Origin of the sequence: Comamonas serinivorans (assembly GCF_002158865.1) — a bacterium.
GTDB lineage: Bacteria > Pseudomonadota > Gammaproteobacteria > Burkholderiales > Burkholderiaceae_C > Comamonas_E > Comamonas_E serinivorans.
Genome location: NZ_CP021455.1, coordinates 1,363,944 through 1,420,358 on the forward strand (window position 1 = coordinate 1,363,944; position 56,415 = coordinate 1,420,358).

Here is a 56,415-nt window from a genome sequence, read left to right on the forward strand (position 1 = left end):
TCGGCCTCGAAATCCTGGCAGCGGCCCAGGAACTCCTGGTACTGCTCGTCGCGGTCGGCCTTGAAGCGCTCGATGACCTTGGTCTCCTGGGCCTGGTCCAGGCCCGCGGTTGCCAGGATCACGCAATGGCCGCCCATCGCCGTCACATCGTGCTCCAGCATCTTGAGGCGGCGCGTGTGATCGTCGGTGCGCGGCAGCAGGCACACGCCGTTTTGCAGGTAGACGGCGCCCATGCCCTTGAGCTTGCGCCACAGCGCAATGCGCTTGGTGGTCGGGTCGGCGGGGACCTTGTAGGTCATCAGCAACCAGCGGATGGGTGAATCCATGGATGGTTTTCAGTGAAACGATGGTTGCATGAATTCTATGCGCTTCATTGCACAAAGCAGGGCCTGCGCTGCCGTGGTGGCGGGCATTCGCCTGGGGCTGCTGGATGCACGCGTGGACGTGCAGGTGCGCGGTGGCCGCTTGACCATCGAGTGGTCGGGCGACCTGGCGGCGCCAGTGTTCATGACGGGCCCGCATGGGGGCGCCTGGCCCGTCATCAAGTCCCGTGTCCAGCCACGGCGCCAACGCATGCCACGCGGCGAACGGTGCACCGGGCCACAACGGCAACAGGACCTACTGCCTATGAAGCACGGGACGCGCAGGGCAGCAGGCGGCCGCATGGGGACCGGCATGGGGGCCAGGCCACACGGGAAGGATCGGACGGCCGGGGGGATTCCTCAGGGCGTTGTGCACCCCAGCGTCAAGGCGGCGAGTGGAGTCCTCATCGGCGCAGCCGATCTGCCGTGGGTGCTTCAGGTGCAGCCCAGTCGCTCGGCCGGCCAGGTGCCGGGGCGCAGCACGAGGCGGCGCTCAGCGAGCCTCCAGCGGCACCTTCAGGACGTTGCGCCGCAGACGGTCCCGCCATGGTTCCATCTTCGCCGGCGCCTGCGGATTCGGTCATGCATGACTCAGACCTCATGCTGGCGCTGTGAATGCGATGCAGCAGTATGGGGTTGTTTCCGTTTACTCAATGACGGAAATCAGGCCATACCCCTTGGGATGTTGGCTGGAGGTCGCTCCGCGCCCGGGGACGCCGCGACCTCAATTGTGCTTGCGCACGGCTTGCCAGGTCCAGGTGCCGGCGCTGGCGCTCTGGGCCGTGCCCTGGATCTGGCCGGGGGTCACCAGGCGGCCGTCGAAGGTGGCAAAGCCGTCGTTGAAGGTGATCTGCACCTGTTCGCCGTTGCGGGTCCAGCGGTCGTTGTCGGGCGTGTTGTCGTGCGGGTTGTTGCTGCGCAGCACGCCGTCCGCCGCGAAGGTGATGTCGTACGACCCCTTGTAGCCCGGGGTGTCGTAGCTCAGGTGCCAGGTGCTGCCTTCAAAGCGCTCGGCGCCGGCGCTCTGGCAGCCGGCCAGCGCCAACGCCGTGGCGCCCGCCGCGAGGCCCGCGGCCAGGCGCTTCGCGCGTGGGCGCCCCGCGCCTGCGTGCTCAGAAGCCGGGCTTGGGTGTGAGAGGGGGCGGAGTGGCGAGTTCATGGCGTCGACTCAGTGGTCGGCATGGTTGCTGGCCATGATGCGGTCGGTGTAGGCGATGGCCATGGCCGACAGCAGGAAGGCGATGTGGATGGCCGTCTGCGCGATCAGCACCTTGTCGGTGTAGTTGTCGGCGTTGATGAAGGTCTTGAGCAGGTGGATGGAGCTGATGCCGATGATGGACATGGCCAGCTTGACCTTCAGCACCGACGCGTTCACGTGGCTCAGCCATTCGGGCTGGTCGGGGTGGCCGTCCAAGTCCAGCCGGCTGACGAAGGTTTCGTAGCCGCCGACGATGACCATGATGAGCAGGTTGGAGATCATCACCACGTCGATCAGCGCCAGCACCACCAGCATGATCACGGTCTCGTTCAGCGTGGTGATGGGGGCATCGGTCTTGTAGCCGATGCTGGTGATCAGCGCCTGCAGGGCCTGCTGGTTGCCGAACACGGCCTCTACCAGGTGCAGCAGCTCGACCAGGAAGTGGTAGACGTACACGCCCTGCGCAATGATCAGGCCCAGGTACAGCGGCAGCTGCAGCCAGCGGCTGGCGAAGATCAGGGCATGAAGTTGGCGGATGGGGCCGTGGCGGGGACGAACAGCGGCGCGGGAGGGGTGGGCGGGGTCTGACATGACATGGCGCGAAGAGGAGAGGCGCCGATTCTAGTGAGGCTGGCTCATCTCCCCATGACGGACCGGACAAGCGGCGCGCGGGGCGGCCAGCGGCTGCAACGGGGCCACTAAACTTACGCCCGGCGCGGCTGGGCGGTGACTCGTCCCGGGAACGCGCCTTTGTTTTGCCCTTCCAAAGGACGGCTGGCTTGGAACTGCTGCATTTCTTGATCGATTTCATCCTCCACGTGGACAAGCACCTGGAGGCCTTCGTCACCACCTACGGCATGTGGGTGTACGTGTTGCTGTTCGTCATCGTCTTCGTCGAAACCGGCGTCGTCGTCATGCCTTTTCTGCCGGGCGACTCGCTCATGTTCGTGGTGGGCGCCATGTGCGGCGTGGGCCTCATGGACTACCACATCGCGATTCCGCTGCTGCTCGTGGCGGCCATCCTGGGCGATCAGTGCAACTACTCCATCGGCCGCTACCTGGGGCCCAAGGTCTTCCAGTGGGAGGATTCGCGGCTGTTCAACAAGCGGGCCTTCAACCAGGCCCACGCCTTCTACGAGCGCTATGGCGGCATCACCATCGTGCTGGCGCGCTTCATGCCGTTCATCCGCACCTTTGCGCCCTTTGTGGCCGGCGTGGCGCACATGAGCCGTGCGCGGTTCACGGCCTACAACGTGCTGGGGGCCGTGCTGTGGGTGGTGGGCATCTGCACGGCGGGCTACTTCTTCGGCAACCTGCCCTGGGTGCAGGCCAACCTCGAAAAAATCATCTGGGGCCTGATCCTGATTCCGGGCCTGCTGGCCATCTTCGGCGCCTGGCGCGCCGGCCGCCAGGAGAAGGCTCGGGCGGCACAGGCGCCTTGATGGTCTAGGGAGTATCAATCCTTTGCCGTTGTTCATTCAACGGTTAAGGGTGGATACTGCGCATGTTGGAGGGCGACCTCGGTGGCCCGATCCGAGCGGTGGCGGCCCCAACGGCGGACCGATGCGCCCCAGGCGGGCGCGTGCAGCTCAGGGCTTGCGGAAGTTGTAGTCGAACACCTCGTCGCGCAGGTCGATGGCCGGGAACTCGTCCTTTTCGCCCCAGTAGTCCTGCGTGTGCTGCCACTCGCGCGTGTTGCCGCTCTTGGGCAGCAGGTGCAGGTCGCGCATCAGGTAGCCGGGGTTGAAGTTGTCGCCCTCGATCCAGTTGCCCAGCGGCATGTCCTGCTCTTGCGGGCGCAGGCGCGGCACCACGCGTTGGGCGCCAACTTCATCCATGTGGTTGAGCAGGCGGCAGACGAAGTCGGCCACCATGTCGGTGCGCAGGGTCCAGCTGGCGCGGAAGTAGCCGAACACCCAGGCCATGTTGGGAACGCCGGTGAACATCATGCCGCGGTAGGTCACCGACTGGGCAAAGTCCAGGGGCTGGCCGTCGATGCTGAACGGGATCTCGCCCAACACGCTGAGGCGGAAGCCCGTGGCCGCGACCACGATGTCGGCCTGCAGCGTCTCGCCCGACTTGAGCGCGATGCCGTCGGCCGTGAAGTGGTCGATTTCATCGGTGACCACGGTGGCGTTGCCCTTGCGGATTTCCTCGAACATGTCGCCGTCGGGGATGAAGGCCACGCGCTGCTGCCAGGGGCGGTAGCGGGGCGTGAAGTGCGGCTCGATCGGGAAGTCATCGCCGAGCTGGGCGCGCACGCCGGCCAGCAACTCGTTGCGGACGCGGTCGGGCTCCTCGCGCGAGCGGCGGTCGAAGATGGCGCCGTCCATGAGCACCTTCTTGCGGATGATGGTGTGGATCCACATCGGGTCGATCTCGAGCCGGCGCAGTTCGTTGGCCAGGTCGTTCGAGTTGCGGCCCGAGACGAAGAAGGTGGGCGAGCGCTGCAGCATGGTGACCTGCGCGCCCAGGCGCGCCAGCCCGGGCACCACGGTGGCCGCCGTGGCTCCCGAGCCGATGACCACCACGCGCTTGCCCTCGACCTTCAGGTCCTCGGGCCAGGTCTGGGCATGGATCAGCTGGCCCTGGTAGTCCTGCATGCCGGGCCATTCCGGCAGGTAACCCTGGTCGTGGTTGTAGTAGCCCTGGCACATCCACAGGAAGTTGGTGGTGAAGCGCAGCCGCTCACCCGTGTCCAGCCGCGTGGCGCTCACGGTCCACTGGTTGTCGGCGGTGGACCAGGCGGCGCCCGTGATCTGGTGCCGGTAGCGGATGTGCTGGCCCAGGTCGTTCTCCTCGATCACTTCGCCCATGTAGCTGAGGATTTCCTCGGCTGTGGCGATGGGCTTGCCCATCCAGGGCTTGAAGCGGTAGCCGAAGGTGTAGAGGTCGCTGTCCGAGCGCACGCCGGGGTAACGGTGGGTGTGCCAGGTGCCGCCAAAGCTCTCCTTGCACTCCAGCACCACGTAGCTCTTGGTCGGGCACTGGGTTTTCATGTGGTAGGCCGAGCCCACGCCCGAAATGCCCGCGCCCACGATGAGCACGTCGAAATGGCCGGCGTTGGTGGCGGGCTGGGCCAGGTCCTGGGCCTGTGTCGCTGCGTTCATGTCTGTCTCCTGTTGGTGTGTGTCGTTGGGGTGCTTACAGGCCGCCCACGCCGGGGAACACGACGACGCTGCGCGCCACGGTGCCGGCCTTCATGGCGTCGAAACCTTCGTTGATGGCTTCGAGCGGGATGCGCTGCGAAATCAGCTCGTCCAGTTTGAGCTTGCCCTGCAGGTACAGCTCGACCAGGCGCGGGATGTCCTGCGTCAGGCGGTTCGAGCCCATCAACGAGCCCTGCAGGCGCTTTTCGGTGATGAACTCGGTGCCCGGCAGCTCGACCTTGACCTGCGGGCGGAACAGGCCGATCACCGTGGCCGTGCCACCCGGCGTCAGCATGGCCCAGCATTGCTCGGTGGCCGTCTTGTTGCCAATGCACTCGAAGGCGTACTCCACCCCGCCGCCGGTGAGGGCCTTGACCGCTGACACCGGATCGACCTGGGAGGCGTCGATCACATCGGTGGCGCCAAAAGTCTGGGCCAGGGTCAGCTTGTCGGCCAGCAGGTCGATGGCGATGATGCGCGCTGCGCCGGCAATGGCCGCGCCGTTGATCGCCGCCAGGCCCACGCCGCCGCAGCCCACCACGGCCACCGTGGCGCCCGGCTCGACGCGGGCGCTGCGGAAGACGGCGCCCGTGCCCGTGATGACGGCACAGCCCAGCAGGGCCGCACGGTCCAGCGGAATCTCGGGCCGCACCTTCACCAGCGCATTGGGGTGCACCAGGATTTTTTCGGCGAAGCCCGAGAGGTTGTAGTTCTGCGCCACGGGCTTGCCGCCCATGGACAGGCGCTTGGCCACGCCGGGCGCCATCTTCACCTCGGGGTTGGCGCACAGCACCTGGCGGCCCGACACGCAGACCGGGCAATGGCCGCAGAACACCGAGAGGCAGCCCACCACGTGGTCGCCCGGCTTCAGGCCGGTCACCTGCGAACCCACGGCCTCGACCACGCCGGCCACCTCGTGGCCCAGCACCATGGGCAGGGGCACGTCACGCAGGCCCTGCATCATGTGCAGGTCGCTGTGGCACAGGCCCACGGCCGCGGTGCGCACCAGCACCTCGTTCGCGCCGGGTTGGGCCACATCCACGTCGCGGATGGCGAGTGGGGCGTCGAATTGCTCCAGAACAGCGGCTTTCATGCACGGGTCTCCAGGGATTGGTTGTTATGGGGTATGGGTCAGTTGCAGTTCATGATTGAACGGAAATGGATGAATACTGTCAACAGTGATTCAGGCGTCCAGGTGCCGCTCGATGAGGTCGAGCAGGGCTTCGGGCTGCTCCAGCATCACCAGGTGGCCGCAGTCCAGGCTTTCGAAGCGCGCACCGGCGATGCCGTCGGCCAGCTCGCGGCAATGCTCGGGCGGCACCAGGCGGTCCTGCTGCATGGCGATCACCAGGGTCTGGGCCTGGATCTTGGGCAGCAGGGCGCGGATGTTCACGGTGGCGTCCAGCTCGGCCTGGCGGGCGCCGCCCTCGGCCAGCAGGCCGGTGAAGCGGTCCAGCGACACGGCAATCACCTCGGGCGGGCTGAGCTGGAAGAACTGCTCGGAGAGCCCGTTGACCAGCAGCAGCCGCGCCAGCTGGCGCTTGTCGGTGCGCGACAGCCCGGCCCACAGGTCGAACTGCAGCCGCATGCGCGCGTCGGTCTGCGCCCAGCCGCCCAGCAGCACCAGCCGGCGCACGCGGTCCGGCATGGCGGCGGCGGCCCCTGCGGCCACCACGGCGCCCAGCGAGTAGCCCACGATGTCGATCTCGCCGTCCGGGGCCAGGCCCGCCGTGGCCACGGCCTGGGCCACCAGCACGTCCAGCGAAATCGCCTGGCCGTGGTCCTCCGTCTCGCCCGAGCCCAGCATGTCGAAAGCCAGGCAACGGCGTTTGGCCGACAGGCGGGGCAGCAGCGCCGCCCAGCCCATTTCGGCGCTGGACGAGGTGCCGTGGATGAGCAGGGTGGGCCGGCCCTGGCCGTCGTCGAGGACGCTGGTCTGGACGGAGGGGACGTTGACGGTCACACGAGGCATGGCGTTCCTTGAAAAGTGGCGAAAAGGCGTTGAGGAAGGACAGCGGGGAAAGACAGCGGGGAAGACCACAGGGACTGCGCTCAGCCCGAGCTTGCGCGCGGGGCCGCACGCCGTCGCGCCGGTGGCGCAGCGGGTGACGTGGCAGCGGGGGAATGGGGCGAAGCGGGTGCAGCGGCGCCGGTGGATGGCGTGGCGGACTGAGCGGCTTCCGCGGCTGGTGTGGGTTCAGGCAGGCCCAGGTATCGCGTCACCAGGCCATACAGCATGTCGACCAGGGCCTCATGCTCCCGTGGCATGGGGGCCTGGGCGTTGTACATGCCGTTGAAGTGTGCGCCGCGCGCGGCGTAGATGCCGAACATCACGCGCTGCTCCCAATCGGGGATGGCGGTGACCTCGGGGTGGCGCGCCAGTGCCGCCACCAGGCGTCGCGTGGCGTCGTTGCCCAGGCGGCCCACGGGCTCCCAGGCGCTGGGGTCGACCAGGGCCCGCCGCAGCACGGCCCGGAATACGCCGTGGCCGTTTTGCTGCACGCGCACGGCCAGGTCGACGAAGGCGCGGATCACCGCATGGGGCGAGGCGTGCTCGGCCGTGGCCTTGGCCAGCAGGCGATCGGTGTCTTCGCGGATGCGGTCGAACCCGCGCGCGAGCACCGCCTGCACAAAGCTCTCGCGATCGCCGAAGCGGAAGTAGAGCGCCCCAATCGAGGTGCCGGCCCGCTCGGCCACGGCCTGCATGGACAGGCCCTCAAAACCGTGTTCTTCGAAATGCGCCAAGCCCGCATCCAGCAAGGCCGACTCCGTGGCCTGGCTGCGTGCCTGCTGGGCTTGTCTGCGCACCTTGCTGACGACCTCGGGGGTGACCAACATGGCGTCTCCTGATAACCAGAACCGAATTTATGGTTTTGGTTATAGAAGCGGCGCGCCTGCGTCCGAGTCGCGTGCAGGACAGCGGGCGCCTGCGCCCCCCACATTGCCGGGCGGTTGTTGAAATGCATGGTGCCGAGTCTTGTGGGCTCGTCCATCCAGGGGGCAGCCTGCAGGTTGGGGGTGGGCGGCCCATGGCGGCGCCCTGCACGGCCTCGCAACGCGGTGTGCCGGGGGCGTCGGCTGCAGGACGCGAGTTTGGGCGAGGGGTGTTCGGCGGGGCGGGCGCGACCCCCGATCACGTCGAGGCCGGTGGCCGGCGCGTGCGCAAGCCAGCCGAGGTCACCGTGCGCGTGGCGCTGAACAGGGGTCCGCAGGGCCAGGCCAGGGCCGCCTGGGTGACGCCGCGTTGGGGCATGACCTGGCACGGGCGCTGGACCGTGCGTCCGCTGGCGTTGCACCCGACCGAGGCGCGGTTCACAGCACGGTGCCCAGGTTCATCCCGCGCGACAGGTGTTGCAGGTGTTTCGCGACACGGGCGTGGCGCACCTGGTCAGCACCCTGTGGGGGCTCGGTTTTGGCATCCCGTGACGCTTGTCGCCTGGATGGCCTGGGTCTGGCACGGCGTTCGGGGCTGCCGCATGCCCGAGTGGCGAGGCCACCCTGCCGGGACGCGGCCGGGCCGAATGGCGCCGCGAGGACGCCGACCCAGGGCCGGCATTGGCGGCGTGCGCCGCGTCAGGCCTGAGCCTGATCCGGGGTGTCGGGCGGTGCGGCGGGGGCTTCAGCTGCGGTGTCGGCGGGCGCAGTGTCGGCAGACCCGGCCTCGGCGGCCACGGCCACCGGCTCGGCGGGCGTGCGTTCCCGGCGCTGGGCGATCTGGGCGCAGCGCGTCAGCGCCCGTTGCACGGCCTGGGGGCGCATGCCGTACATCTCGCCAAAGGCTTCGGGCGACTGGCCGCTGGCTTCGAATGTGCGGCGCAGGGCTTCGGCCTTGGCGTCGAGTTCGGCCACTTCGGCAAACGCGTCGTCGAGCGCCGCGTTCGCCTCGGCGTTGCGGCCGCGCACCAGCAGGTCGTAGGACTCGCGCGTGAGGCCGCTGGCTTCGAAGGCGATGACGATGCGGCGGCGCAGCTTCTGACCCTGGTCTTCGCCGTCGCGGGGCTTGCGACGGCGGAAGACCTCGAGCAGGGCGTGGTGCACGTGTTCGGGGGCCATGGCCTCGACCACCTCACCCTGCAGGCTGTGGCGGGGCATGCCCTGCGAGACGGCGTTCAGGTAGCGGTACGAGCGTGTGTGCAGGCCCAGCGCGACCTTGAGGCCGGCGTGGTCCAGGCCCTCGGGGTGGGCAGCCACCAGGTCCTGGTAGATGCCGCGCTTGAGGGGCAGCGGCTGTTCGCCGAACAGCTGCGGGTAGAGCTCGCGCAGCTGCACCAGCACCGGGTGCAGGGGGCGGGCGGGCTTGGCTTCGGCGACGGCCGGTGCACGGCGTTCGTTGCGAGGGCCGGAGCCACGCTGGCCGTCACCACGGGGGGCCTCGCCTCGTGGCGCGCGGTTGCCGCGTGGGCCCTGCGAGCCGCGGGGGCGCTGGCCACCTGCGTTGCGGCGGGCATGCTGCGGCTTGCGGCCGGGGGTGCCGGGCTGGGCGAATTCGCTGGCAGCCGCCGCGTCGGCGTCATCCGACGGGGCGTCGCCGCGTGCCTGGCGCAGTTCGCGGCTCAGGGCGCGCAGCGCGTCGGCGCCGGCTGCATCGCCCAGGGTCGCGCCGCGCGACGCGGGGCGTGGCCGTGCGTTGGCAGGGGCAGGGCTGGTCACGGCAGGTGTGGGTGCGTTGGCGGGGGCGTGGGCATCCACGGGCTGCGGGGCTGGTGTGTCGTTCATGAGCTGGGCCGATGCCTGGGCATCGGCATCTGCGGGGGGAGCAATGCGGGTCGGAAATGGCGCGCGGCGGTCAGGTTGCCCAGGGGGCCGCTGACCGCGCGCGAGGCCGACATCATGCCAGCCTTGTGCCGCTGCCCGTGCAGGAGCAGGCCCCAGGTGTGCACGCTGCGCCGCTGCGGTGACGGCTTTGCAACGTTTGCCGGTGTTTCGCATGCGCGTCTGCGGGATACAGTGCGCGCTGTGGGACCGCGCCCCGATCCGGTGCGCGGCCTGCCCAACCCTGACGCACCACCGTGATTCGCACCACAGATTGGCCGGCTTTGCTGGCGGGCTTCATGGCCACCCTCAGCGGCGTCGGCCTGAGCCGATTCGCCTACACCGCTTTGCTGCCCCAGGTGGTGCACGCCGGCTGGTTCACGGGCGAGCAGGCGGCTTACATCGGCGCGGCCAACCTGCTGGGCTACCTCGTCGGCGCGCTGGCGGCCGCGCCGCTGGCCGATCGCTGGCCCGCCAAGCGCGTGTTGCTGGCGGCCTGGCTGGTGGTGACGGTCAGCTTCCTGGCCGAATGCGTGGCCCAGCCCATGTCGGTGTTCTTCTTCTGGCGCTGCGCAGCGGGTGTGGCGGGGGGCGTGCTCATGGTGCTGGGCCCCTCACTGGCGATGGCGGCCACGCCCGTGGCCCGGCGCGCCACGCTGGGGCCCATGATGTTCTGCGGCATCGGCTTTGGTGCCCTGATTTCGGCCAGCCTGGTGCCGGCGCTGGCCAGCCTCAGCCTGTCGGCGGCCTGGCTGGCCCTGGCCGCCGTCTGTGGCCTGGCCACCTGGGTGGGCTGGCGCGCGCTGCAGCGGCTGGACGAGGCGGTCGCGCCCGTGGTGGTTGCAGGGGGTGAAGGCAGTAAGGGGGAATCTGCGTCTGCAGGACAAACGGTATCGGTCATTACCCCCCATCTTCAGGCAGCTGCGATGGCCTCGACCTGGACGTTGGCCGTGGTGTTGCTGCTGCTGGCCTACATGACCGATGGCTTCGGCTTCGTGCCGCACACGGTGTTCTGGGCCGATTACCTGGCGCGCGAACTCAACCTGGGCACGGGCTATGCGTCGGCCCAGTGGGCGTTCTTTGGCCTGGGCGCCATCGTCGGGCCCTTGACCCTGGGGCTGGCCGCCAGCCGCTGGGGGTGGTGGCGCGTGGGCGTGGCGGCCTTTGCCCTCAAGGCGCTGGCGATCGGCCTGCCGCTGTGGGGGGCCAGCGCGGCCGTGCATGCCGTGTCCGGCCTGCTGGTGGGGGCCTTGTCGCCCGGCATGTCGGCGGTGGTGTCGGGCTATCTGATGCAGCTCATTGGCCCGGCGCAGCACAAGCGCATGTGGGGCCTGTCCACGGCCGGGTTCTCGTTGACGCAGGCCGCGTCTGGCGCCTTGATGGCCTGGCTGTACACCCAGCTGGGGGCGTACCGGCCCCTGTTCGCCATCGGCTGCGCCGCCCTGTGGCTGGGCTGCGCCATGGTGGTCGCCATGCGGTGGTGTCGCCCCGCCCGGCTGGCTTAGCCCCGTCCGGGGTGGCGGCGATGGCAGGGCTGCGAACCGCGCGGGCAGACACAAGTACCTCGAAAGCATGCGTGCCGCAAGCCCGCCCGGGCAGGGCGTGGGCGAAAGGCCGATGGGGCCGTTGAAAAAGCCGGCACGGCCCTTGCTCGCAAGCAGGCATGCGGCGAAGATGCCTGCGGCTGCTTTGCCTCAACCTTTTACCCCGACTTCGCCATGAGCCTCGATCGCGCTGCCCCCATCCGCTCCGTCCTGATCGCCAACCGCTCCGAGATTGCCATCCGCGTCATGCGCGCGGCGTCCGAGTTGAACATGCGCACGGTGGCCATCTACTCGCGGGAGGATCGCCTGGCCCTGCACCGTTTCAAGGCCGACGAAAGCTACCTGGTGGGCGAGGGCAAGAAGCCGCTCGATGCCTACCTGGACATCGCCGACATCCTGCGCGTGGCGCGCGATGCCCAGGTCGATGCGGTGCACCCCGGCTACGGCTTCCTGTCTGAAAACCCCGAGTTCGCCCAGGCCGTGATGGACGCCGGGCTGGCCTGGGTAGGCCCCCCGCCCGAGGTCATGCGCATGCTGGGCAACAAGGTGGCGGCGCGCAACGCGGCCGTGGCGGCCGGCGTGCCGGTGATGCCGGCCTCGGCCCCGCTGCCGCAGGACCTGGAGGCGTGCAAGCGCGAGGCGGCGGCGGTGGGCTATCCCGTGATGCTCAAGGCCAGCTGGGGCGGCGGCGGGCGCGGCATGCGCATCATCGCCAGCGAAGCCGAGCTGCCCGACGCGCTGGCGGCCGCGCGCCGCGAAGCGCTGGCGGCCTTTGGCAACGACGAGGTCTATTTCGAGAAACTGGTGCAGCGCGCCCGCCATGTCGAGGTGCAGATCCTGGGCGACCTGCACGGGCAGGTGGTGCACCTGTTCGAGCGCGACTGCACGGTGCAGCGCCGCAACCAGAAGGTGGTCGAGCGCGCGCCCGCGCCCTACCTCAGTGAGGCGCAGCGCCAGGACCTGTGCAACGCCGCGCTGAAACTGATGCAGGCCGTGAACTACACGCACGCCGGCACCGTCGAGTTCCTGATGGATGCCGACACGGGCGCGTTCTACTTCATCGAGGTGAACCCGCGCATCCAGGTCGAGCACACGGTGACCGAACTCATCACCGGCGTGGACATCGTCAAGGCGCAGCTGCGCATCAGCCAGGGCGGGCGCATCGGCCTGATCGAGGACAGCGCTGGCGAGCTGGCGGCCGGCGTGCCGGTGCAGGGCGACGTGCGCCTCAACGGCGCGGCGTTGCAGTGCCGCATCACCACCGAAGACCCCGAGCAGGGCTTTTTGCCCGATTACGGCCGCTTGTCGGCCTACCGCAGCGCAGCGGGCTTCGGCATCCGGCTCGATGCCGGCACGGCCTATGGTGGCGCCGTGATCACGCCGTACTACGACTCGCTGCTGGTGAAGGTCACGGCCTGGGCGCCCACGGCACGCGAAGCCGTGGCGCGCATGGACCGTGCGCTGCGCGAGTTCCGCATCCGCGGCGTGGCCTCCAACCTGCAGTTCCTCGAGAACGTCATCCGCCACGACGACTTCCTGAACGGCACGGTCACCACGCGCTTCATCGACAACACGCCCGAGCTGCTCGAGTTCACCAAGCGCAAGGACCGCGCGAGCAAGCTGCTGGCCTTCGTGGGGGACGTCATCGTCAACGGCAACCCCGAAATGGCCGGGCGCAAATGGCCAGAGCTGCCGTTCCCCAAGCCCGTGCTGCCCAAGGTCAACCGGCACGATGCGCCGCCCGAAGGCACGCGCGACCTGCTGCGTGCGCTGGGTGCGCCCGGGTTCTCCAAGTGGATGCTCGAGCAGCAGCGCGTGCTGCTGACCGACACCACGCTGCGCGACGCCCACCAGTCGCTGCTGGCCACGCGCATGCGCACGGCCGACATGCTGCCCATCGCCCCGTTCTACGCGCGTGAGCTGTCGCAGCTGTTCTCGCTCGAATGCTGGGGCGGCGCCACCTTCGACGTGGCCATGCGCTTCTTGAAGGAAGACCCCTGGGAGCGCCTGGCACAGCTGCGCGAGCGCATCCCCAACATCCTGTTCCAGATGCTGCTGCGCGGCGCCAACGGCGTGGGCTACACCAGCTACCCCGACAACGTGGTCAAGTTCTTCGTGCAGCAGTCGGCGCAGGCCGGCGTGGACCTGTTCCGCGTCTTCGATGCGTTGAACTGGGTGGACAACATGCGCGTCTCCATCGACGCCGTGCTCGACACCGGCGCGCTGTGCGAAGGCACCATCTGCTACAGCGGCAACCTGTTCGACAAGACCAGCAAATACAACCTGTCGTATTACCTGAACATCGCGCGCCAGCTGCAGCGCGCCGGGGTCCACATCCTGGCCATCAAGGACATGGCCGGCGTGTGCCGTCCGCAGGCGGTGGCCACGCTGGTCAAGGCCTTGAAGGACGAAACCGGCCTGCCCATCCACTTCCACACCCACGACACCAGTGGCATCGCGGCCGCCTCGGTCATCGCGGCGGCCGAAGCAGGCTGCGATGCCGTCGACGGTGCGCTCGACGCCATGAGCGGCTTGACGGCCCAGCCCAACCTGTCGGCCATGGCCGCCGCGCTGGCCGACACGGCGCGCGATCCCGGCGTGTCGCAACAGGCGCTGAACCAGGCCTCCACCTACTTCGAAGGCGTGCGCCGCTTCTATGCGCCGTTCGAGAGCGACATCCGCTCGGGCACGGCCGACGTCTACCGCCACGCCATGCCGGGCGGGCAGTACACCAACCTGCGCGAGCAGGCACGCGCCATGGGGCTGGAGTCACGCTGGAGCGAAGTCTCGCAGGCCTATGCCGACGTGAACCGCCTGTTCGGCGACATCGTCAAGGTCACGCCCACCTCCAAGGTGGTGGGCGACATGGCGCTGGTCATGGTCGCCAACGACCTGACGCCGGCGCAGGTGGCCGACCCGGCGCAGGACACGGCCTTCCCCGAATCCGTGGTGTCGCTGTTCAAGGGCGAGCTGGGCTTCCCGCCCGACGGCTTTCCGGCCGAGATGACGCGCAAGGTGCTGCGCCTGGCCGACGGCGAGGCGCCGCCGGCGCCGTACCGGCCCGGTGACCAGCTGCCACCGGCCGACCTGCGGGCCGAGCGCGCGAAGGTCGAGGCCGACGTGGGCCAGCCCATCACCGACCAGCAACTGGCCAGCGCGCTGATGTACCCCAAGGTGACCAGCGACTTCCTGAAGTTCGGCCAGACCTACAGCGACGTGTCCGTCGTGCCCACGCCGACGTTCTTCTATGGCATGCAGGTGGGCGACGAGGTGGCCTTGAGCATCGAGTCGGGCAAGACCCTGCTCGTGGTGCTGCAGTCGGTGCAGGAGGACGAGGCCTCGGGCACGGCCAAGGTGCAGTTCGAGCTGAACGGCCAGTCGCGCATGGTGACGGTGCCCAAGGCCGGCATGGTGGGCGCCCAGGCACGCGAGGTGGCCCAGGCCGGCAACCCGCAGCAGGTCGGGGCGCCCATGCCGGGCTCCATCGTGCACGTGGCGGTGACCGAAGGGCAGCGCGTGAAGGCCGGCGCCACCTTGCTGTCGCTGGAGGCCATGAAGATGGAAACCCATGTGCAGGCCGAGCGCGACGGCCTCATCGCCCGCGTGCTGGTCAAGCCCGGCGACCGCGTCAGCGCCAAGGACCTGCTGATCACCTACGCCGATTGATCGGCTGGGGACCGAGAGGCGTCGGGCCCGCGCCCGACGCCGAACGCCGCGCCGCGGCTCGGTCGATATGCGCAACGCGCGCCGTCGTCGGTACGCATCCGGTTGGCAGTAACCGCTACCCGTCGTTTGTGAGTGAACGGGATTTGAGGCATACCCTTGGCTGCCATGTGCTGACTCACCGGACCGAACTGGACGAGATCGAGGCCATGCTGGCCGACGTCGGCGCGCCGCAGACACACCGGCACAAGGTCACGGTGGCCGCTTTCCAGGCCGCGTCCACCACGCCCTCCAACGTCGGCGACAGACGCCCAGTCGTGACCGCTGCCCTGAAAACCGTCTGCGCGCGTTCATCGTCGGCGCGCTGGGCCGAGCGGGCACGACAGCCCGACGCACTGCTGCACGGCATCGACGGGCGCGCTGCTGCGACTCGGTGTCTTTGAAGTCCCCGCTGATCTCGACGGCGGCGCTGTCTTCTCGGGATTGGGGTATGGGTTGGTTGCCGTTTTCTGAACATCGGCATCACGGTCATACCCCTGAATTTCTCCCCGACATCGGCTTGCGGCCCGTTGCCAACCTGGCCACCCGGCTCAGCCCGCCTGTTGCCTGAGTTGGTCCATGTCCCGCACCACGATGCGGCCGTACGCGATGTCGACGATGCCCAGCTGCATGAGCCGGTGCAGTTCCTTGTTCACGGTCTGGCGCGTGGCGCCCAGCATGGCGGCCAGGTCGGACTGGTTGATCTCGATGCTCACATGCCCCTCGTCGTCGCCCTTGGCGTTGCGGCCGTGGATGTGGGCCAGGTCCGCCAGGATGCCGGCCAGCCGCTGCCGGTTGCTGGACAGCAGCTGCTTGCGCAGCGCCGCCAGGCTGTTGCGCTGGCGGTGCATGACGAGTTCGGCCACATGGCGCCAGAGGATGGGGTGGGCGTCGAGCTGGTCGCGCACGGTGTCGGCCGGCAGGTGCACGATGGTGGAGTCGAGCAGCGCGTAATAGCTGTAGGTGAGGGGCCGGTCGCGCAGCAGGCGCACCATGGGCAGGGTGGAGCTGGGGCCCACCAGCGCGTTCACGTACTTGTTGCCATCCGCGTTCACGCAGCTGACCTCGATGCAGCCGTTCACCACGCACAGCAACTCGCGGCAGTGCGCGTCGTGCGACAGCACCAGCGTGCGGCGGCTGTACCGCACCACGCGGGCCTGCTGCTGCAGGACCTGGCGCTGCGCGTCGGGCCATTGCGAAAACAGCTCACACCACGTGAGAGCGCGCGCGATCAGCGCCGCCTGATCGCGGGCCGGGACACGGGCATGGGTGCCCGCTTTCACCACCTGAGTCATGGCATACCCCAAGTCCTAAAACGTGAACTTTGTCAAAAGTTTGACAGATTTGCAGGGCCGCGAAAACCTATGGTTCGTCCCCAAGCTGACATGACAGGTTGAACCACGATCAGCGCATCCTCTTGGAGACAAACGGCATGAAGACAGGCATCTGGGCAGCCGCCACGCTGGCGGTTTCGGGCATGGCATGTGGCGCGGCATGGGCGCAGAGCAGCGTCACCCTCTACGGCGTGGTGGACGCTTACGTGGGCAACGTCCGTGTGGGGGACAAAAGCGTCACCGCCATGGGAGACGGCGGCAACGCGGCCTCGCGCATCGGCTTTCGCGGCACCGAAGACCTCGGTGGCGGCAACAAGGTGGGCTTCGTGCTGGAGTCGGGCCTGTTCGTGCAGAACGGGCAGGGCACCATCCCAGGACCGGGCATGGCCTGGACGCGCCAGTCCTACCTCAGCGCCGAAGGCCACTGGGGCAAGCTGGAGATGGGGCGCATGTACACGCCCATGTTCTTCACGCTGTTCAGGACCGACCCCTTCGGCATGAACGCCGTGTTCTCACCGCTCAACGCGGTGTCGGGCACCGATGCGCAGCCCGGTTTGCGCGCCTTCGCCGCCCGGTCGAGCAACATGTTCCGCTACCACCTGCCCGCCAGCTGGCCGGTGGCGGCCAGCCTGGCCTATGCGCCGGGTGACACCACCAGCAACACCGTCAAGCGCAGCGCCTTCATGGGCGGGAATGTGGGCTGGACCCAGGGCGGATTGTTCCTGGGTTACGCCTTCCAGCGTTTCAATGAGGGGGCCGAGGCCGCCATCACCGGGCCGCTGGGCCGCTCGACCTACCAGACGCTGAGCGCCGCCTACCAGTGGACCCAGCTGCGGGTGTCGGGCAACTACATCCGCAAGACCAGCAACCTCGATGGTGTGCCCACGGGCCAGCTGTTCAGCCTGTCGGCGTCGTACGCCTACTCGCCCACCTTGACCGTGATGGCCGAGGCCGTTCGGCGCAAAGTGAACGGCAGTGCGCGGTCGCAGAACGTGCTGGCGCTGGGCTTCGACCACAACCTGAGCAAGCGCACGGCCCTCTACGGGCGCCTGCTGTACCTGTCGAACGCGGCCAATGCCTCGGCCACCCTGGGCGGTGCCGTGGTCACGCCCAACAGCGGCGACAACGTGCGCTTGGTGGGTCTGGGCATCCGCCACATGTTCTGAGGGGTGGGCATGCTCGACTCCGTTGCTTCGCTGGGCGCCTTGTTCTCGCCACGCGCCATCGCCGTGGTGGGCGCCTCGTCCAACGCCCGCAAGATCGGGGGCATCCCCGTCGATTACTTGCAGCGCTTCGGCTATGGCGGTGACCTCTACCCGGTCAACCCCACGACCGACGAGGTGCAGGGCCTCCAGGCGTTTCCCAGCCTGGCCGAGATTGGCCGGCCGGTGGACCTGGCCATCCTGTCGCTGCCGGCCCCTCAGGTGCCGCAGGCGCTCACCGATGCGGCCGAAGCCGGTGTCAAGGCCGCGGTGATGTTCTCGTCCGGCTTTGCCGAGACGGGTGAGCAGGGCGCCGCCGCGCAGGCGCGTGTGGCCGCGCAGGCCCGCGAGGCCGGCATCCGCCTCATCGGACCCAACTGCCTGGGCGTCATGAACCTCCACGAGAACGTGTACGCCACGTTCTCGCCGGCGCCCGGCGTGGGCCGGGCCCAGGCGGGGCGCATCGGTTTGGTCAGCCAGTCGGGGGCCTTCGGGGCCTACGCGTACTCGATGGCGCGCGAGCGCCGGGTGGGGCTGTCGATCTGGGCCACCACGGGCAACGAGGCCGACGTGCAGGTGGCCGACTGCCTGCAGTGGCTGGCGCAGGACCCCGGCACCGACGTCATCATGGCCTACATGGAGGGCTGCCGCGACGGCGAGCGCCTGCGCCAGGCCCTGGCCACGGCGCAGCAGGCCGGCAAGCCGGTGGTCATGGTCAAGGTCGGCACCACGGCACTGGGCGCGCAGGCCGCGGCGTCCCACACGGCTGCCATCGCGGGCGATGACCGGGTCTACGACGCCCTGTTCCGTCAGTACGGCGTGATGCGGGCGCGCAACCTCACCGAGTTTTTCGACCTGGCGTACGTGGCCAGCGTGGCGGGCCGACCCCAGGGCCAGTCCATCGGGCTGTTCACCGTGTCGGGTGGCGTGGGCGCGCTGATGGCCGACGAGGCGGCGCAGCAGGGCCTGACGGTGCCCGAGCTGTCGCCCGCCGCGCAGCAGACCATCCGCGAATGGGTGCCGTTTGCGGCGCCGCGCAACCCGGTGGACATCACCGGCCAGGTGACCAACGACCCTTCGCTGATCGAGCGGGCCGCCCACCGGATGCTGGCTGACCAACCCCTGGCCTGCTGGATGGGGTTTTTCGCTGCCGCGGGGGCGTCCGATGGCTTCTGGCCCGTGCTCAAGTCGCTGGTGGTCAGCCTGCGCGCGGCGTATCCCGAGACGGTATTGGCCATCAGCACCTTGCTGAGCGACGACAAGCGCGAGGAACTGGCCCAGCTCAACTGCCTGAGCTTCGACGACCCGTGCGAAGGCATTCGCGCCTTGGCGGCTTTGATGCACGCGGGGGCGAGCAAGGAGCCTGGTGTGCCACAACCTGCCCGCGTGGGGCGGGCCGTGGCCTTGCCGGCCGGTCCCGTGGCCGAGCCCGAGGCCCTGGCTGTGCTGCGCCAGGCGGGCGTGCCGGTGGTGGACGCGGTGGTGGTGCGGTCCGCCGCTGAGGCCACCAACGCCGTTCGCGCGCTGGCCGAGCAGGGCCAGGACGCCGTGCTCAAGGTCGTCAGCGCCGACTTGCCGCACAAGTCCGATGTGGGCGGCGTGGTCCTGCGGGTCACGCCGGACCGCGCGGAACAGGCCTACCGCCAGGTGATGGCGGCGGTGCAGCAGGCCGCGCCGCAGGCGCGCTGCGACGGCGTGCTGGTGGCCCCGTGCGTGACCGGCGGCGTCGAGTGCATTGCCGGCGTGCACCGCGATCCCGTGTTCGGGCCGGTGCTCATGGTGGGCATGGGTGGCGTGCACGTCGAAACGCTGCAGGACGTGGCGCTGCGCCTGTTGCCCACCACGCGGGCCGAGGTGCACGCCATGGTGCGCGAGCTCAAGGGCTGGCCCATCCTGGCGGGCGCGCGGGGCCGACCGCCCGTGGACGACGACGGGCTGGTCGATGCCCTGCTGGCCCTGGCCGACCTGGCGCTGGCGGCCGGCGATCGCCTGTCGGCGGTGGAGGTGAACCCCTTGATCGCGCGGCCCAGGGCGGCGGGCGGCTGTGTGGCCGTCGACGCGCTGTTGACCCTGACATGAACCTGGAGACATTGCCATGTTGAATCGCAGACAGTTCGGGGCCGTGGTGCCCGCATGCGGCGCCTTGGGCGCGCCCTGGGCCCGTGCGGCGGCCGACCCCTCGGCAAGCGCCCGCTTCCCGCAGCGGCCCTTGCGCATCATCGTGCAGTACCAGGCCGGCGGCATGACCGACACGCTGGCGCGCATCGTGGCCGAGCCGCTGTCTAAGCGCCTGGGCCAGCCGGTGATCGTCGAAAACCGGCCCGGCGCGGGCGGCATCATCGGCACCGACCATGTGGCCAAGTCCGACCCCGACGGCCACACGCTGCTGCTGACCACGCCGGCGCCCATCGCGGCCAACCTCGTGCTCTACAGCAAGCTGCCGTACGACCCGCGCAAGGACTTGCGCATGCTGTCCGACCTGTGCACCGCGCGCACGGTGCTGGCCGTGAACCCCAAGGTGCCGGCCAAGGACTTCGCCAGCCTGATCGCGCTGATCAAGGCGGCGCCGGGCACCTTCGCCATGGGCTCCTGGGGGGCGGGCACGCAGCCGCACCAGATTCAGGTCTTCATGGGCAAGCAATACGGCCTGGAGACCATGCACGTGGCCTACAAGGGCGAAGGCCCCATGGCGGCTGACCTGGTGGGCGGCACGGTGCAGATGACGGTGGGCTCCGTCACCACGCTGGCACCGCACATCGCGGCCGGCAAGCTGCGTGCGCTGGCCGTGGTGGGCCGCACGCGGGCCAAGGGCTTGCCCCAGGTGCCGACCTTTGCCGAGCAGGGCTTCACCGACGAGGTCTATGCCTCGGTGGGGCCGCTGTCGCTGATGCTGCCGACCAAAACCCCGGATGCCATCGTGGAACGCCTGGGCCAAGAGGTGCAGGCCATCGTGGCCACGCCAGCGGTGGCGCAGCGCATCGAAGCGCTGGGCGCCGAGCCCGTGGGCAACAGCCCCCAGCAGGCGGCTGCGGCCTATGCGGCCTTCTTGCCCATTTCGATGAAGCTGGTGCGCGACACCGGCGTGACCCTGGATTGACACCGAGACCCGACATGACCGTTTCCCCCATGGACCTTGCCCGCCAGGATCTGGCCCGCGCCGTTGGCGTTTCAGCGACTGTGTATGGATACCCCTTGATCGAGTCCATGCGCACCTGCTGCCTGCAGACGCAGGGCGAGGCGCTGCGCGCGCCCATCAACACCGTGCACCACATCCGTCACCCGTCCACCGACCGAGACCGCGACGTGGTGACGCCGGCCAACGACCTGCTTTACACCACGGCCTGGATCAACCTGGCCGACGGTCCGGTGCGCCTGACGGTGCCGTCGGCGCAGCGGCACGCGGGCCGCTACTTCGTGCTGGCGCTGTACGACGCCTACACCGAGAACTTCGACAACGTGGGGCCGCGCAACAGCGCCGCGGCCGGAGAAACCGTGGTGCTCGTCGGCCCCGATGGCCTGGGCGAGCACGCGGGCGATGTCGCCGGCCAGCGCGTCATCGCCTGCCCGACGCACCTGGTGTGGCTCATCGGCCGCATCGTCGCCGGCGACGAGGCCGACTGGCCGGCGGCCCAAGCGCTGCAGGCCGAGATCCGGCTGGAGGGCCTGCGCGGGGCGGCTTCGCGCCGCGCACCGCAGGCGGTGGCGCAGTGGTCCGGCCCGCCGGTGGACGTGATGGCCCAGGTCGTGGAGCAGGGGGCCGATCCGGCCGCGGTGGCGCCGGTGTTCTACCGCCACCTGGCCCTGGCGCTGGAGGATGCGCCGGGCCGCGTGCAGGACCAGGGCATGGTGGCCTGGCTGTCACAGAACGGGCTGCGACTGGGCGAAGCCTTCGACTGGGCGGCGCTGGACGAGCCGGTCAGGCGGGGGCTGACCGAGGGCTTCGCGCAGGCGCTGCACCTCATCGGCGTGTCGGCACGCTCGCGCAGCGCGCGGCCCTGGGCGTTGGCGTCGCGCGCCGGCCGCTATGGCAGCGACTACCTCATGCGCGCGCTCACGGCCTACATCGGCCTGGGGGCGCTGGCGACCGACGAAGCCATCTATGGCGCCGGCCACTTCGACGTGGCGCGCCAGCCCCTGGATGGCGCGCGCAGCTACCGCATGCGCTTTGCCGCCGATGGCCTGCCACCGGCCGACGCGTTCTGGTCGGTGACGCTGTACGACGCCCAGGACCGCTTCCTCTACGGCAACAGCCTGGGCCGGCATTCGATCGGCGACCGCACGCCCGGCCTGCGCTACGAACCCGATGGCGCGCTGCAGATCGACTTCAGCCACGAGCCGCCGCGCGACACCCGCAACTGGCTGCCCACGCCCCCGGGGCGCTTTTACCTGATCGTGCGGATCTACCACCCGCGCGAAGCCCTGCACAGCTGGCAGGTGCCCGCACTCGAACCCGTGGAGGCCGCATGAGCTCACCCGCCAACACTGCTCCGCTCGCCATCGACCAAGCCCTGGTCTACACGTGGCCGCTGTATGAAATGCGCCGCATGCGCGCGGCCACCTCGCCGCTGCGCGTGGCCGACGCCGGGGCCGCGCCCGAAGGCCAGCGCTGGTGCAACGTGTTCACCCACGCGCGCAAATTGCTGCGCGCCGGCGAAAGCCGGGTGGTCACGCCCAACAACGACACGCTCTACACCAACGCCTGGCTGGACCTGAGTGCCGGCCCGCTCGTCCTGCAGGTGCCCGACACCGCGGGGCGCTACTACGTGCTGGGCTTTCTCGACTTCTTCACCAACCCGTTTGCCCACGTCGGGCAGCGGCTGACCGGCACCGCGGCTCGGCGCTTCTTCGTCACCGGGCCCGGCTGGCAGGGCGAGGTGCCGGCCGAGTTCCGCGCGCCCGGCGCGCACATCCAGTCGCCCACAGATTGGGTATGGATCATTGGCCGAATCTATGTCAACGGGAATGACGACATACCCCATGTGAATGCGCTGCAGGACGGCTTTGCGCTGACGCTGCCCGATGGCCGGCCGGCGCGCCGGCCCTTCACCCCCGGCATCGACCCCAAGGCGCCGGCCACCGGCCAGCAGGTGCTGACACAGGTCAACGCCGCCCTGGCCGACAACCCGCCGCCGCCCGAGGACGCCGCGCTGCTGGCGCCCTGGGCCGCGCTGGGCGTGGCCGCCGGCGCGGCGCCCACGCCGGCGCAGTGCGCGGGGGTGGACGAGGCGCTGCCCCGTGTCCTGGCCTTGCTGCGCCAAGCCGGCGATGCCAGCGCCGACGCTAATGCGGCGCCGACCGATGGCGCGGGCGGGGCCTGGTCGTCCATGCCGCTGGTGCAGGGCAGTTTCGGGCGCAACCACCTGCTGCGAGCCCGCGTGGCCTTGCAGTACATCGGCATGCTGGAGAGCGCCGAAGCCATGTACCCCATGTCGCGTCGCGACGGCGGGGGCGGCCGCTGAATGGCGCCCACGCGTACCGCTTGCGGTTCGCGCCCGGCCAGCTGCCGCCGGTGCACGCCTTCTGGTCGCTGACGATGTACGACAGCCGCGACTGCATGCTGGTGCCCAACGCCATCGACCGCTACGCCATCGGCGACCGCACCCCTGGCCTGGTGCCAGACGAGGACGGCGGCCTCAGCCTCCACATCGCGCAGCGCGAGCCCACCGACCCGCATGCCCGCGCCAACTGGCTGCCGGCCCCCGCGGGCGACTTCTACCTGTGCCTGCGGGCCTACCTGCCCAAGCCCGAGATGACGACCGGCCGCTACCAGCTGCCCGCCGTGCAGCGCATCACCGCAGCCGCCGAGGCCCTGGCATGACCACCGCAAGCCACCCGCCAACCAGCCAGCCGCCGCAACGCTCGCCCTACGCTGCTGCGCCGACGACGGCCGCCCAACCGGCCCTGCAAGAGACGCCCGTGCGCGAGCCGCGCGAGGATTCGCCCCTGGTGGGCAAGGGCCCGCGCATCGAAGCGGTGGACACCGGCCTGCACGTGCTGCGCGGCCAGGGCAACTCCTTCGTCATCGAGCTGGACGAGGGCCTGGTCATCGTGGACGCCGGCCCCGGCGGCAAGGTCACGGCCGGCATGATCGAGGCCGTGCGCCACATCAGCGATGCGCCCGTGCACGCCATCTGCTACAGCCATGGCCACCTGGGCTACAACGCCGGCGTGCCCCAGTGGCTCGCGCACGCCCAGGCGCGCGGCGAGCCCGCGCCGCGCCTCATCGCGCACGCCAACGTGCCGCGCCGCTATGCGCGCTACGACGAAACCGGCGCGCTGCAACGGCGCATGGCCGAGATCCAGTTCCGCCAGCCGCACGGCTTCTTCGACCGCCACCTGCACAACACGCGGCCGACCGAGACCTTCGAGCACCGCCTGACCCTGGGGCAGGGCGTGCGGCGGGCCGAGCTGCTGTGGGCGCCGTCCGAGACGGACGACGCCATCGCGGTCTGGCTGCCCGAGCAGAAGGTGCTGTATGGCGGCCCGGCGCTGATCGACTCCATCCCCAACGTGGGGACGCCGTTTCGCACGATGCGCGATGCGGTGCGCTGGGCCGACACGCTGGAGCGCCTGGCTGGCCTGGGCGCCGAGCTGGCCTTGCGCGAGTTTGGCCCGCCCATCGTCGGCGCTGAACAGGTGCGGCAGGTGCTGGGCCACACGGCCCAGGCCCTGCGCTGGCTGCGCGCCGAGGTGGTGCAGCGCATGAACGACGGCATGGGTGAACGCGAGGTGCTGGCCAGCATGGCCTACCCGCCCGAGCTGTTTGACGTGGACTGGATGAAGCCCACCTACGGCGACCCCAGCTACATCGTGCGCGACATCTACCGCTCGGAGAACGGCTGGTGGGACCGCAACCCCACCAGCCTGCACCCGGCCAGCCCGCAGGCGGTGGCCGAGGCCCAGGCCGCCGCCATCACCGACAAGGCCGCCGTCATCGCGCAGGCCCAGGCGCTGGCCGAGCGCGGCGAGCACCAGCTGGCGCTGCACGTCATCGACCTGCTGGCCACCGCGCAGGGCGACGACTCGGCCCTGGCCGAAGCGCGGCGCCTCAAGGCGCAATGGCTGCGCGAACGCGCGCGCCAGGTGCGCAGCTACGTCTCGCGCAGCCTCTACCAGGTGTGCGCCGACCGCATCGAGGGCGGCCAGGCCCAGGCCTTCGGCATCCGCTGATCACCACCGTTTCGGGCCTCAGTGCCCGTGCCTGCCGAACCACCACGACGGAGACCGTCATGACCCAAACCACCCTGTGGACACGCCTGAGCCTGGGCACCAGCCTGCTCGCTCTCGGCCTGGCGGCGCAGGCCGCCTACCCGGACAAGCCCATCACCTTCATCGTGCCCACGGCGGCGGCGGGGGGCACCGATACGATCGCCCGCATCTTTGCCGATGCCTTGGGCAAAGAGCTCAAGGCCACGGTGATCATCGACAACAAACCCGGGGCCAATGGCATCGTGGGCGTGGATGCCGGCGCGCGCGCGGCGCCAGACGGCTACCACCTGCTGTTCACGTATGCCGCGTCGATGGTGGCCAATCCTTTCCTGTTCAAGAAGCTGCCGTTTGATCCGGTGAAAGACTTCGAGCCCGTGGTCCAGCTGGGGCAGGGCGGCAACCTGCTGCTGGTCAACAACAACTTGCCGGTCAAGACCGTGAAGGAATTCGTGGCCTACGTGAAGGCCCATCCGAACAAGGTGAGCTACTGCTCGTGGGGCACGGGATCGGGCGGACACCTGGCCATGGAAAACCTGATGAAACAGACCGGCATGAAGATGACGCACGTGCCCTACAAGGGCAGTGCGCCCTGCGTGCAAGACCTCGTCGGTGGCCAGGTGCAGGCGGCGTTTGCCGACACCTCATCCACCCTGCCCATGATCAAGGCAGGCCGGCTGCGCGTGTTGGCGCACAGTGGCGACAAGCGGTACCCACAGATTCCAGACGTGCAAAGCCTGAATGAGCTGGGTTACCCCTTCAAGGCTTACGCCTGGTATGGACTCCTGGCACCCGCGAAAACACCGCGTCCCATCGTCGATCAGCTGAACCAGGCGATGAACAAGGTGATGGCGGACCCGGAGGTGCGCAAGCGCCTGTATGAGCTCAACCTGGCCGATCTGCCGCCGTCCTCGCCGGCGCAGTTCGCCGCCACCATCCAGCAAGACCTGAAGACCTGGGGCGACCTGGTCACCAGCCTCGACATCCCCAAGCAATGAGGCGGTGATCAATGGAGGCAGTATGGCCAGGCCACCGTTTCAATGAAAGCGGAAATCTGGCCATACTGCGTGAAACCATCATGCCGACTTGGCGCCCCTGGCCCCCATGGCGCCTGCTGCGGCTGCCGGCGCTGCTGACCGCCGGCAGTGCGTCAACGCCGGATCACCGCCCGGTAGGTGAAACGGTCGGCGCGGAAATGCATGACCGAGTAGGCCAGCGGCTGGCCGTCGATGTCGTGCGGCACAAACGTGATCTTGAGCAGGGCCGTGCCCTGCGGCACCTGCAGCAGTTTCGCCTCGGTGGCCTTGGCGGGCAGGGCGCTGGCCTCGATGTGGGTGGCGTCGAGCCGATGGCCCAGCCGCGTCTCCAGCAGCGTCATCGCATCCTCGGTTTCCATGTCCAGCGCCAGCATCTGCTCGGCCAGCGCGTGCGGCAGCTCGAACAGGCCGGCCACCACGGGTTCGTCGTTGGCGAAACGCACGATGGTGATGCGGGTCAGGCGCGTCTTGGCCGGCAGCCCCAGCGCCTTGGCCGCCTGCGGCGACGCGGCCACCTGCTTCACGCTGAGGATTTCGCCGCGCGCGTTCAGGCCGCGCGCGCGCATGTGCTCGTAAAAGCCCGTGAGCATGCCCAGGTTGGGGTTGCCGCCCGGGCGTGTCACAAAGCTGCCCTTGCCATTGAAGGTCTCGATCAGCCCTTCGGCCTGCAGGTCGGCCAGCGCCTGGCGCACGGTGATGCGGCTGACGCCGTAGCCGGCCTGCAGCTGCGATTCGGACGGCAGCTTCTGACCCGGCTGCAGCCGCTGATCGAGGATGTCCTGCCGCAGCCTGGCCTTGAGCTGGGTGAACAAGGGGCCGTCGCCGTCAAGCGGGGTGGGAGGCGGGCTGCTGGCAGCGCGTGAGCGTGGTGGCATGGAAGAAAAGCGGCAGGAAATTTCGGCTGTTATATCAGGCATTGCGTGCTGCCTGTCTTGTACCTATCATGATAGGTTGTGAAGGTCGCCGCGGCGGCCCCGCTCAACCAGAAGGAGACGAACATGGACAGACGGCAGGCGCTCGGTGCGCTCGCGGGTGGCCTGGGCTTGGGCCTGGGCATGGAGTCGGCCAGGGCCAGCACGGGTGCCTGGCCCAGCAAGCCGGTGCGCGTGGTCGTGCCCTATGCGGCCGGCGGGGTGGTGGACATCAACGCCCGCGCCATCACCACCACCTTGCAGGACATGCTGGGCCAGCCCTTCGTGGTCGAGGCCAAGCCCGGCGCGAACGGCAACATCGCCGCCGAGTCCGTCGCCAATGCCACCCCGGATGGCCACACGCTGCTGGTGTCGGCGAGCTTCCTGATCAACAACCCCTTGCTGGAAACCGGGCTGCGCTGGAGCCCGCAGCGCTTTGTGCCGATTGCACGCTTCGCCAATTCGCCCAGCTATTTCGTCGTCAACAACGACGTGCCGGCCAAGACCGTGCGCGAGTTTGTGCAGGTGGCCAAGGCGGCCAAGCAGCCGCTGCAGTACGCCGACGGGGGCACGGGCACGCCGCAGTCCATGGCCACCCTGCTGTTCCAGCAGGTGGCGGGCGTGCAGATGGATGCGGTGCTGTACAAGGGCGCGCCGCCCAGCGTGCCCGATCTGCTGCAGGGCCTGGTGGTGATGGCCATCCTGCCGGCCACGGTGGCCATCCCGCAGGTCAAGGCCGGCAAGCTGCGGGCCCTGGCCAACATGAGCCACCAGCGTTCGCTGCAGCTGCCCGACGTGCCCACGATGGCCGAGGCAGGCTTCCCCGAGGTGACCACGCTGTCGTGGTACGGCCTGCACGCGCCGGCCGGCACGCCGGCCGCCGTGGTCGAGCGCCTGTCCACGGCCATGAAAGCCGCCTGCGCGCTGCCCGCCGTGAAAGAGCGCTTCGTGTCGGCCGGCGGCGAAGAGGCTTACCTGGACACAGCGGCGTTCAAGCGCTTCCTGGCGCAGGACGAGGTGCGCTGGAAGCAGCTTGCGAGCAAGGTGAAGTCATGAGCGCGGCGTCCCGTGACCCCCTGACCCGCGGCCAGGACCTGGCCCCCGAGCTGCTGCAGACGCTGCAGCGCTTCATCGACGAGGCGGTGATTCCGGCTGAAGACCTCAAGCTCGCGCACGACCACGCGGCGCAGGCCGCGGTGGTGGCCCGCCTGCAAGGCCAGGCGTTGGCGCTGGGCCTGGGTTCGCCGCGTCGCGCGGTGACCGACGGCGGCCTGGGGCTGAGCTGGGAGGCGTGCTGCGACTACCTGGAGCAGGCCGGGCGCAGCTTTCTGGGGCCGGCCGTGCTGCAGTGCGCGCCCCCCACGCAGCCCGATGTGTATGCCTTGGATGTGTTGGCCACGCCATCGCAAAGGCGGGCATACCTCGATCCCCTGAAAGCGGGCACGCGCAAGTCGTGCTTTGCCATGACCGAGCCGGCGCCCGGCGCGGGCTCTGACCCGCGCATGCTCAAGACCGAGGCGCGCCAGGAAGGCGGCCAGTGGGTCATCAACGGCCACAAGTGGTTCATCACCGGGGCGCACCAGGCCGATTTCGCCATCGTCGTGGCGCGGACCGACGACGGGGTGAGCTGGTTCCTCGTCGATGCCGACACGCCGGGCTTCGAGATCGTGCGCGACGTGCCCACCATGGAGCCCTTCGACATGGGCGGCCACGCCGAGATCCGCCTGACGAATTGCCGGGTCGGTGCCGACGCCCTGGTGGGCGAGGCCGGCAAGGGCCTGGACCATGCGCAGCTGCGGCTGGAGGGCGCGCGCCTGTTCCACTGCATGCGCTTCATCGGGCTGGCCTCGCGGGCCATGCACCTGGCGCAGCGCCATGTGCAGCAGCGCGAATCGCATGGCGCCCGCCTGGCCGAGCACCAGATGGTGCAGGCCCTGGTGGCCGACGCCCACATCCAGCTGTTTGCCGCGCGTGTCATGACGCGCGAGGTGGCGCGGCAGCTCGACCGCGGCGAGTCCATTCGCCACAGCTCCTCCATGGCCAAGGTGTTCGTGTCGGAGGCCGTCTACCAGGTGGCCGACTCGGCGGTGCAGATCTGCGGCGCGCTGGGCGTGTCCGAAGATCTGCCGCTGTCCATGATCCTGCGCATGCTGCGGCCGTTCCGCATTTACGACGGCGCCTCGGAAGTGCACCGCTCGGCCATCGCCAAGCGCGCGTTCCGCCATGACCTCAGACCCTGACGTCCCCATGCCCAGGACACCCCGGACGATGCGTTGCGCGTCGCGATCCGTGGCTTTGTGCAGCAGCACCTGCCCCCGGCCTTGCGCGACCTTGGCCTGTGGGGCCCAGCGCGCGAGCAGCTGGTGGCCTGGGGCGGCCAGGGCTGGACCGTGAGCGGATGAGCGTCGACGAGGAGATGGCGCTGGCTGGCTCGCCCGAGCTGAGCGCCGAGGGCCCGGGGAAGCGGCGAGGGGGCTGGCAAGGGGCGGGCCCCGGTGGCCGGCGTCTGAGCGTTCGTGGGTGCTGGGTCTGCCGCCAAGCGGAACGCCCTGGCCTTGCCCTCGCAGCCGTCCCGGCACGCGTTGCGCCTGGCCGGCCTGCTGCGCAGCGGCGCTGCGGGCCGCGATCCCCGTGCGTCGGCCGCCCGCGCAGGCGAGTTCAGGGGCCCCAGCACGGCCTCATCACGGGGCCGTGGGCCGGGCCGGTGATTCCAGCAGGCCCACCCGCGTCCGAAGGCGGCGCCCTAGAATACCGGGCCTTCTTCGCCGCACCCCTCAGGGGTTGCGACCTTTCACCGCATACCCCTCCCATTTGGATGAAGCTCGCCACCTACCAGGATGGCTCGCGCGACGGCCAGTTGGTCGTCGTCTCACGCGATCTGCGCCAGGCGCACTACGCCACGGGCACGGCCAGCCGGCTGCTGGCGGTGTTCGACGACTGGAACTTCCTCGCGCCCCAGCTGCAGGACCTCTACGACGAGCTCAATGCCGGGCGCCTGCGCCACGCCTTTGCCTTTCAGGCCGAGCGTTGCCTGGCGCCGCTGCCGCGTGCCACCCAGTGCCTGCGCGGGGGCGCCTACCCCAGCCATGGGCAGCTGCTGCACCAGGCCTGGCCGCAGACCTGGCCCGAGCCGCGGCGCGCCGAGCCCGCCATGGCGCAAGTGCCGTCGGATGACTTTCTGCCCCCGCTGGCCACGGTGCACGTCGCCAGCGAGGTGCTGGAGCCGGACTTCGGCGCCGAACTGTGGGCCGTGTGCGGCGACCTGCGCCAGGGCGCCTCGCCCGAGCAGGCGCTGGACGCCGTGCGCCTGCTGGGCCTGGCCAACGCCTTCGCCCTGCGTCGCCTGCAGGCCGAGCCCGGGGGCGACGTGCAGGCCCGGGTCGCCACGGCCTGCGCGCCGGTGCTCATCACGCCCGACGAGCTGGGCCCCGCCTGGCAGCAGGGCCGCGTGCAGGCCACGCTGCAGTGCAGCTGGAACGGGCGCAAGTTCGGCCTGTGCGACGCCGCCAGCGACATGCGCTTCGGCTTTGGCGACCTGCTGGCCCATGCCGCGAAGACGCGCCGCCTGCGCACGGGCACGGTGGTGACCACCGGGCCCGTCAGCAACGCGGGCGTGGCCAGCGACACCGGCCGGCTGAGCTGGCCCAAAGGCTTTTGCAGCGCGCTGGAGCGGCAGGCCATGGAGCAGATGCAGGACCAGCTGGTGAGCACCGGTTTCCTGTGCTTTGGCGACACGCTGCGCGTCGAGGCCAAGGGCCGCGATGGCCAATCGCTGTTCGGGGCGCTGGAGCACACCCTGATGCCGCTGGACGGTGCGTCATGAAGCTGTGTGGTGGCCAGTATGGTCAGGTTGCCGATCTGAAATTGAACGGTGAAGCGGAATACCCCATGATGCATGTGTCCAGCACAGCCCGCAAACTGACCCGCGCCGCAGGTTGGCTGGCGCGCTGTGCGGCCTTGAGCTGGGCCGTGTCGACCGGTGCGGCCGGGGCTGCCGCCAGTCCCGCCGGGTCCGCAGCGGCAGCCAGCGCGCCCGCCGCCAAGGCCAGTGCGACGGCGGTCCCGGCGCGCGCAGCCTCGGCCGCCACCGCACCCGCGCTGTGTCCCGAGACGCCGCAGCTCCTGGGCACGGCCGAGCTGCGTGCGCTGCAGCGGGCGCAGCCCGCCGCGCCCGATCGCGGCCTGCTCTGGCAGGTCGAGAAGAACGGTCAGCGCGGCTGGCTCTACGGCACCATGCACCTGGGCCGCAAGCCCTGGCTGCAGCTGGGCCCGCGTTTGCAGCAGGCCCTGGCCCGCGTCGATGTGCTGGCACTGGAGGTCGACCTGACCGACCCGCGCACCCAGCAAGAGATGGCCGCCACCAGCCGGGCCACGGCCGGCAAACCCGTGGGCGCGCAGGCTGACGCGCAGGCCGCGGGGCGCGCTGGCGCGGCGCAGCCGGACCCGGCCGCGGCGGATGCGGCGCCGCCTGATGCGCGTCAGCAACAGCGCATGGCGGCGCAGCTGCAGCGCGTGTGCCTGCCGCCGCAGGCGCTGGCGGGGGCGGCCAGCCACTTGCAGGCCGCGGCCTTGATGGTGCTGGCGGCGCGCAGCGAAGGCCTGCATGCCGAGTACGGTTCCGAGCGTGTGCTGGCCCTGTTGGCCAAGGCCCAGGGCAAGCGCGTGGTGGCCGTCGAGGACGTGCGCAGCCAGACCGCGCTGCTCAAGGGCGAAGACGCGCAGGCCGATGCGGCCCAGCTGGACGACGCGCTCGATGAACTCGAGTCGGGACGCGGCCTGCAGCAGCTGCGCCGGCTTGGCGTGGCCTGGGCCGCGGGCGACGTGGACACGCTGACGCGCTACCACGAGTGGTGCGACTGCATCCACAGCGAGGCCGACCGGCAGGCGCAGGACCGCGTGCTCACCGCGCGCAACGGGCCCATGGCCGATGCCTTCGAGCGGCTGTTGCGCGAGGGCCAGTCGGTGCTGTTGGCCGTGGGCGCCCTGCACATGGTGGGGCCGCAAGGTGTGGCGGCCGAACTGAGCCAACGCGGGTATCGGGTCACACGCGTTGTTGATTGATCAGAAATGGCGTGATACTGCGGTGAATGCGGCGTTTGCGTCGCAGATTCCCCTGCACCCCGACCCTCACGCCGTGGCGCGCGCTGAGGCCGCGACACCGCCGGTGCGCGGCGCGGCGTGCCATGGAGCCGATCCACGACACGTCGATGAGGTCGGCCATGGCGGTTGGGCGTCGTGAAGCCGAGCCAAGCATGGGCAAACACGCCTCTGTGCACTGGACGGGCGCCGGCAGAGGCGGCCGCGGCGCGATCAGCACCGAAACCGGGCAGCTCGACAAGGCGCCGTATGGCTTTCCCACCGGCGGCTCGCGCCACACGGACCGAGACCAACCGCATCCGCCACAAGGCGACCCTGCGCCGATGCGTGATCGCCAGCCCAAGACTGCGGCGATGCCCCAGGGGACGCGAGGGATGCGGCGCTGGGCGGCACAATGGGGTGGCCTTGCGCACACGGGTTGCGCGTTGGAGGAGACCATGACACAAGCGACACCTTTTCATTTCCAGCAACTGGTGCCTGGCCTGGACTTTCTGCAGAACCTCATGAAGGGGGCGATGCAGGCGCAAAAAGATGCCGGCCACGCCGCGCCGCTGGGCAACTGGATTGCCCCCACGCTGAGCGTGGAGGAGCTGGACCGCCGGGTGTCCGAGCTCAAGACGGTGCTGTATTGGCTCGAGCAGAACGCCCATGCCGTCAAAGCCACCATTCAGGCGCTGGAGGTGCAGCGCCTCACGGTGGCGGCGCTTTCGTCCATGAACGTGAACCTGAGCGACATGGCCAAGGCGTTTCGCATGCCCACCCTGGGGGCGACCGCCGAGGCGGCAGACGCCGCGGCCGAGGCCCCGGATGCCGGGCTGCCCGCCGCGGGCCAGCAGGCCCTGGCCAGCGCGTTTGCCCCGTTCGCTGAGGCGGCCAAGGCCTTCAGCTGGCCGCTGATGGGCGCCGGGGGCGAGCCGGCCGGCACCGACGCGAGCTCGGCCGAGACGCCCGTGCCGGTGCCCCCGGTTGCTGCCACGGCGCCGGCTGCAGAGCCGGTCCCGGCACCACCCGCCGCGGATGCGCCCCAGGCAGGTGGGCCCCACGCGGATGCCTCCGAGGCGGATGCGCCGCAGACCGATGCAACCCCTCCGCTGGCCGATCCCATGAACTGGTGGGGCACCTTGACCCGTCAGTTCCAGACCCTGGCGGGCGCGGCCCTGCAGGGCAGCGAAACCGCGATGCCGGCCGTGGCCGGCATGGGGCAGGCGGCGCAGGACATGCTGAAGGCGGCGCAGGCCTCGGCCCTGGCCGGCGCCACGGCCGTGACCGAGCAGGCCGCCGCCATGCGCGAGGCCACGGCCCAGGCGGTGCGGCAGGCCGGCCGTGCCACCGCGGCGGCCGATGACGCGCCCGCCACGCAGCGAGCGGCGCGCAAGCCGGCGTCTGCGGCGGCCAAGCCGGTCAAGCAGCCGGCCGCCAAGTCCAAGCCCACGGCCAAGCCGGCCGCCCAGCCTGCGTCGCGCAAGGCATCCGCCAAGGCGGCGAGCCCGCGTGCCCAGGCCGGAACCGCGGCCAAGCCGGCCCGCAAGCGCCCGCCAACCTCGGCGGGAGGCGGGCGCTGACGTCCGGCGACCCGATCCGCCATCCGCCTCCGCCATCCGCCATCCGCCATCCGCCGTTGATCCTTTGCCGTTGAATCGGTCACGAGCCTGCCCATGATGCGTTTTCCGGTGGCCCACGCCACCCATCCCGACTGGAACATGGCCCTGGGCCTGGTGGTGGCCCAGCTCAAAGCCGCCTTGGCCGGCGTGAGCAGCCCGCCCCCCCTGGGCCTGGTCTACCTGACCGACCACTTCGCCGCGCAGGCCGAGGCCTTGCTGGCCGGGCTGCGGCAGGCGGTGCCCAGCGTGAGCAGCTGGTCGGGGGCCGTCAGCATCGGCGTGCTGGCCGACGAGGCGGAGTACCTGGACGAGCCCGCGCTGGCCGTCATGCTGCTCGACCTGCCCGAGTCCGAGTTCTGCGTCTTCAGCGGCATCGCGCCCCTGCCCAGCCATTTCGACGCCCACACCGCCCTGGTGCATGCCGATGCCGACATGACCGAGCTGGGCGAGAACGTGCGCGAGCTGGCGTCGCGCATGGTCAGCGGCAGCGTGTTCGGCGCGCTCAGCACCACGCGGTCCCGCGTGGTGCAGGTGGCCCACCAGCCGGGGCAGGACGCCGAGGAGTCGGTGCTCGAAGGCGGGCTGTCGGGCGTTGCCTTCACGCACCGCATCGGCGTGCAGATGCGGCTGATCCACGGCTGCAAGCCCATCGGGCGCGAACGCGTGTTGACCGAGGCCGAGGGCAACCTGCTGTTGGCCCTGGACGGCGAGCCCGCGCTGGATCAGATGCTGGGCGACCTGAACGTCAGCCTGGACCAGCCGCGCCAGGCCTTGCATGCCGTGCGCGACACGCTGCTGGCCATCAACGGTCGGCCCGAGGCCGAGCGCCGCTACGCCGGGCAACTGCCGGCCAAGGCGCATGTGCGCAGCGTGGTGGGGGTGGATCCGTCGCGCAGCGGCCTGGCCCTGGCCGAAGCGGTGGACGAGGGCGCCACCGTCACCTTCTGCCAGCGCGACCGCGCTTTTGCGCGTGCCGACCTGACGCGTGTGTGCACCGCCTTGCGCGAGTCGCTCGAGCCCGAGGCCCTCGACGCCGTGCAGGCCCAGCGCCTGCTGGCCCAGGCCGAGGCACCCGACCGCGAGTCCCGCTGGCTGCATGCCGGCCTCGAGAGCGAGCGCATCGCGGGGGCGGTCTACATGAGCTGCGTCAGCCGTGGCGGGGGCTATTTCGGCGCGCCGGGTGCCGAGCTGCAGCTGTTGCGCCACGCGCTGGGCCGCGTGCCCGTGGTGGGCCTGATGGCCGGTGGCGAGATCGCGCACGACGCCGTGCACGGGTTTTCAGGCGTGCTGACGGTGTTCCTGCGCGAGGATTGAGGCAGTATGGCTGGATTGCCGATGAAAGATCATCGGCAATTGGGTCATACTCCAGGTATTTTTTCCTTCAGCCTTCAGCCTTCAGCCTTCAGCCTTCAGTCTTCAGTCTTTAGGTCAAGGCATGCCGTTGTGTCCATGGCGCAGGAACGCGGGCCGCTCGCACAGCCGCGCATGCCAGGCGTCGACGGCCGGCAGCGCCTCGCGGTCCATGGGGCACATGCGCCAGCGTTCGGCCGACAGGCCCAGCACCACATCGGCCAGGGTGAACGTGGCGCCCGCCACGAAGGCGCCGGTCTTGGCCAGTTGCGCCTCCAGGATGCGCATGCGGCCGTTCCAGTCGGCCACGCTGGCGGCGAGCTGCGCGGGGTCCTGATGCAGCGGGCTGCGCCGCACCAGCGCCATGAAGGCGTAGCGCCAGGCGGTGTTGAGCTCGGTGGCCTGCCAGTCCATCCATTGCTCCACGCGCGCCCGTTCGGTGGGGCTCGCGGGCAGCAGGTCGTGGCGCTGGGCCCGACCGGCCAGGTAGCGGCAGAGGGTGTTCGACTCCCACAGCACCAGCGGCTGCGGCAAGGGCTGGCCCGCCGCGTCCACGGCGCCGTCGTCGATCAGCACGGGCACCAGCGCGTTGGGGTTCAAGGCCTTGAAGGCCGGGGTGTCGGTGGGGCAAAGCCGCTGCCGTGGGGCTGCAGCGTGAAGGGCAGGGCCAGCTCGTCGAGCAGCCAGAGCACTTTGCGCACGTTGATGGAGCTGGGTTTGCCAAGCAGGGTCAGCATGGTGGGCGGGTGTGGGTGGCGGAGTGGGCCATTGTGGCCGCACAGGCCGGGGCGAACAGCCGCCTGAGAGTGGTGCCGTGGGCTGCGGCATCGGCCATGTCCCAGACTGAGCGAGGAAACACGTGGCTCAGCCAGCTCACGAATCAGCGTGTCATCGGCGGGCAGGTGTGTCGGCCAAGCTTGACGCGGGCGAGGCCAGGTCGCCCCATGCGCCGGGTTTAACCCCGGCAGCGGCGCTGCGCCGTTCAAGCAGCACCCTTGTTGATGATGGAGTGTGTCGATGCGATCGAAAACCGTTGGTGGGAATGCGCCCCTGCACGGGCACGGGCTGCGGCCTGACCAGGGCCTGCAGCCGATGTGGCGGCGGGCCGCCGGCGCGTTGGCGGTGGCGCTGCTGGTGGGCCTGGCCGGCTGTTCGCGCAGCGAGGCGCCGGCCGCGACCGCCGAGGCCAGCCTGGACGAACCCGCTGCGCTGGCGGTTCAGGCCGAACCCACTGCGCGGGCGGTCCAGGCCGAGGCGGGGACCGCGATGGATGAGGCCAAGGTGGCCGCCCGTGACGCCTCCGGCGGTGCAGGAGCGGGCGACACGCCCCTGGCCCCGCGGCGTTTTCTGGCGGTGCGGCACCAGCTGCAGGTCGAGGCGCCTGCCGATCAGGTGGCCGAGGTGTGGGCGGCCGTGCGCGAGGCCTGTGGCCGGCTCGACTGCGACCTGGTCTCGGCCCAGTTGCAGCGCGAGACGGCGCAGACCCCGGTCAGCGCCGCGCTGAGCCTGCGCGTGGCGCCGCAGGATTACGCGCGCCTGACGGGCGCCCTGAGTGGCGGGGCGAAGGTGGTGAGCGACGCCTCCAGCAGCGAGGACCTGACGGCGCAGGTCGTGGACGTGGAGGCGCACCTGAAGAACCGCAGCGAGTACCGCGACAGCCTGCGCGAGCTGCTGGCCGACAAGAGCGTCAAGCGCACCCTGGCCGAGTTGTTCCAGATCCGCGACACGCTGGCCCAGGTGCAGGCCGAGATCGACAGCGCGCTGACCCAGCGCCAATTGCTCGAGCAGCAGACGGCCAAGCAGTTCGTGCAGATGCAGTTCCGCGCCGAGCGCGGCCTGCAAACCGCCACCCACTACAACCCCTGGCGCGAGGTGCTGCGCGATGCGGTGAACCTGGCCGCCGAAAGCACCCATGCGCTGGTGCGCGTGGTGGCGCTGGTGCTGCCGTGGGGGCTGGCGCTCGTGGCGCTGGGCTGGGCGTTGCGCTGGTGGCTGCGTCGCCGGTCCATCTGATGCGGCGCGGGCACCGCGCAGGCTGACAGGCCTTGCCGAGCACCGGTGTGGTGGCGTGGGCGCCGCAACGCGCTCGACGACGTGCGCCGTTGTCGAAGGCGATTGCCAGCACGCGCCACTTGGAACGGTGATGGGCCCGGGATCGGCGTGGCGCCCCTGGCCGCCAACGGCACGCGGCGGCGAATCGGCTGGTGGCGCCACTGCACGGCACAATGGCAGGCCCTGCGGGCTCGGCGGGTGCGTGGCGCACCCTGGCCCGGTCCCGTCGCGGGCTTGCGCGCCGGGCTGCGTGGCGTGCAGGCGCCGGCTGCCGGGTGTTGGCGCTCGGGCAGAGGGCCGCGACGGCGCGCGCAGCCGGGCCAGAACATTCAGGAGATGCGAGTGACTTACCCCTCACGTGTGAAGTTGGTGGACGTGGGCCCGCGCGACGGGCTGCAGAACGAGAAGCAGCCGGTGCCGGCGGCCGTGAAGATCGAGCTCGTCGAGCGCCTGCAGGCCGCGGGTCTGCGCCACATCGAGGTGACCAGCTACGTCAGCCCCAAGTGGGTGCCGCAGATGGCGGACAACGCCGAGGTCATGCACGGCCTGAAGCGCCGCAGCGACGTGGTGTATTCGGTGCTGACGCCCAACGTCAAGGGCCTGGAGGCCTGCCTGTCGGCGCCGCGCGAGGAATGGCCGCAGGAGATCGTGGTGTTCGGCTCGGCCACCGAGGCCTTCAGCCAGAAGAACATCAACTGCTCGATTGCCGAGAGCATCGAGCGCTTTGCGCCCGTGGTGCAGATGGCGCGCGAGCAGGGCATCCACGTGCGCGGGGCCATGAGCTGCACCGTGGGCTGCCCCTACGAGGGCGAGGTCGCGCCCGAGAAGGTGGGCCACCTGGCCCGGCTGATGAAGGACATCGGCGTGCAGCACGTGGGCGTGGCCGACACCATCGGCGTGGGCACGCCGGGCAAGGTGCGCGCGGCCTTCGAGGCCACGCTGGCGCACTACGGCCTGGACGAGGTGTCGGGCCACTTCCACGACACCTACGGCCAAGCCTTGTCGAACACGCTGGCGGCGCTGGAGATGGGCGTGTGGCAGTTCGACACCTCGGTCGCCGGCCTGGGCGGCTGCCCCTACGCCAAGGGCGCGACGGGCAACGTGGCGACCGAAGACGTGGTCTACCTGCTGCATGGCCTGGGCATCCACACGGGCATCGACCTCGATGCGCTGATCGACGCGGGCGTGTTCGTCAGCCAGGCCCTGGGGCGCGAGCCGAACTCGCGCGTGTCCAAGGCCATCCGCACCAAGCGCTGCGCCTGACGCGCATCCGCTTCGCTTGACGCGGTGCGCATCGGCCCGCTGCGCCCACGCGCGGCGGGCGCAACCGCCTGCCCGCAGGCCCACCAAGGTCCGGCATGGCGTCAACGCCGGCCTGGTCCTGCAGCGCGCACCTGCATGACCGGCTGTCGACCTGACGAGCGCCAAAACGTCCGCTGCGCGACAATCGCCGGTTTGGCGCGGTGGCCTCACGGCGAGCCTCGTCGCGCCTTGTTGTGTGTTGAACAGAGGACGAAACCGTGGACTTGCACCTGTGGATGGCCTATTTCGCAGCCATGTGGCTGATTGCGCTGTCGCCTGGCTCGGGAGCGGTGCTGAGCATGAGCCATGGCCTGTCGTACGGCGTGCGCCGCACCTCGCCCACCATCCTGGGCCTGCAGCTGGGCCTGGCCGTGGTCTTGCTGGTGGCGGGCCTGGGTGTGGGCGCGGTGCTGCTGGCGTCGAGCACGGCCTTCCTCATCGTCAAGCTGCTGGGGGCCGCCTACCTGATCTGGCTGGGCTGGCGCCAATGGCGCGCGCCCGTGGCGGCGGCCGATGCCACGGGGCCACTGGCCGCCGAGGCCAGCCTGAGCGTGGGCCAGCGCGTGTTGCGCGGCTTCCTGACCAACGTCACCAACCCCAAGGGCATCGTGTTCATGGTGGCCGTGCTGCCGCAGTTCATCGACCCCAAGCGGCCGTTGGCGCTGCAGCTGCTGATCCTGCTGGTGACCACGCTGGCCGTGGACGTGACCGTGATGCACGGCTATGCGTGGCTGGCCTCGCGCCTGCAGACGCTGCTGCGCTCGGTGCGCGCGCGCCGCAACCAGAACCGCGTGTTCGGCTCGGTGCTCATGCTGATGGGGGCCAGCCTGGCGCTGGTCAAGCGCGTGGGCTGAACGCGGGCTGCTGCCTGGCTGCGCGGGGGCCGGGTAGGGGGTTGAGGATTTTGGAGTATGGGTGAATGGCCGATGATGAAATGACGACAATCAGGCCATACTGCATGAATTGATCAAAGACGAAGCAAGCCTGTGTCATTGCCGGTCCGATGCGCGCTGTCTTCGATGCGATGGAGGCGCTCGATCCTTGCCGGCCAGCGCGGCACCGTCCGGTCTTGCATCGTGCTGTCCCCACCTGGCCATCGTGGTGCGGCGCCCAGGTGGGTCTTGCCCGCGTTGCTGAACACAGGACTTGCTCGCCCATGCACCACCTGTTGACGGCGGGAGGTCCAACGGTGACTCACCGGGCCGACCAGCGCCCCCAGTCGGTTCCCGTCGTTGTGCGAACGGCTGGAGCCCGGATGAATCAGTCTGCCGCTCGCGCCGTCAAGCCACTGAGCCGCGCTGCCGCCGCCGCCGCTGGCCGCGATGGCGCAGATGGCCAGCCCGGCCTGCGGGCGGTCATGCCATCGATCGGTTGTCGATTCTCTGGCGCCTCAACCTGGCGGCCTGCGGCGTCAGCCCGGTCAGGTGCGCAGGTCATGCCGCTTCTGCGCCGCAGCCCGGTCGGGTGTGCAGGTCATGTCGCTTCTGCGCCGCAGCCCGGTACGGGGCTCCGCGGGCGATGACACTGCCCCCGCGCCGGTCAGGCGTGCACGGTGGTGTCGACCACCAGGCTGCCCGAGAGCAGCTTGTGCACGGGGCAGGCGTTGGCGATCTGCAGCAGGCGCTCGCGCTGCTCGGCGTCGAGCGCGCCCTCCAGGTGCAGCTCGCGCGCGATGTGGTTGGCCTCGCCCCGCGGCGGGTCGCCCGCGGGGTTCAGCGTGGCGTGCACGCGCACGCCGCTCAACGGCCAACCCTTGCGCTGCGCATACATCTGCACGGTGATGGTGGTGCAGGCGCACAGGCCGGACAGCACCAGTTGCACCGGGTCGGGGGCGGTGTCGCCGCCGCCGTTGCTGACGGGCTCGTCGGCCCACCATTCGTGGCCCGCGGGGTCTTGCAGGCGCACGCGGTAGGCGGTGGCGGTGCTGTGGGCGGTGGCGCTGAGCGGCATGGTCAATCCTTCCAATGTGAAAACGCCGATCTTGCACCGTGGCGCGCACCGCGATCGCGCGCCTCGGGGCGCACGCCAGACGCCCAGATGACAGCGGCTGCGCGTTTTCCCAGGTGACGCCCCGGGGTGGCCGGCGTTGAATGCCGGCTTGCCGGCACAAGCCGCTTGTGCCGCTCGCGTCCGCCTGGCCTTGGCCCGACGCCTGTCGACCCTGGAGAACCGTCCCATGCACACCCTGATCGTTTCCGCCGTTGCCCGCCAAACCGCCACCACGCTGGGGCTGGCCGTGGCGCTGACCGGCATCAGCCTGCCGGCCGTGGCGCAGGGTGGCGCGGCCTCGTTCCCCGCCAAGCCCATCACGCTCGTCGTGCCGTATGCGGCGGGCGGGCCCACCGACGTGACGGCGCGCCGCCTGGCCGAGCTCATGGGCAAGGCGTTCAACGCCACGGTGCTGGTCGAGAACCGGACCGGCGCCGCCACCATCGTGGCGGCCGAGTACGTGGCCCGCGCGCCCAAGGATGGCTACACGCTGCTGTTTGCGCCCGGCACTACCACCTCGATGAACCCGCACCTGTACAAAAAGCTCAACTACCGGATGGAGGACTTTGCGCCGATCACGCTGGTGTCGCGCCAGCCCTTCGTGCTGACGGCCGGGCCCGTGACGCGCGTGACCGACTTCGCCGGCTTCAACCGCTACGCCAAGGCCAAGACCGAGGGCGTGAGCTTTGGCACCACGGGCGTCGGCAGCTTCACCCACATCCTGGGCGACTGGATGGGCAAGGTGCTGGCGTGGAACATGCAGAACGTGCCCTACAAGGGCTCGGCCGCCTCGGTGGCCGACCTGGTGGGCGGCCGGCTGGACAGCCAGGTCGAGGCCATCGCCAGCGGCCTGCAGCTGGACAAGGGCGGCAAGGCCCACGTGGTGGCGGTGATGGACACCAAGCGCTCGCCCATCCTGCCCAAGGTGCCGACCTTTGCCGAGCTGGGCCATCCCGAGCTGGTGGCCTACGTCACCTTTGGCCTGCTGGCGCCCGCAGGCACGCCCGATGCCGTGCTGGACAAGCTCTACCAGGCGGCGGTGCAGGCCACGCGCGACAAGCAGTTCGTGGCGCAGATGGCCGATGTGGGGGAAGAGCCCGCCCCCTCGGCCTCGCGCCAGGCCTACGGCCAGTGGCTGCGCGACGAGAACGTGCGCTGGGGCAAGCTCATCGCGCCGCTCGGCATCCAGCTGGATTGAGGGCAGTATGGTCGAATTTCCGATTCATTTGAATCGGAAGTGGCTGCATACTGCAGATCAAGCGTGCGCCGCCGGCCTGAGCCCGCGAATGGGGTGAACGCCTTGCGCCCGACTCGTGGGTGAACGATGGGTCCACGCTTCGCACCCGGAGCGCGACCTGTGCCATGGCCGAGCCGCATGCATCGAACCGGCAACCCGTCGCCGCCTACGGGCTGCGCCGTGCCGTGGCGACGTCCGTGAACCTGTGTAAGCCCTGCGGACGCGGTGGCAGGCGCATGGCCTCGTGCAGGCACGGCGCCTGCAGCACGTGGCAAAAGTTGTGTCTGAGGGTATCGCGTGAGGGGCCGTGAGGCCTGCTCGGGTGAGCCGATAGATCACGCCCACCACCAGTATGGTGATCCTTCCGATGGTGAGTCATCGAGCATGGCCGAATACCTGTTCATGATCTCGGACGATTCAGGCTATGCAGATGGCACCGATCCGCGCTGGGCGACAAGCGCCTAGGTGACGCGTCCGCTGCGGGCGCCGGCCTATGGTGAATCCGCCTGCACACGCAGCACCGGACTTTGGTCGGGTGCCGCGCTGATGCCGGTCAGATGTACCCACCGTGGGCACGTGGCTTGCCGGTGGCCTGCGCGGACGTCGAGGCGCAGGTTGCAGCCTGCATGCGCGGTCCGCGTTGCCATCCATGTCCAATCAGGAGAACCACGATGACCACCAGGAAACGGCTGCTTGCCGTCAGCGCGATGACGGTGTTGCTGTCTGCGTGCGGAGGCGGGGGGGACGACGACACGCCGGTGCCGCCGCCTCCGCCGCCCCCGGCGAGCGGGAATGTGCCCACCATCAGCCAATCGGTGAAGGATGCGGCGGCCGCCATCAGCGCCGACCCCAAGATCCGCCAGCTGGTGGCCGAATGGCAGACGGACGCCGACGCGCAATACCGCTACGACTCGCACATGGAGCTGGTGCGCATCGCGAGCCCGTCGCGCTACGAGTTCCGCCGCGCGCAGGCCATCCGCCAGCGCCTCATCGACGAGTGGGGCTTTGACGAGGCCGAGGTCGTCACGCGCGAGGATGGGCAGCTGCCCGGTGCGGGGCTGCAGCTCGTCGATGGCCTGCCGGTCTACAACGTGTGCGCGCAGATCAAGGGCAGCTATGCCGGGTCGCAGGGCGCGCAGGCCTACAAGGGCCAGTACCCCAAGGTGCTGATCGAAGGCCACATCGACACCGTCTACCCCGCCGAGCTGCCGCCCGAGAGCAACCCCTTCGAGCCCATCAAGCTGCAGTCGATGGCCGAGGCCATCGTGGGCACGCCGGAAGCGCTGGCGGCCCTGCCCAATGCGCTGAGCTTCGACGGCAACGGCCGCATCGTGCGCGATGCGTTCTACACGCAGGCCTACCGCCGCTTCGACACCGCCGATGCCGCCACGGCCGCCGGCGCGCTGCGCCACTACGTGCCCGGCTACAGCGATGCCATGGGCAATGCCGTGGGGGCTTTCCACATCGCCCGCATGCTGAAAAAGTACAACATCCAGCCGGTGTACGACATCTGGGTGTGCGGCACGGCGGGCGAAGAGGGCAAGGGCAACCTGGCCGGCATGAAGCAGCTCTATGGCTACAACCAGGACACGGGCAAGGGCAACAACGCGCTCAACTTCGTCACCAACTTCAGCATCGACGGTGGCTCGGGCACCATCAACTTCATCGGCAGCTACCGCTTCGAGATGAAGTTCAAGGCGCCCGCCGAAGCCGCCCAGGGCGGGGCCACCGCGCCCAGCGCGCTGAACGCGGCGGCGATGGCGGCGGCACGCATCGCCGACATCAAGACGCCGTGGGACAGCGACGCCAAGGCGCTCAAGACCACGTACACCGTGGGCACCATGGCGTGCGAGGCCCCGCTGCCGAACGGCGTGACGCCCAGCTGCACCATGCAGGTGGACATGCGCTCGCCGCGCCTGGAGCCGCTCAACGAGATCCGCTCGCGGATCGAGCCGCTGTTTGCCGCCGGCATGGCGCAGGAGAACGCCCGCTTCGGCGCGGCCGAGGGCTCGGCCCAGGCCGTGAGCATGGAGCTGGTGTGGTTTGGCGACCGCCCGCCGCATGAGCGCACCGACCTCAGCGACGTGTCCATCCAGTCGGCTTGGCAGGCTGCCGAAACCGTGGGCGTGGACAAGCGCACCGAGCTGTCGCTCGCGGCCTCGAGCCTGAACGACAACGTGCCCGCCGCCATCGGCGTGCCCACCATCAACCTCAACATCTCGACCAACGCCGCAGGGGGCGGCACCCACGCGTTCTACGAATGGGGGGTGCCCGGCAACGCCAACACCGAAGGCCTGCGCCTGTACCGCGTGATGATGGCGGCGCTCATTGCCGCCGGTGTGCACACCAGCGATGGCAAGCGCATCGCACCCGCCGCAGGCCCGCTGGGCGCCCGCACCACCGAAGACCAATACTGATCAGGAGCACATCATGAGCAAACGATGGATTGCGGCGGGTGCCATGCTCGCCAGCCTGTTGACGGCGCCGCTGGCGCTGGCCGAGAGCGTCACGGTGAGCTTTCAGGGGCCGGGTGGCCACAGCAACGGCAACTACGGGCGCACCAGCGCCGTGCATGCGGCGGCGCGCGCCATCACCAAGATGGCAGAAACCATGGATGCGGCGAGCTACACCGTCTCCGGCTTTGGGGGCGGCAACTCGGTCAACAGCATCGCCAGCGATGCGGTGTTCAAGGTCGACCTCAAGGGCGATGCCGTGGCGGGCCGCCAGGCGCTGACGGCGGCCGTGGCGGCCGGCGTGCAGGCGGAGAACGACTTCCGCGGCGTCAAGCCCGGTGACCTGACGGGTGGCGTACCGGCGGCCATCAGCTACGTCATCAGTCCTTAAGGGTGTGGGGTATGGGCTGACTGTCGATTCATAAGAAACGGCAGTGGGTTCATACCCCTCAGAAAGACCAGATGCCGAGCTGGCCTGGCCGAACGTGCTCACCGCATGAAGCGTGCCCCACAGGCTCACTGACGAGTCACGACGGCCAGGCCACGGTGACCGGCGCTTCTTGCCGTCGGCCGGACACGGGGGCGGGAGACGTGGCCTTGAGGCTAGAGGGCTTTGTTTTTGGCCTTGATGTTCTCGCGGGCCTGTTGCCCATCGGCGTCGGTTCCCTGGACCATGAAGGCGAAGTTGCCGCCTGGTGCAGTGCGGCGGATGCAACGCGCTTCAGGCTGGCGCCGCTCCCCGCCGGATCAGGCTTGACCTGGTGGTTCGGTCGATGGCGCTGACCGGGAGTGAGGAATGCGTTCGAAGACCGCAGAACGGGGCGGAAGCCGCACAGCACGTTCTCGCCCAGCGGGCGTCACGAAAGCTGGCCGATGGTGCGGACGTTCGGCGCCACGCCTTCACCGATGTCACCGCCACGTCTGGGGGATGGGGTGAGTTGGTGGCCTGGGCGCTGGTCACTGCCAAGCGGAGTGGCCGGAGCAGGCCAGCGCGTGATCCTGGTCAGCCGCATGCATGACCCTGGGGTACGGAACGCACACGGCCTAGGAGCAGCGGCTGTGACCCGCATGGCTCCGCGATCTGCTGCGCAAGCCCGCAAACCGAGGCGCTCAGACCAGTGCGCGCCACCAGTCGGCCTGGCCGTCGGGTGGGGCAAAACGCTTGTTGATGAAGTGCAGGCGCGTGGGGCCGGGCAGGGCGCGTTCGGCCACGGTGTGGGCCGGGTCGCCGGGGTAGCACAGGATGCGCGTGTCGTCGGTGGCCTCCACCGTTTGCGGCTCGACCAGCGGCGGCCGCTTGGCGCGCGCCTCGGCCATCACGCTGGCCACGGTGGTGTGCTGGGCCAGGTGGGCCAGGCTCATGATCTGCGGCGGCGCCAGATCGATCTGGCTGTCGTAGTACTGCTGCAGCGCGCGGTGGGGCGACAGCCAGACGCTTTCGTCGGTTTCGTGGTTGTCGTGCTGGGCGTGCTGGCCCGGCGGCAGGCCGGCGACGAAAAAGCGCGTGTCGAAGCGCTTGGTCATCACGGCGGCCCGCTTGGGCGTGATCCAGCGCGACCAGGGCACGATGGCGTCGGCATCGAGCCGGGCACCCAGCTCGACCAGCAGCTCGGGCAGCGCGGTGCCGGCGTTCAGGCGCTTGGCGGCGTCGGCCAGCTCCTGCAGCGTGGGCGTGCGCCGCTGCCACTGCGCCAGCAGCACGCCGGCCTCCTCGAAGGCCTCGCGCAGGGCCGCCACATACAGGCCGGCCGCGCGCGCGGCCGCCAGGTCGGCCTGGTTCAGCGTGGGCTGCAGCTGATCGGCGGGGCGGGTGAGGTGGCTCAGGGTCTCGGGCTCGGCGTCGGCGTCGTCGACCTTGCCCCCCGGAAACACGTAGGCACCGCCCAGCACGGCCGAGGCGCTGGCGCGGCGCAGCAGGAAGACCTCCAGGCCCTCGTCGGTGTCGCGCAGCAAGACCACGGAGGCGGCGTCGCGTGGGGGGGTGGTGATTTCGTCCTTGTTGAGTTCCATGCCAAGACTCCTGTGAGGCAGGCGCGAACCTTAGCAGTTGGCCCGGTACCGGTCTGTCCGCTGCGCGCCAAAACGGGGCGCTGACCCACTGTGCAGCCGCTCGCTGCGGGCCGGGAACCCACGTTGCGCACACCCCCGGGCCGCTGTGATACCTTTCGCAGCCACTTCGCTTCACACACTCACAATGACCAGTTTGCAGGATCAGCTTGCCGCGATGCCCACCGCCCGTTTGCAGGGCATGCGCCGCGGTCTGGAAAAGGAAAGCCTGCGCGTGTTGCCCGGGGGAGAACTGGCCTTGACGCCGCACCCGCAGGGCCTGGGCTCGCCGCTCACGCACCCCACCGTCACCACCGATTTCAGCGAATCCCAGATCGAACTCGTGACCGGCACCCACGGGTCGGTGCAGGCCTGCCTGACCGAGCTGCAGGACATCCACCGCGCGGTGTTCCACGTGCTGGGCCGCACGGGCGAGGAGCGCCTGTGGCCGTCCAGCATGCCGTGCCGCCTGCCCACCGACGAGACGATTCCGCTGGGCCGCTACGGCTCCTCGAACGTGGGCCGCGCCAAGAGCATCTACCGCATGGGCCTGGCGCACCGGTATGGCCGGCGCATGCAGACGATTTCGGGCATCCACTACAACTGGTCCCTGCCCGGGGTGAACAACGAGCAGTACTTTGCGCTGATCCGCAACTTCCGCCGCCATGCCTTCTTGCTGCTGGTGTTGTTCGGGGCCTCGCCGCTGGTTTGCAAGAGCTTTGTGGCCGGGCGCGAGCATCAGCTGCGCGAGATGGGCCCGGGTTGCATGGGCATGCCCCACGCCACCTCGCTGCGCATGGGCCGGCTGGGCTACCAGAGCGATGCCCAGTCCACCCTGAACGTGAGCTACAACAGCCTGGAAGGCTATGCCGCGTCACTCGAGAAGGCGTTGACCGAACCCTACCCGGCCTACGAGGCCATTGGCATCCGCAACCCCGGCGGCGACTACAACCAGCTCGACACCTCGCTGCTGCAGATCGAGAACGAGTTCTACGGCACCATCCGCCCCAAGCGCGTCATCCGCTCGGGCGAGCGGCCGCTGCACGCGCTGCGCGAGCGCGGGGTCGAGTACGTCGAGGTGCGGCTCATGGACCTGAACCCGTTCGAGCCCGCGGGCATCTCGGCCGACACCATGCGCTTCCTGGACGTGTTCCTCCTGCACTGCCTGCTGTCGCCCAGCGCGCCCGATTCGCTGGCCGAAATCGACGCCATGAAGGCCAACCAGCACCTCGTGGCCTCGCGCGGACGCGAGCCCGGCCTGATGCTCACGCGCACCGAAGGCTGCGGCACCTGCCAGCAGATCGAGCTGACGGCCTGGGCGGCCCAGTTGCTCGACGAGATGGCGCCCGTGGCGGCACGCCTGGACGCGCATGCGCTGGCCCAGGGCGAGCCGGCCCTGCATGCGCAGGCGGTGGCCCAGGCGCGTGCAAGCCTGGCGAACATGGACACCTTGCCCTCGGCCCGCGTGCTGCAGGCGGTGCAAGACCGCGACGACCGGTCCTTCGTGGGCTTTGTGGATGGCCGCGCGGCGGCAACGGCCGAGCTGTTCCGCAGCCAGCCGCTCACCGCCGACGAGGTGGGCCGCTTCATGGGCCTGGCGCAGCAGTCGTTCGCCGACCAGAAGGCCATCGAAGCGGCCGACACCATGGGCTTCGAGGCCTACCGCCAGCAGTACGTGTCGCCGGCAGGCCTGGTGGTCTGAGGCCGCGCTGGCAGTCCCCATACGCGTGACCTTGGGGGCGCAGACCGCAGCCTTCGCCAGCGAGGCGTGATGGGGCCGTGGTCGACCGTGCCGCGGGCTGATGCGGCATTCGGTGGCATCTGTGGTCAGGCGTTGCGCCTGGATGCTGGCACCGGATGCGCGCTGCGGTGGCGGCGCGTTCGAGCGCCAGAGCGACCCGCTCGGCGCTTGGGTGTTGTGCGTTGAATCATGCAGTATGCGGTCATCGCCGTTATCCAGTCAACGGGAATGCGCTGATACTGCTATTGGTGGGCCTCAATCCCCGATCATGAACATCGTGTGAGTGACCGCTGAGCTCAGTGCCCGCGGGGCATGCCCGCCAGCGTCAGCTCAGGGGCAGAACCCGGTAGCACCTGATCGGCCCATTCGCTGCGGACGGGCACCGGCGCCGCGCGCTCAATGCGGGGCGCCGAAATCCGTGTGCTCGGTGTGCAGCGGTGGCGGCACGCCGGGCATGTTCTCTTGCCGGGTGCGGAACAGGGCGGCCCGGGCCAGCAAGGTGGTGGTGATGGGCACGGTGATGGCCAGCATGACCACGATCAGCCAGTAGGACAGCGACAGCCGGCCTTCGGTGACCGAGAAATAGACCACGCAGGCGAGCGACACGCACCACGCGGCCGCCGTGCTGACCAGGGCCGTGGGGTGCATGCGCTGGAAGAAGGTGCGCAGCCGGGTCATGCCCAGCGCACCGAGCAGCGCAAACATGCCGCTGGCCAGGGCCAGCACGCCGACCACGATTTCGGCCCAGAGGGGCAGTGCATTCATTCGATCACCTCGCCGCGCAGCAGGAATTTGGCCAGGGCGGCCGAACTGACGAAGCCCGTGATGGCGATCAGCAGCGCGGCTTCGAAGTACATGCTGCTGCTGTTTCGGATGCCCAGCGCCAGGATGGCCAGCATGGCCAACAGGTAGATGAAGTCGATGGCGAGCACGCGGTCTTGCGCGCTGGGGCCGCGCATGAGGCGCCACACCGCGAGCAGGGCCGCCACGCCATACAGGATGAGGGTGGCGGTCAGGCACAGTTGCAGGACAGGGCTCATTCAAAGATCTCCAGCAAAGGCGCTTCATAGACCCGCTTGTAGTGGGCGATGAAGGTGGCTTCGTCCTCCAGGTTCCAGACGTGGAGCAGCACCGCGTGCGAATCGCGGGCCAGCTCGCACCACACGGTGCCAGGCACCACGGTGGTCACCATGGCCAGCGCACCCAGGGCGCTGGGGTCGCGCAGGTCCAGCGGCACGGCGACGAAGGCGCTGCGCACGGGCTTGGCCCGAAAGCGGATCAGGTCCCAGGTCACCTCCCAGTTCGAGAGCACCACGTCCCAGCCGATGCGCACGATGTAGCGCGCGATGCGCAGCGGGTGGCGAATCGTGGGGCGTTGGGGCCGCAACGGCGCGAACAGCAGCGGCAGCAGCCAGCCGAACAGCAGCGCCAGCAGCAGGTGGCCGGCTGACAGCGAGTCGTTGAGCAGCAGCCACATGGCGGCCAGCGCCAACGACAGCAGCGGGGCGGGAAACAGCTTGCTCATGGCTTGCCCTCCAGGGTGCCGGCGGCTGGCAGCTTGTGGCCTTCCTTCACAGTCTGGGCCGCCATCACGCTGCGGATGTAGTCGCGTGGGTCATGCAGGGCGCGCGCGGCGAGGTCGGTGTAGCGCAGCACGGGCTCGGCGCGCGCGACCAGCAGCACGCACACCGCCAGCATGGCCACGATGGGCAGGCACTCGATGACGCGCAGGCGCGGTGCCGCGCGGTCGTGGGGGGCCCAGAAGAAGCGGATGCCGGCACGGGAGAAGGACACGGTGGCCATGAGGCCGGAGACGATGACCAGCGCCAGCATCACCCAGGCCGCGCTGCGCGGCACGGCATCGGTGACGGCCAGGCCCTCGGGGTTGAGCACGGCGGTCAGCATGACGGCCTTGCCGATGAAGCCCGACATGGGCGGCAGGCCCGAGACCAGCAGCGCGCACAGCATGAAGGACATGCCGAGGAAGGCCATGGCCGCCGGGATGGCCTTGCCGATCAGCGCCTGTTCCTGTTCGTCGAGGTTGGTGTGCTCGGGCGGCACCAGGTCGATGGGGAAGGGGAACTGCTCGTCGTCGAAGTTTTCTTCCGGCACGGCTTCTTCGGTCTGGCGTGAGCGCTCGATCAGGTCGGTGACCAGGAACAGCGCAGCCAGGGCCAGCGTGGAGCTCATCAGGTAGTACAGCGCACCGCCCGTCAACGCGGAGTGGCTGAAGCCGAAGGCCGCCAGCAAGGTGCCCGATGACACCAGGACCGAGAAGCCGACCAGGCGTTGCAGGTGGGTGGAGGCCAGCACCCCGATGGAGGCGAAGCCCAGGGTGGCCAGGCCGCCCCAGACCAGCACCTCGCTGCCGAACAGCGCCGACCCGACCGCGGTGGGTGGGAACAGCAGGGTCCACAGCCGCAGGATGGCGTACAGCCCCACCTTGGTCATGATGGCGAACAGGGCTGACACGGGTGGGCAGGCTGCGGCATAGGCGGGCGGTAGCCAGAAGTTGAGTGGCCAGGCTGCGGCCTTGGCCAGGAAGGCCACGGCCAGCACCGCCGCACCCGCGTGCAGCAGGCCACGGTCACCGGCAGGAATCAGCGGGATCTTGAGCGCCATGTCGGCCATGTTCAGCGTGCCGGTCACGCCATACAGCAAGGCGATGCCGAGCAGGAACAGGAACGAGGCCAGCAGGTTCATCGTGATGTAGTGCAGGCCCGAGCGCACGCGCGGCCAGCCGGTGCCATGCAGCAGCAGGCCGTACGAAGCCGTCAGCATGATCTCGAAGAACACGAACAGGTTGAACAGGTCGGCCGTGAGGAAGGCGCCGTTCAGGCCCATCAGCTGCAGCTGGAACAGCGAGTGGAAGTGCACACCCGCCCGGTCCCAGCCCGCGACCGAGAACATCAGCGACCCCAGCCCGATGATGGAGGTCATGAGCAGCATGAGCGCCGACAGGCGGTCCACCGCCAGCACGATGCCGAAGGGCACCTGCCAGTTCGACGGCAGGTAGACCCCGATGGCGCCCACGCCGTTTTGGCGGTGCACCCAATACACCAGGAAGATGGCGATGGCCAGGCCCAGCAGGCACGACAGCAGGTTCACCACGGACTTGGCCGTGCGGGCCTGCTCGCCCGGGAACAGCAGCAGCGCGGCCGTGAACATGGGCAGCAGGATGGGCGCCACCACGAGGTGGGGCATCAGTGCGTCGAGCCAGTTCATTGCTCAGGCTCCTCGTCGTCCTTGCCGTCCACATGGTCGGTGCCGGAGAGGCCGCGGGCCGCCAGCAACAGCACCAGGTACAGGGCCGTGGTGGCGAAGCCGATCACGATGGCGGTGAGCACCAGGGCCTGGGGCAGCGGATCGGTGTAGTTCTCGAGGTTGGGCGTGAGCCAGGGTTTGACCACGGGCTCGTGTCCGATGGACAGGCTGCCCGTCACGAAGATGAACAGGTTCACGGCGTACGACAGCAGCGACAGGCCGATGACGACCTGAAAGCTGCGGGGGCGGAGCACCAGCCAGGTGCCCGAGGCAGCCAGCACGCCAATGGCCATGGCGACAATCAATTCCATCAGTCGTCTCCCTCCGAGTTCGGTGCGCGCACCACGCCTTCTTTCTGGGCCAGTTCAGCCGGTGAGGGCTCGGCCGAGGCCGGCTTGCGCTGACGACGCACCGATTGGTGGGCGAGCGCGGTGAGGGTCAGCAGCGCCGCGCCGACGACGACCGCAAACACGCCGATGTCGAAGAACATGGCGCTGGCGATGTGCAGCTCGCCCAGCACCGGCAGCGTCACGTGGGCGGTGTGGGTGGTCAGGAAGGGGTAGCCGAGGAACAGCGAACCCAGGCCGGTGGCCAGGGCCACGACCAGGCCCACGGCGATCCAGCGCCGCAGGTAGAGGTTGATCTGGGCTTCCACCCAGTGCGTGCCGGCCACCATGTACTGCGTGATGAAGCCGATGGACAGGATCAGCGCCGCCACAAAGCCGCCACCGGGCTCGTTGTGGCCACGCAGCAGCAGGTGCAGGGCAAACAGGCCCAGCACGGGCAGCATGACGCGCGCCAGCACGGCCGGCACGAGCAGGTAGCTCAAGGCGGTGTCGTCGGCCGTGCGGGGGTTGAGGTCGATGCCCAGCGACGTGGCGCGCTGCTGGTGCGGTGCCAGCAGCGATTCCTTGGGCGGACGGAAGCGGCGCAGCAGCGCGAACACCGTCAGCGCCACGGCGCCCAGCACCACGATCTCGCCCATGGTGTCGAAGGCCCGGAAGTCCACCAGCATGACGTTGACCACGTTGGTGCCGCCGCCCTCGGGCAGCGCGCGCTCAAGGTAGAAGGGCGAGATGCTCTGCGGCGCCGAGCGTGTCATCAAGGCATAGGACAGCACCGCCAGGCCGCTGCCGACGGCGGCCGACACGATGAAGTCGCGGCTGCGGCGCAGGCGGGCGCGCAGCTGTTCAGCCTTGCTTTCCATGAGCACCCGCTTGGGCAGCCAGCGCAGACCCAGCAGGAACAGGATGGTGGTGACCACCTCGACGGCCAACTGGGTCAGGGCCAGGTCGGGGGCCGAGAACCAGATGAAGGTCAGGCAGGTCGCCAGGCCTGCGCCGCCCAGCATGATGAGGGCCGCGAGGCGGTGAAACTTGGCCTGGTTGGCGGCACCCAGGGCGCACAGGCAGCCCACCACCCACACCAGCCAGAACTCCCACGAGGCCGGCACGCGGGGCCGGTCGCCCCAGCCAAAGCCCGAATACCAGAGCGACGCCGCCATGGTGGCGATGCTGACCAGGATCAGCAGGAACACCTGGGGCTGCATGCGCTGGGTGTGAAACACCTGCTGGAATTTGCGCGCCAGCAGGTTGCAGACGTTCAACACCCATTCGAACGCGCGCTGCCCATTGGCCCACCCCAGCAGCGGTGGCTGGGTGTACTTGCCCGCACGCAGGCCTTTGCGCAGCAGCACATACATGAGCAGTCCGCCACCCATGGCCACCAGGCTCATGACGAAGGGGGCGTTGAAACCGTGCCAGATGCTGAGCTCGAAATGGGGCAGTGCGCCGCCCACCACGGGGGCGGCGGCCATGGCCAGGAAGGGCTGGATCACCGCGCCCGGCAGCACGCCCACCAGCAGGCAGATCACCACCAGCGCCTCGATGGGCACGCGCATCCAGCGGACCGGTTCGTGCGGCTCACGCGGCAGGTCGGTGGCGGGGGCGCGGAAGAAGGGCTTCACCGCAAAGCGCAGCGAGTACGAGGTGGCGAAGATGGCCGCGGCCGTGGCCACGAAGGGCAGGCTGACCTCCACCCAGGGGTAGGACTGGATGAACACCGTCTCGGCAAAGAACATCTCTTTGGAGAGGAAGCCGTTGAGCAGGGGCACGCCGGCCATGGCGGCACTGGCCACGATGGCCAGCGAGCTGGTGATGGGCATGGTGCGCCGCAGGCCCGACAACCGGCGGATGTCGCGCGTGCCGGTTTCGTGGTCGATGATGCCCACCGCCATGAACAGCGAGGCCTTGAAGGTCGCGTGGTTGATGATGTGGAACACAGCGGCCACGGCCGCCATGGTGCTGTTCAGGCCCAGCAGCAGCGTGATCAGGCCCAGGTGGCTGACGGTGGAATAGGCCAGCAGCGCCTTGAGGTCGCTCTGGAAGTTGGCGATGTAGGCGCCCAGCACCAGCGTGATGAGGCCGGCGCTGCTGACCAGCCAGAACCACTCGGGCGTGCCCGACAGCACCGGCCACAGCCGAGCCAGCAGGAACACGCCGGCCTTCACCATGGTGGCCGAGTGCAGGTAGGCCGACACCGGCGTGGGGGCGGCCATGGCCCGGGGCAGCCAGAAGAAGAACGGGAACTGGGCACTCTTGGTGAGCGCGCCCAGCAGGATGAGCACCAGCGTGACGGTGTAGAGCGGATCGGCGTGCACCTGGGGCGCAGCCGCCAGCACGTCGCTGAGCTCGTAGCTGCCGACGATGTGGCCCAGCAGCAGCACACCGCCCAGCATGGCCAGACCCCCGGCGCCGGTCACCGTCAGCGCCATGCGCGCGCCGCGCCGCGCGTCCTTGCGGTGGTACCAATAGCCGATCAGCAGGAAGGAGAACAGGCTGGTCAGCTCCCAGAAGAACGCCAGCTGGATCAGGTTGCCCGACAGCACCACGCCCAGCATGGCGCCCATGAAAGCGAGGAAGAACGAGAAAAAGCGCGGGACCGGGTCGTCCTTGGACATGTAGTAGCGCGCATACAGCGCCACCAGCATGCCGATGCCCGTCACCAGCACGGCGAACATCCAGGCAAAGCCGTCCATGCGCATGCTGAAAGTCAGCCCGATGGAAGGCACCCAGCGCATCTGCTCCTCGATGACCTGTCCCGCCTGGATGTCTGGCATCAACCACAGCACTTGGGCCAGCGCGGCCAAGGCCACCAGTGCGGCGCCCGTGGCGGCTGTGGTGCGGGCATTGGTGGGCAACACCGCTGCCACCGCGCTGCCCAGGAAGGGCAACGCCAGGAGGAAGAACAGGCTCATCGGTTCTCGTTGGCGTGTGTGGCGGGGCAAACCGCCAGGGTGAGACAGAGGAACAGGCTGAACCGATCGGCACCCCCTGGCGTGGCCGCACAAGGCGGCCTGCCCCGTGCGGGGCGCGATGAGGGGTGTGGACAGGCCATCGACGTGCCGCAAAGCCCTGGCGGCTGGGCGCCTGCGGGTCGAGAGATCGATTCAGCCTAGGTGACGCATGATTCTATTCGTGCTGATGCTATTGAATAGGGAGCAAATGCCGATATCCCTGGCTCGGCACCGATTTTGTTGCGACGAGGAAACGGGGGTGGGGCGGCGTGGGCTGCTGGGGTTGGGGTGATCGGCGGCGGTTGGTCCGCGCGAGAGCGGGCCTGGCGGGAGGTCGCTGGCACACCCCTTGGCCATCACCTACGGCACCCGGCCGGCGATGTCCGCCTGTGCACCAGCCTGGTGCCAGAAAGCCGGGCTGACGGGGGGGCCGCCTTCGGTGCCGGGGTGCTCGCCGCTGCCAACCCGTGTGTGGCCTGGGCCTGGCGCGGTGCCGCGGCGACGGTGAAGGGGCTGGGGTTGCACGCACTGGCTGCGCCGTCCTGTTCCTGAGCAGGGCCGACGCAGGCCATGCAGCCGCGGTGCCTGCCGGTGCAGGCAGCAACAGGTGCCCGTTCGTGCTGCTGCCTTCCACATCCTGAAGGCAGTATCCTGGCATTGCCGTTTTCTGAAAAATGGCAATGCCAGGATACTGGCCAATTCGAAGGGTTTCAGGGCGGTCTCTCAGCGTGGGCGCCAGACAGGCTCTGCGACCAGGCACCCTGGGCACACCGGTTCCGACATGCCCGCGTCAGGCCGGGCCGGTCAGCCGGGCGCTTCGGCGCCCAGCAACAGGCGCAGGCGCAGGTCGTCGCCCAACGGCAGCAGGTCGAGGAAGCGCCCACGCGGCGCTGCCGACACCGTGGCGAAAAAGGGCGGCTGCCCCACGCCGCTGGCTGCGTCGCGCGGGGGCGCTGTTGGCTCACCGGCCACGCCGGGTGCGGACTGGACCGATGTGGCCGCCTGCGCGTCCGTCACCGGCCCCCAGGCGCTGGCCCAGCCCAGGCCGCTGCCCAGCAGCGTGGGCGCGACGTAGGCGACGATTTCGTCCACCAAGCCTGCGCGCAGCAGCGCACCGTTCAGGCCGGCACCGGCCTCCACGTGGACCTCGTTCACCTCGCGCGCGGCCAGCGCGAGCAGCAGCGCGGCCAAGTCCACCTGGGGGCGAGGCCCGGGGCGGTGCGGCAGGTCCAGCAGGGCGGGCGGCGAGGCGGTCGGGCTGAGGTTGCCGTGGGCCGGCATCAACACCTGCCGCAAGGCCTGTTGGCGGGCCAGCCAGGCCGCGTGTCCCGGGGCGTGGAGCTCCGGTTCGGCCGTGGCGATCCAGACCGGGCGCTGGCCCAGGGTCAGGGCCTGCGCCGTGGGTGGCGTGCGCAGCTGGCTGTCGACGATGACCAGGGCCGGTTGGCGCGTGGTGCCCGGCAGGCGGACGTTGAGCAGCGGGTCGTCGGCCAGCAGGGTGCCGGAGCCGGTCAGGATGCAGCTGGCGCGCTGGCGCCAGCGCTGGCCATCGGCACGGGCGGCCTCGCCGGTGATCCACTGGCTGTGGCCATTGGGCAAGGCGGTGAAGCCATCGAGCGACGCCGCCACCTTCAGCCGCACCCAGGGACGGCCCCTCGTCATGCGGCTGAGGAAGCCGCGCATGAGTTCGCGCGCGGCCTCGGCGCCATCGCCCACCTCGACCTGCACGCCGGCCGCCACCAGGTGCGCGAAGCCGCCGCCGGCGACCCGCGGGTTGGGGTCGCGCAGGGCGGCAACCACGCGGCCGATGCCGGCAGCCGACAGCGCCTCGCAGCACGGACCGGTGCGGCCATGGTGCGCGCAGGGTTCCAGCGTGACGTAGGCCGTGGCACCGCGCACATCGTGGCCGCGCGCGGCCGCGTCCCGCAGGGCCATGACTTCGGCGTGCGGCCCGCCCACGGCCTGGGTGTGGCCTTCGCCCAGCACCGCGCCGGCCGGCGAGACGATGACGGCGCCCACGCTGGGATTGGGGTCTGAATGGCCCAACGCCAGCCCGGCCTGGTCCAGGGCGCGTTGCATCCAGGGCGAGGGCGGGGTGGTCAGATGGGGCATGGATCGGCAGAAAAGTGGAGTATGAGGTAGTGGCCGTTGGTCTTTAATCGGGATTGGCCTGATACTGGTGTGGATCGGTCGGCGATGCGCTGAATGGCGATTAACGCCCGGGCTGGCGTGCCCCGGGCTGGCGTGCCCCGGGCTGGCGCGCCCCGGGCTTGCGCAGGCCTTTGAGCGTGAAGCCCAGCGCCAGTCCGGCGCACAGGGCGGCCAGAAGCCAGCGCGTGGCGTCGGCGCCGATCAAGGCCTTCAGGCCGTCCAGCGTGGTGCAGTCGGGCTGGCAGACCACGGCCGGGTCGATGCCGGCCAGCAGGGCAGCGGTCACGCAGGCCAGCACGAGGCCGATCACCACGCAAAGCGCGCGCTGCAGCAGGTTTTGTTGAACGGGGGGGGGCAAGAGGCCTCCTGTGCGGGGCTCAGCGGCGGTTCAACGCCGCTGCGCGAGGGCCTGCGGATCGGCATGGGTGGCGCGGCGCACA

47 protein-coding genes and 2 pseudogenes (1 of these 49 cut by a window edge) are annotated in these 56,415 nt (G+C 69.7%); 27 read left to right on the top strand and 22 right to left on the bottom strand.

Going from position 1 to position 56,415, the window contains the following annotated elements:
- On the bottom strand, positions 1–326 hold the 5' portion of the coding sequence (locus CCO03_RS05825) for a Chromate resistance protein ChrB (RefSeq protein WP_087278471.1). 220 nt of this gene lie to the left of the window's left edge; only the first 326 of its 546 coding nucleotides appear in the window; it begins with the start codon at positions 324–326; the stop codon falls past the left edge of the window.
- Between the two features lie 61 nt (positions 327–387).
- Between CCO03_RS05825 and CCO03_RS19525 the strand changes: the two are divergent.
- Positions 388–519 (top strand): annotated as a pseudogene (locus CCO03_RS19525) (diaminopimelate epimerase); the annotation flags it as partial.
- A gap of 567 nt (positions 520–1,086) precedes the next feature.
- Here the strand turns inward: CCO03_RS19525 and CCO03_RS20055 are convergent.
- Positions 1,087–1,521: a hypothetical protein gene (locus CCO03_RS20055; RefSeq protein ID WP_169717431.1), complete on the bottom strand. Its 435-nt coding sequence runs from the start codon at positions 1,519–1,521 to the stop codon at positions 1,087–1,089.
- A gap of 9 nt (positions 1,522–1,530) precedes the next feature.
- A complete protein-coding gene (locus CCO03_RS05835; RefSeq protein WP_087278478.1) occupies positions 1,531–2,151 on the bottom strand; it encodes a TIGR00645 family protein in 621 nt (206 codons plus the stop codon).
- Positions 2,152–2,339: 188 nt separating this feature from the next.
- Here CCO03_RS05835 and CCO03_RS05840 point away from each other — a divergent pair, with 188 nt between their 5' ends.
- On the top strand, positions 2,340–3,002 hold the full coding sequence (locus tag CCO03_RS05840; protein WP_087278482.1) for a DedA family protein: 663 nt from the start codon (positions 2,340–2,342) through the stop codon (positions 3,000–3,002).
- A 147-nt stretch (positions 3,003–3,149) separates the two neighbouring features.
- On the opposite strand, the gene CCO03_RS05845 is transcribed toward CCO03_RS05840, so the two are convergent.
- The 5 genes from CCO03_RS05845 to CCO03_RS05870 all read right to left on the bottom strand — a co-directional run bounded on the left by CCO03_RS05845 (position 3,150) and on the right by CCO03_RS05870 (position 9,425).
- On the bottom strand, positions 3,150–4,670 hold the full coding sequence (locus CCO03_RS05845; protein WP_087278485.1) for a flavin-containing monooxygenase: 1,521 nt from the start codon (positions 4,668–4,670) through the stop codon (positions 3,150–3,152).
- Positions 4,671–4,704: 34 nt separating this feature from the next.
- Entirely contained in the window at positions 4,705–5,802 is a 1,098-nt protein-coding gene (locus CCO03_RS05850; RefSeq protein WP_087278487.1) for a Zn-dependent alcohol dehydrogenase, read from the bottom strand.
- A gap of 90 nt (positions 5,803–5,892) precedes the next feature.
- Positions 5,893–6,681: an alpha/beta fold hydrolase gene (locus CCO03_RS05855; protein WP_087278490.1), complete on the bottom strand. Its 789-nt coding sequence runs from the start codon at positions 6,679–6,681 to the stop codon at positions 5,893–5,895.
- A gap of 80 nt (positions 6,682–6,761) precedes the next feature.
- A complete protein-coding gene (locus tag CCO03_RS05860; protein WP_087278493.1) occupies positions 6,762–7,547 on the bottom strand; it encodes a TetR/AcrR family transcriptional regulator in 786 nt (261 codons plus the stop codon).
- Between the two features lie 735 nt (positions 7,548–8,282).
- Positions 8,283–9,425 carry a ProQ/FINO family protein gene (locus CCO03_RS05870; protein ID WP_087278500.1) on the bottom strand — a complete coding sequence of 381 codons (1,143 nt, stop codon included), beginning with the start codon at positions 9,423–9,425 and terminating at the stop codon, positions 8,283–8,285.
- Between the two features lie 293 nt (positions 9,426–9,718).
- On the opposite strand from CCO03_RS05870, the gene CCO03_RS05875 reads away from it, so the two are divergent.
- The 3 genes from CCO03_RS05875 to CCO03_RS05885 all read left to right on the top strand — a co-directional run bounded on the left by CCO03_RS05875 (position 9,719) and on the right by CCO03_RS05885 (position 15,111).
- Complete coding sequence (locus CCO03_RS05875) at positions 9,719–10,966, top strand: YbfB/YjiJ family MFS transporter (protein ID WP_236904043.1); 1,248 nt, start codon at positions 9,719–9,721, stop codon at positions 10,964–10,966.
- A 213-nt stretch (positions 10,967–11,179) separates the two neighbouring features.
- Entirely contained in the window at positions 11,180–14,671 is a 3,492-nt protein-coding gene (locus tag CCO03_RS05880) for a pyruvate carboxylase (RefSeq protein WP_087278504.1), read from the top strand.
- Between the two features lie 206 nt (positions 14,672–14,877).
- The gene (locus CCO03_RS05885) at positions 14,878–15,111 is read left to right on the top strand and encodes a hypothetical protein (protein WP_205690363.1); all 234 of its coding nucleotides are present in this window, start codon (positions 14,878–14,880) and stop codon (positions 15,109–15,111) included.
- A 147-nt stretch (positions 15,112–15,258) separates the two neighbouring features.
- On the opposite strand, the gene CCO03_RS05890 is transcribed toward CCO03_RS05885, so the two are convergent.
- Positions 15,259–16,002 (bottom strand): Crp/Fnr family transcriptional regulator, encoded by a 744-nt coding sequence (locus CCO03_RS05890; protein WP_236904044.1) that lies wholly within the window; start codon positions 16,000–16,002, stop codon positions 15,259–15,261.
- Between the two features lie 137 nt (positions 16,003–16,139).
- Between CCO03_RS05890 and CCO03_RS05895 the strand changes: the two genes are divergently transcribed.
- From CCO03_RS05895 to CCO03_RS05925, 8 genes are read left to right on the top strand one after another with little or no spacing between them, the layout of a single operon-like run.
- Positions 16,140–17,207, top strand: a complete 1,068-nt coding sequence (locus CCO03_RS05895; protein WP_157667521.1) for a porin — start codon at positions 16,140–16,142, stop codon at positions 17,205–17,207.
- A gap of 9 nt (positions 17,208–17,216) precedes the next feature.
- Positions 17,217–19,322, top strand: coding sequence for an acetate--CoA ligase family protein (locus CCO03_RS05900; protein WP_087284263.1), 2,106 nt, complete (start codon positions 17,217–17,219; stop codon positions 19,320–19,322).
- Between the two features lie 16 nt (positions 19,323–19,338).
- Positions 19,339–20,340 carry a Bug family tripartite tricarboxylate transporter substrate binding protein gene (locus CCO03_RS05905; protein WP_087278514.1) on the top strand — a complete coding sequence of 334 codons (1,002 nt, stop codon included), beginning with the start codon at positions 19,339–19,341 and terminating at the stop codon, positions 20,338–20,340.
- A gap of 14 nt (positions 20,341–20,354) precedes the next feature.
- On the top strand, positions 20,355–21,710 hold the full coding sequence (locus CCO03_RS05910) for a DUF1254 domain-containing protein (protein ID WP_087278516.1): 1,356 nt from the start codon (positions 20,355–20,357) through the stop codon (positions 21,708–21,710).
- Positions 21,707–22,702 carry a DUF1254 domain-containing protein gene (locus tag CCO03_RS05915; RefSeq protein ID WP_335583032.1) on the top strand — a complete coding sequence of 332 codons (996 nt, stop codon included), beginning with the start codon at positions 21,707–21,709 and terminating at the stop codon, positions 22,700–22,702. The genes CCO03_RS05910 and CCO03_RS05915 overlap by 4 nt, the downstream gene beginning before the upstream one ends.
- 20 nt (positions 22,703–22,722) lie before the next feature.
- The gene (locus CCO03_RS20645) at positions 22,723–23,061 is read left to right on the top strand and encodes a DUF1214 domain-containing protein (protein WP_335583033.1); all 339 of its coding nucleotides are present in this window, start codon (positions 22,723–22,725) and stop codon (positions 23,059–23,061) included.
- Positions 23,058–24,413, top strand: a complete 1,356-nt coding sequence (locus CCO03_RS05920) for an alkyl sulfatase dimerization domain-containing protein (protein ID WP_087278519.1) — start codon at positions 23,058–23,060, stop codon at positions 24,411–24,413. The genes CCO03_RS20645 and CCO03_RS05920 overlap by 4 nt, the downstream gene beginning before the upstream one ends.
- A 59-nt stretch (positions 24,414–24,472) precedes the next feature.
- Positions 24,473–25,447: a Bug family tripartite tricarboxylate transporter substrate binding protein gene (locus tag CCO03_RS05925; protein ID WP_087278522.1), complete on the top strand. Its 975-nt coding sequence runs from the start codon at positions 24,473–24,475 to the stop codon at positions 25,445–25,447.
- 152 nt (positions 25,448–25,599) lie between these two features.
- Here the strand turns inward: CCO03_RS05925 and CCO03_RS05930 are convergent, their stop codons facing one another.
- Complete coding sequence (locus CCO03_RS05930; RefSeq protein WP_087278525.1) at positions 25,600–26,361, bottom strand: GntR family transcriptional regulator; 762 nt, start codon at positions 26,359–26,361, stop codon at positions 25,600–25,602.
- A 123-nt stretch (positions 26,362–26,484) separates the two neighbouring features.
- On the opposite strand from CCO03_RS05930, the gene CCO03_RS05935 reads away from it, so the two are divergent.
- From CCO03_RS05935 to CCO03_RS05950, 5 genes are all read left to right on the top strand, one after another.
- Positions 26,485–27,453, top strand: a complete 969-nt coding sequence (locus CCO03_RS05935) for a tripartite tricarboxylate transporter substrate binding protein (RefSeq protein ID WP_157667522.1) — start codon at positions 26,485–26,487, stop codon at positions 27,451–27,453.
- The gene (locus CCO03_RS05940; protein WP_087278531.1) at positions 27,450–28,637 is read left to right on the top strand and encodes an acyl-CoA dehydrogenase family protein; all 1,188 of its coding nucleotides are present in this window, start codon (positions 27,450–27,452) and stop codon (positions 28,635–28,637) included. Before CCO03_RS05935 ends, CCO03_RS05940 begins: the two co-directional genes overlap by 4 nt.
- Before the next feature lie 33 nt (positions 28,638–28,670).
- Positions 28,671–28,799 (top strand): hypothetical protein, encoded by a 129-nt coding sequence (locus CCO03_RS20585; RefSeq protein ID WP_257789725.1) that lies wholly within the window; start codon positions 28,671–28,673, stop codon positions 28,797–28,799.
- Positions 28,800–29,212: 413 nt separating this feature from the next.
- Positions 29,213–30,220, top strand: coding sequence for a fumarylacetoacetate hydrolase family protein (locus CCO03_RS05945; RefSeq protein WP_087278534.1), 1,008 nt, complete (start codon positions 29,213–29,215; stop codon positions 30,218–30,220).
- A 65-nt stretch (positions 30,221–30,285) separates the two neighbouring features.
- Positions 30,286–31,458 (top strand): TraB/GumN family protein, encoded by a 1,173-nt coding sequence (locus CCO03_RS05950; RefSeq protein WP_157667523.1) that lies wholly within the window; start codon positions 30,286–30,288, stop codon positions 31,456–31,458.
- On the opposite strand, the gene CCO03_RS19530 is transcribed toward CCO03_RS05950, so the two are convergent.
- Complete coding sequence (locus CCO03_RS19530) at positions 31,439–31,618, bottom strand: hypothetical protein (RefSeq protein ID WP_157667524.1); 180 nt, start codon at positions 31,616–31,618, stop codon at positions 31,439–31,441. The genes CCO03_RS05950 and CCO03_RS19530 overlap by 20 nt on opposite strands.
- Positions 31,619–31,931: 313 nt before the next feature.
- Between CCO03_RS19530 and CCO03_RS05955 the strand changes: the two genes are divergently transcribed.
- Both CCO03_RS05955 and CCO03_RS05960 read left to right on the top strand, forming a co-directional pair.
- On the top strand, positions 31,932–33,056 hold the full coding sequence (locus CCO03_RS05955; RefSeq protein WP_157667525.1) for a PhaM family polyhydroxyalkanoate granule multifunctional regulatory protein: 1,125 nt from the start codon (positions 31,932–31,934) through the stop codon (positions 33,054–33,056).
- 93 nt (positions 33,057–33,149) lie between these two features.
- On the top strand, positions 33,150–34,409 hold the full coding sequence (locus CCO03_RS05960; RefSeq protein ID WP_087278543.1) for an FIST signal transduction protein: 1,260 nt from the start codon (positions 33,150–33,152) through the stop codon (positions 34,407–34,409).
- 114 nt (positions 34,410–34,523) lie between these two features.
- On the opposite strand, the pseudogene CCO03_RS05965 reads toward CCO03_RS05960, so the two are convergent.
- Positions 34,524–35,182 (bottom strand): annotated as a pseudogene (locus tag CCO03_RS05965) (glutathione S-transferase family protein).
- A 280-nt stretch (positions 35,183–35,462) separates the two neighbouring features.
- Here CCO03_RS05965 and CCO03_RS05970 point away from each other — a divergent pair.
- From CCO03_RS05970 to CCO03_RS05980, 3 genes are all read left to right on the top strand, one after another.
- Positions 35,463–36,458: a DUF4349 domain-containing protein gene (locus tag CCO03_RS05970; protein WP_087278546.1), complete on the top strand. Its 996-nt coding sequence runs from the start codon at positions 35,463–35,465 to the stop codon at positions 36,456–36,458.
- 381 nt (positions 36,459–36,839) lie between these two features.
- Positions 36,840–37,760 carry a hydroxymethylglutaryl-CoA lyase gene (locus CCO03_RS05975; protein ID WP_087278549.1) on the top strand — a complete coding sequence of 307 codons (921 nt, stop codon included), beginning with the start codon at positions 36,840–36,842 and terminating at the stop codon, positions 37,758–37,760.
- 257 nt (positions 37,761–38,017) lie between these two features.
- A complete protein-coding gene (locus CCO03_RS05980; RefSeq protein WP_087278552.1) occupies positions 38,018–38,653 on the top strand; it encodes a LysE family transporter in 636 nt (211 codons plus the stop codon).
- Between the two features lie 685 nt (positions 38,654–39,338).
- Here the strand turns inward: CCO03_RS05980 and CCO03_RS05985 are convergent.
- A complete protein-coding gene (locus CCO03_RS05985; RefSeq protein WP_087278555.1) occupies positions 39,339–39,749 on the bottom strand; it encodes an OsmC family protein in 411 nt (136 codons plus the stop codon).
- Positions 39,750–39,975: 226 nt separating this feature from the next.
- On the opposite strand from CCO03_RS05985, the gene CCO03_RS05990 reads away from it, so the two are divergent.
- From CCO03_RS05990 to CCO03_RS06005, 3 genes are all read left to right on the top strand, one after another.
- Positions 39,976–40,986, top strand: coding sequence for a Bug family tripartite tricarboxylate transporter substrate binding protein (locus CCO03_RS05990; protein WP_087278558.1), 1,011 nt, complete (start codon positions 39,976–39,978; stop codon positions 40,984–40,986).
- A gap of 710 nt (positions 40,987–41,696) precedes the next feature.
- On the top strand, positions 41,697–43,442 hold the full coding sequence (locus CCO03_RS06000) for a zinc-binding metallopeptidase family protein (protein ID WP_236904045.1): 1,746 nt from the start codon (positions 41,697–41,699) through the stop codon (positions 43,440–43,442).
- Positions 43,443–43,455: 13 nt separating this feature from the next.
- Positions 43,456–43,869, top strand: a complete 414-nt coding sequence (locus CCO03_RS06005) for a peptidase dimerization domain-containing protein (protein WP_157667526.1) — start codon at positions 43,456–43,458, stop codon at positions 43,867–43,869.
- Positions 43,870–44,588: 719 nt separating this feature from the next.
- On the opposite strand, the gene CCO03_RS06010 is transcribed toward CCO03_RS06005, so the two are convergent.
- Positions 44,589–45,488 (bottom strand): NUDIX hydrolase, encoded by a 900-nt coding sequence (locus tag CCO03_RS06010; RefSeq protein ID WP_087278567.1) that lies wholly within the window; start codon positions 45,486–45,488, stop codon positions 44,589–44,591.
- Positions 45,489–45,672: 184 nt separating this feature from the next.
- Between CCO03_RS06010 and gshA the strand changes: the two genes are divergently transcribed.
- Positions 45,673–47,226: a glutamate--cysteine ligase gene (gene gshA / locus CCO03_RS06015; protein ID WP_087278570.1), complete on the top strand. Its 1,554-nt coding sequence runs from the start codon at positions 45,673–45,675 to the stop codon at positions 47,224–47,226.
- Between the two features lie 435 nt (positions 47,227–47,661).
- Here gshA and CCO03_RS06020 read toward each other — a convergent pair whose 3' ends face one another.
- The 8 genes from CCO03_RS06020 to CCO03_RS06055 all read right to left on the bottom strand — a co-directional run bounded on the left by CCO03_RS06020 (position 47,662) and on the right by CCO03_RS06055 (position 56,333).
- Positions 47,662–48,030 (bottom strand): Na+/H+ antiporter subunit G, encoded by a 369-nt coding sequence (locus tag CCO03_RS06020; RefSeq protein ID WP_169717455.1) that lies wholly within the window; start codon positions 48,028–48,030, stop codon positions 47,662–47,664.
- The gene (locus CCO03_RS06025) at positions 48,027–48,305 is read right to left on the bottom strand and encodes a K+/H+ antiporter subunit F (RefSeq protein ID WP_087278573.1); all 279 of its coding nucleotides are present in this window, start codon (positions 48,303–48,305) and stop codon (positions 48,027–48,029) included. Before CCO03_RS06025 ends, CCO03_RS06020 begins: the two co-directional genes overlap by 4 nt.
- Positions 48,302–48,790, bottom strand: a complete 489-nt coding sequence (locus CCO03_RS06030; RefSeq protein ID WP_087278576.1) for a Na+/H+ antiporter subunit E — start codon at positions 48,788–48,790, stop codon at positions 48,302–48,304. The genes CCO03_RS06025 and CCO03_RS06030 overlap by 4 nt, the downstream gene beginning before the upstream one ends.
- On the bottom strand, positions 48,787–50,490 hold the full coding sequence (locus CCO03_RS06035; RefSeq protein ID WP_087278579.1) for a monovalent cation/H+ antiporter subunit D: 1,704 nt from the start codon (positions 50,488–50,490) through the stop codon (positions 48,787–48,789). The genes CCO03_RS06030 and CCO03_RS06035 overlap by 4 nt, the downstream gene beginning before the upstream one ends.
- Entirely contained in the window at positions 50,487–50,840 is a 354-nt protein-coding gene (locus CCO03_RS06040) for a Na+/H+ antiporter subunit C (RefSeq protein ID WP_087278582.1), read from the bottom strand. The genes CCO03_RS06035 and CCO03_RS06040 overlap by 4 nt, the downstream gene beginning before the upstream one ends.
- Positions 50,840–53,785, bottom strand: a complete 2,946-nt coding sequence (locus CCO03_RS06045) for a monovalent cation/H+ antiporter subunit A (RefSeq protein ID WP_087278585.1) — start codon at positions 53,783–53,785, stop codon at positions 50,840–50,842. Before CCO03_RS06045 ends, CCO03_RS06040 begins: the two co-directional genes overlap by 1 nt.
- An 843-nt stretch (positions 53,786–54,628) precedes the next feature.
- Entirely contained in the window at positions 54,629–55,936 is a 1,308-nt protein-coding gene (ribD, locus tag CCO03_RS06050; protein WP_087278588.1) for a bifunctional diaminohydroxyphosphoribosylaminopyrimidine deaminase/5-amino-6-(5-phosphoribosylamino)uracil reductase RibD, read from the bottom strand.
- A 100-nt stretch (positions 55,937–56,036) separates the two neighbouring features.
- A complete protein-coding gene (locus tag CCO03_RS06055) occupies positions 56,037–56,333 on the bottom strand; it encodes a hypothetical protein (protein WP_087278591.1) in 297 nt (98 codons plus the stop codon).
- Positions 56,334–56,415: the final 82 nt, after the last annotated feature.

What these genes read in the sequence shown, in the direction of transcription:
- CCO03_RS20055 (WP_169717431.1), bottom strand. Translation starts at nt 1,521, where the DNA reads ATGAACTCGCCACTCCGCCCCCTCTCACACCCAAGCCCGGCTTCTGAG.
- CCO03_RS05835 (WP_087278478.1), bottom strand. Translation starts at nt 2,151, where the DNA reads ATGTCAGACCCCGCCCACCCCTCCCGCGCCGCTGTTCGTCCCCGCCAC.
- CCO03_RS05845 (WP_087278485.1), bottom strand. Translation starts at nt 4,670, where the DNA reads ATGAACGCAGCGACACAGGCCCAGGACCTGGCCCAGCCCGCCACCAAC.
- CCO03_RS05850 (WP_087278487.1), bottom strand. Translation starts at nt 5,802, where the DNA reads ATGAAAGCCGCTGTTCTGGAGCAATTCGACGCCCCACTCGCCATCCGC.
- CCO03_RS05855 (WP_087278490.1), bottom strand. Translation starts at nt 6,681, where the DNA reads ATGCCTCGTGTGACCGTCAACGTCCCCTCCGTCCAGACCAGCGTCCTC.
- CCO03_RS05860 (WP_087278493.1), bottom strand. Translation starts at nt 7,547, where the DNA reads ATGTTGGTCACCCCCGAGGTCGTCAGCAAGGTGCGCAGACAAGCCCAG.
- CCO03_RS05870 (WP_087278500.1), bottom strand. Translation starts at nt 9,425, where the DNA reads ATGAACGACACACCAGCCCCGCAGCCCGTGGATGCCCACGCCCCCGCC.
- CCO03_RS05880 (WP_087278504.1), top strand. Translation starts at nt 11,180, where the DNA reads ATGAGCCTCGATCGCGCTGCCCCCATCCGCTCCGTCCTGATCGCCAAC.
- CCO03_RS05885 (WP_205690363.1), top strand. Translation starts at nt 14,878, where the DNA reads ATGCTGGCCGACGTCGGCGCGCCGCAGACACACCGGCACAAGGTCACG.
- CCO03_RS05890 (WP_236904044.1), bottom strand. Translation starts at nt 16,002, where the DNA reads ATGACTCAGGTGGTGAAAGCGGGCACCCATGCCCGTGTCCCGGCCCGC.
- CCO03_RS05895 (WP_157667521.1), top strand. Translation starts at nt 16,140, where the DNA reads ATGAAGACAGGCATCTGGGCAGCCGCCACGCTGGCGGTTTCGGGCATG.
- CCO03_RS05900 (WP_087284263.1), top strand. Translation starts at nt 17,217, where the DNA reads ATGCTCGACTCCGTTGCTTCGCTGGGCGCCTTGTTCTCGCCACGCGCC.
- CCO03_RS05905 (WP_087278514.1), top strand. Translation starts at nt 19,339, where the DNA reads ATGTTGAATCGCAGACAGTTCGGGGCCGTGGTGCCCGCATGCGGCGCC.
- CCO03_RS05910 (WP_087278516.1), top strand. Translation starts at nt 20,355, where the DNA reads ATGACCGTTTCCCCCATGGACCTTGCCCGCCAGGATCTGGCCCGCGCC.
- CCO03_RS05915 (WP_335583032.1), top strand. Translation starts at nt 21,707, where the DNA reads ATGAGCTCACCCGCCAACACTGCTCCGCTCGCCATCGACCAAGCCCTG.
- CCO03_RS05920 (WP_087278519.1), top strand. Translation starts at nt 23,058, where the DNA reads ATGACCACCGCAAGCCACCCGCCAACCAGCCAGCCGCCGCAACGCTCG.
- CCO03_RS05925 (WP_087278522.1), top strand. Translation starts at nt 24,473, where the DNA reads ATGACCCAAACCACCCTGTGGACACGCCTGAGCCTGGGCACCAGCCTG.
- CCO03_RS05930 (WP_087278525.1), bottom strand. Translation starts at nt 26,361, where the DNA reads ATGCCACCACGCTCACGCGCTGCCAGCAGCCCGCCTCCCACCCCGCTT.
- CCO03_RS05935 (WP_157667522.1), top strand. Translation starts at nt 26,485, where the DNA reads ATGGACAGACGGCAGGCGCTCGGTGCGCTCGCGGGTGGCCTGGGCTTG.
- CCO03_RS05940 (WP_087278531.1), top strand. Translation starts at nt 27,450, where the DNA reads ATGAGCGCGGCGTCCCGTGACCCCCTGACCCGCGGCCAGGACCTGGCC.
- CCO03_RS05945 (WP_087278534.1), top strand. Translation starts at nt 29,213, where the DNA reads ATGAAGCTCGCCACCTACCAGGATGGCTCGCGCGACGGCCAGTTGGTC.
- CCO03_RS05950 (WP_157667523.1), top strand. Translation starts at nt 30,286, where the DNA reads ATGATGCATGTGTCCAGCACAGCCCGCAAACTGACCCGCGCCGCAGGT.
- CCO03_RS19530 (WP_157667524.1), bottom strand. Translation starts at nt 31,618, where the DNA reads ATGGCCGACCTCATCGACGTGTCGTGGATCGGCTCCATGGCACGCCGC.
- CCO03_RS05955 (WP_157667525.1), top strand. Translation starts at nt 31,932, where the DNA reads ATGACACAAGCGACACCTTTTCATTTCCAGCAACTGGTGCCTGGCCTG.
- CCO03_RS05960 (WP_087278543.1), top strand. Translation starts at nt 33,150, where the DNA reads ATGATGCGTTTTCCGGTGGCCCACGCCACCCATCCCGACTGGAACATG.
- CCO03_RS05970 (WP_087278546.1), top strand. Translation starts at nt 35,463, where the DNA reads ATGCGATCGAAAACCGTTGGTGGGAATGCGCCCCTGCACGGGCACGGG.
- CCO03_RS05985 (WP_087278555.1), bottom strand. Translation starts at nt 39,749, where the DNA reads ATGCCGCTCAGCGCCACCGCCCACAGCACCGCCACCGCCTACCGCGTG.
- CCO03_RS05990 (WP_087278558.1), top strand. Translation starts at nt 39,976, where the DNA reads ATGCACACCCTGATCGTTTCCGCCGTTGCCCGCCAAACCGCCACCACG.
- CCO03_RS06000 (WP_236904045.1), top strand. Translation starts at nt 41,697, where the DNA reads ATGACCACCAGGAAACGGCTGCTTGCCGTCAGCGCGATGACGGTGTTG.
- CCO03_RS06005 (WP_157667526.1), top strand. Translation starts at nt 43,456, where the DNA reads ATGAGCAAACGATGGATTGCGGCGGGTGCCATGCTCGCCAGCCTGTTG.
- CCO03_RS06010 (WP_087278567.1), bottom strand. Translation starts at nt 45,488, where the DNA reads ATGGAACTCAACAAGGACGAAATCACCACCCCCCCACGCGACGCCGCC.
- gshA (WP_087278570.1), top strand. Translation starts at nt 45,673, where the DNA reads ATGACCAGTTTGCAGGATCAGCTTGCCGCGATGCCCACCGCCCGTTTG.
- CCO03_RS06020 (WP_169717455.1), bottom strand. Translation starts at nt 48,030, where the DNA reads ATGAATGCACTGCCCCTCTGGGCCGAAATCGTGGTCGGCGTGCTGGCC.
- CCO03_RS06025 (WP_087278573.1), bottom strand. Translation starts at nt 48,305, where the DNA reads ATGAGCCCTGTCCTGCAACTGTGCCTGACCGCCACCCTCATCCTGTAT.
- CCO03_RS06030 (WP_087278576.1), bottom strand. Translation starts at nt 48,790, where the DNA reads ATGAGCAAGCTGTTTCCCGCCCCGCTGCTGTCGTTGGCGCTGGCCGCC.
- CCO03_RS06035 (WP_087278579.1), bottom strand. Translation starts at nt 50,490, where the DNA reads ATGAACTGGCTCGACGCACTGATGCCCCACCTCGTGGTGGCGCCCATC.
- CCO03_RS06040 (WP_087278582.1), bottom strand. Translation starts at nt 50,840, where the DNA reads ATGGAATTGATTGTCGCCATGGCCATTGGCGTGCTGGCTGCCTCGGGC.
- CCO03_RS06045 (WP_087278585.1), bottom strand. Translation starts at nt 53,785, where the DNA reads ATGAGCCTGTTCTTCCTCCTGGCGTTGCCCTTCCTGGGCAGCGCGGTG.
- ribD (WP_087278588.1), bottom strand. Translation starts at nt 55,936, where the DNA reads ATGCCCCATCTGACCACCCCGCCCTCGCCCTGGATGCAACGCGCCCTG.